Annotated in this window: 56 protein-coding genes and 1 pseudogene (1 of these 57 running past the window's edge); 22 read left to right on the top strand and 35 right to left on the bottom strand. The window is 72.2% G+C overall.

Going from position 1 to position 55,713, the window contains the following annotated elements; translation table 11 throughout:
* Window positions 1-130 precede the first annotated feature (130 nt).
* Window positions 131-1,936, bottom strand: a complete 1,806-nt coding sequence (gene ggt / locus OG488_RS31175) for a gamma-glutamyltransferase (protein WP_329234958.1) — start codon at window positions 1,934-1,936, stop codon at window positions 131-133.
* A 267-nt stretch (window positions 1,937-2,203) separates the two neighbouring features.
* Here ggt and OG488_RS31170 point away from each other — a divergent pair, with 267 nt between their 5' ends.
* Together OG488_RS31170 and OG488_RS31165 are read left to right on the top strand one after the other, a co-directional pair.
* Window positions 2,204-3,439 carry a PP2C family protein-serine/threonine phosphatase gene (locus OG488_RS31170; protein ID WP_329234956.1) on the top strand — a complete coding sequence of 412 codons (1,236 nt, stop codon included), beginning with the start codon at window positions 2,204-2,206 and terminating at the stop codon, window positions 3,437-3,439.
* Window positions 3,440-3,547: 108 nt separating this feature from the next.
* The gene (locus OG488_RS31165; protein ID WP_329234954.1) at window positions 3,548-4,294 is read left to right on the top strand and encodes a hypothetical protein; all 747 of its coding nucleotides are present in this window, start codon (window positions 3,548-3,550) and stop codon (window positions 4,292-4,294) included.
* Between the two features lie 35 nt (window positions 4,295-4,329).
* Here OG488_RS31165 and OG488_RS31160 read toward each other — a convergent pair whose 3' ends face one another.
* Window positions 4,330-5,754: an MFS transporter gene (locus OG488_RS31160; RefSeq protein ID WP_329234951.1), complete on the bottom strand. Its 1,425-nt coding sequence runs from the start codon at window positions 5,752-5,754 to the stop codon at window positions 4,330-4,332.
* A 109-nt stretch (window positions 5,755-5,863) separates the two neighbouring features.
* Between OG488_RS31160 and OG488_RS31155 the strand changes: the two genes are divergently transcribed.
* A complete protein-coding gene (locus tag OG488_RS31155) occupies window positions 5,864-6,460 on the top strand; it encodes a TetR/AcrR family transcriptional regulator (protein WP_329234948.1) in 597 nt (198 codons plus the stop codon).
* Window positions 6,461-6,727: 267 nt separating this feature from the next.
* On the opposite strand, the gene OG488_RS31150 is transcribed toward OG488_RS31155, so the two are convergent.
* The 5 genes from OG488_RS31150 to OG488_RS31130 all read right to left on the bottom strand — a co-directional run bounded on the left by OG488_RS31150 (window position 6,728) and on the right by OG488_RS31130 (window position 10,491).
* Window positions 6,728-7,600, bottom strand: a complete 873-nt coding sequence (locus OG488_RS31150; RefSeq protein ID WP_329234944.1) for an amino acid ABC transporter permease — start codon at window positions 7,598-7,600, stop codon at window positions 6,728-6,730.
* Entirely contained in the window at window positions 7,597-8,241 is a 645-nt protein-coding gene (locus OG488_RS31145; RefSeq protein ID WP_329234941.1) for an amino acid ABC transporter permease, read from the bottom strand. Before OG488_RS31145 ends, OG488_RS31150 begins: the two co-directional genes overlap by 4 nt.
* 16 nt (window positions 8,242-8,257) lie before the next feature.
* The gene (locus OG488_RS31140; protein ID WP_329234938.1) at window positions 8,258-9,172 is read right to left on the bottom strand and encodes a glutamate ABC transporter substrate-binding protein; all 915 of its coding nucleotides are present in this window, start codon (window positions 9,170-9,172) and stop codon (window positions 8,258-8,260) included.
* 11 nt (window positions 9,173-9,183) lie between these two features.
* Entirely contained in the window at window positions 9,184-9,927 is a 744-nt protein-coding gene (locus tag OG488_RS31135) for an amino acid ABC transporter ATP-binding protein (RefSeq protein ID WP_329234935.1), read from the bottom strand.
* Window positions 9,928-10,029: 102 nt separating this feature from the next.
* A complete protein-coding gene (locus OG488_RS31130; protein ID WP_329234932.1) occupies window positions 10,030-10,491 on the bottom strand; it encodes a DUF6278 family protein in 462 nt (153 codons plus the stop codon).
* A 107-nt stretch (window positions 10,492-10,598) separates the two neighbouring features.
* Here OG488_RS31130 and OG488_RS31125 point away from each other — a divergent pair, with 107 nt between their 5' ends.
* On the top strand, window positions 10,599-11,378 hold the full coding sequence (locus tag OG488_RS31125; RefSeq protein WP_329234929.1) for an SDR family NAD(P)-dependent oxidoreductase: 780 nt from the start codon (window positions 10,599-10,601) through the stop codon (window positions 11,376-11,378).
* A 211-nt stretch (window positions 11,379-11,589) separates the two neighbouring features.
* On the opposite strand, the gene OG488_RS31120 is transcribed toward OG488_RS31125, so the two are convergent.
* The 10 genes from OG488_RS31120 to OG488_RS31075 all read right to left on the bottom strand — a co-directional run bounded on the left by OG488_RS31120 (window position 11,590) and on the right by OG488_RS31075 (window position 21,689).
* Entirely contained in the window at window positions 11,590-12,339 is a 750-nt protein-coding gene (locus OG488_RS31120; protein ID WP_329234926.1) for a Clp protease N-terminal domain-containing protein, read from the bottom strand.
* 69 nt (window positions 12,340-12,408) lie between these two features.
* Complete coding sequence (locus OG488_RS31115; protein WP_329234923.1) at window positions 12,409-13,188, bottom strand: exodeoxyribonuclease III; 780 nt, start codon at window positions 13,186-13,188, stop codon at window positions 12,409-12,411.
* A 34-nt stretch (window positions 13,189-13,222) separates the two neighbouring features.
* Window positions 13,223-13,870, bottom strand: a complete 648-nt coding sequence (locus tag OG488_RS31110; protein WP_329234919.1) for an MBL fold metallo-hydrolase — start codon at window positions 13,868-13,870, stop codon at window positions 13,223-13,225.
* A gap of 12 nt (window positions 13,871-13,882) precedes the next feature.
* Window positions 13,883-15,145, bottom strand: a complete 1,263-nt coding sequence (pcaDC, locus tag OG488_RS31105) for a bifunctional 3-oxoadipate enol-lactonase/4-carboxymuconolactone decarboxylase PcaDC (RefSeq protein WP_329239131.1) — start codon at window positions 15,143-15,145, stop codon at window positions 13,883-13,885.
* Between the two features lie 567 nt (window positions 15,146-15,712).
* Window positions 15,713-16,222 (bottom strand): hypothetical protein, encoded by a 510-nt coding sequence (locus OG488_RS31100; protein ID WP_329239129.1) that lies wholly within the window; start codon window positions 16,220-16,222, stop codon window positions 15,713-15,715.
* 274 nt (window positions 16,223-16,496) lie between these two features.
* Window positions 16,497-17,660, bottom strand: a complete 1,164-nt coding sequence (locus OG488_RS31095; protein WP_329234917.1) for an ROK family glucokinase — start codon at window positions 17,658-17,660, stop codon at window positions 16,497-16,499.
* 132 nt (window positions 17,661-17,792) lie between these two features.
* On the bottom strand, window positions 17,793-18,653 hold the full coding sequence (locus OG488_RS31090) for an ATP-binding cassette domain-containing protein (RefSeq protein WP_329234914.1): 861 nt from the start codon (window positions 18,651-18,653) through the stop codon (window positions 17,793-17,795).
* Window positions 18,650-19,699, bottom strand: a complete 1,050-nt coding sequence (locus tag OG488_RS31085) for an ABC transporter permease (protein WP_329234911.1) — start codon at window positions 19,697-19,699, stop codon at window positions 18,650-18,652. The genes OG488_RS31090 and OG488_RS31085 overlap by 4 nt, the downstream gene beginning before the upstream one ends.
* Window positions 19,696-20,709, bottom strand: coding sequence for a sugar ABC transporter substrate-binding protein (locus tag OG488_RS31080; RefSeq protein WP_443074252.1), 1,014 nt, complete (start codon window positions 20,707-20,709; stop codon window positions 19,696-19,698). Before OG488_RS31080 ends, OG488_RS31085 begins: the two co-directional genes overlap by 4 nt.
* A 218-nt stretch (window positions 20,710-20,927) precedes the next feature.
* Window positions 20,928-21,689, bottom strand: coding sequence for a GntR family transcriptional regulator (locus tag OG488_RS31075; protein WP_329234908.1), 762 nt, complete (start codon window positions 21,687-21,689; stop codon window positions 20,928-20,930).
* Window positions 21,690-21,782: 93 nt separating this feature from the next.
* Between OG488_RS31075 and OG488_RS31070 the strand changes: the two genes are divergently transcribed.
* The gene (locus OG488_RS31070; RefSeq protein ID WP_329234904.1) at window positions 21,783-22,787 is read left to right on the top strand and encodes a Gfo/Idh/MocA family protein; all 1,005 of its coding nucleotides are present in this window, start codon (window positions 21,783-21,785) and stop codon (window positions 22,785-22,787) included.
* A 6-nt stretch (window positions 22,788-22,793) separates the two neighbouring features.
* Here the strand turns inward: OG488_RS31070 and OG488_RS31065 are convergent, their stop codons facing one another.
* The 5 genes from OG488_RS31065 to OG488_RS31045 are packed head-to-tail and all read right to left on the bottom strand — an operon-like array spanning window position 22,794 to window position 27,582.
* Window positions 22,794-23,990 (bottom strand): cytochrome P450 family protein, encoded by a 1,197-nt coding sequence (locus OG488_RS31065; RefSeq protein WP_329234901.1) that lies wholly within the window; start codon window positions 23,988-23,990, stop codon window positions 22,794-22,796.
* An 11-nt stretch (window positions 23,991-24,001) separates the two neighbouring features.
* Window positions 24,002-24,421, bottom strand: coding sequence for a PaaI family thioesterase (locus OG488_RS31060; RefSeq protein ID WP_329234899.1), 420 nt, complete (start codon window positions 24,419-24,421; stop codon window positions 24,002-24,004).
* 10 nt (window positions 24,422-24,431) lie between these two features.
* Window positions 24,432-25,604 (bottom strand): cytochrome P450 family protein, encoded by a 1,173-nt coding sequence (locus OG488_RS31055; protein WP_329234896.1) that lies wholly within the window; start codon window positions 25,602-25,604, stop codon window positions 24,432-24,434.
* A 35-nt stretch (window positions 25,605-25,639) separates the two neighbouring features.
* The gene (locus OG488_RS31050; RefSeq protein ID WP_329234894.1) at window positions 25,640-26,368 is read right to left on the bottom strand and encodes a response regulator transcription factor; all 729 of its coding nucleotides are present in this window, start codon (window positions 26,366-26,368) and stop codon (window positions 25,640-25,642) included.
* Entirely contained in the window at window positions 26,365-27,582 is a 1,218-nt protein-coding gene (locus tag OG488_RS31045; protein ID WP_329234891.1) for a sensor histidine kinase, read from the bottom strand. Before OG488_RS31045 ends, OG488_RS31050 begins: the two co-directional genes overlap by 4 nt.
* Before the next feature lie 145 nt (window positions 27,583-27,727).
* Between OG488_RS31045 and OG488_RS31040 the strand changes: the two genes are divergently transcribed.
* Window positions 27,728-27,931: a hypothetical protein gene (locus OG488_RS31040; protein WP_329234887.1), complete on the top strand. Its 204-nt coding sequence runs from the start codon at window positions 27,728-27,730 to the stop codon at window positions 27,929-27,931.
* Here OG488_RS31040 and OG488_RS31035 read toward each other — a convergent pair.
* Window positions 27,921-28,841: a DMT family transporter gene (locus OG488_RS31035; protein ID WP_329234884.1), complete on the bottom strand. Its 921-nt coding sequence runs from the start codon at window positions 28,839-28,841 to the stop codon at window positions 27,921-27,923. The two genes, OG488_RS31040 and OG488_RS31035, sit on opposite strands and share 11 nt — an antisense overlap.
* A gap of 223 nt (window positions 28,842-29,064) precedes the next feature.
* Between OG488_RS31035 and OG488_RS31030 the strand changes: the two genes are divergently transcribed.
* The 3 genes from OG488_RS31030 (at window position 29,065) to OG488_RS31020 (ending at window position 30,883) form a co-directional block, all read left to right on the top strand.
* Complete coding sequence (locus tag OG488_RS31030) at window positions 29,065-29,706, top strand: TetR/AcrR family transcriptional regulator (protein WP_329234881.1); 642 nt, start codon at window positions 29,065-29,067, stop codon at window positions 29,704-29,706.
* A 92-nt stretch (window positions 29,707-29,798) separates the two neighbouring features.
* Window positions 29,799-30,257: a hypothetical protein gene (locus OG488_RS31025; RefSeq protein ID WP_329234879.1), complete on the top strand. Its 459-nt coding sequence runs from the start codon at window positions 29,799-29,801 to the stop codon at window positions 30,255-30,257.
* Window positions 30,248-30,883 (top strand): TIGR03086 family metal-binding protein, encoded by a 636-nt coding sequence (locus OG488_RS31020; RefSeq protein WP_329234876.1) that lies wholly within the window; start codon window positions 30,248-30,250, stop codon window positions 30,881-30,883. The genes OG488_RS31025 and OG488_RS31020 overlap by 10 nt, the downstream gene beginning before the upstream one ends.
* A gap of 31 nt (window positions 30,884-30,914) precedes the next feature.
* Here OG488_RS31020 and OG488_RS31015 read toward each other — a convergent pair whose 3' ends face one another.
* Entirely contained in the window at window positions 30,915-31,535 is a 621-nt protein-coding gene (locus OG488_RS31015) for a dihydrofolate reductase family protein (protein WP_329234874.1), read from the bottom strand.
* A 586-nt stretch (window positions 31,536-32,121) separates the two neighbouring features.
* Here OG488_RS31015 and OG488_RS31010 point away from each other — a divergent pair.
* Entirely contained in the window at window positions 32,122-32,958 is an 837-nt protein-coding gene (locus OG488_RS31010; protein ID WP_329234871.1) for an aldo/keto reductase, read from the top strand.
* Between the two features lie 46 nt (window positions 32,959-33,004).
* Here OG488_RS31010 and OG488_RS31005 read toward each other — a convergent pair whose 3' ends face one another.
* The gene (locus tag OG488_RS31005; protein WP_103514383.1) at window positions 33,005-33,334 is read right to left on the bottom strand and encodes a putative quinol monooxygenase; all 330 of its coding nucleotides are present in this window, start codon (window positions 33,332-33,334) and stop codon (window positions 33,005-33,007) included.
* Between the two features lie 109 nt (window positions 33,335-33,443).
* The gene (locus OG488_RS31000) at window positions 33,444-34,478 is read right to left on the bottom strand and encodes an ArsR/SmtB family transcription factor (RefSeq protein ID WP_329239125.1); all 1,035 of its coding nucleotides are present in this window, start codon (window positions 34,476-34,478) and stop codon (window positions 33,444-33,446) included.
* Window positions 34,479-34,643: 165 nt separating this feature from the next.
* On the opposite strand from OG488_RS31000, the gene OG488_RS30995 reads away from it, so the two are divergent.
* Both OG488_RS30995 and OG488_RS30990 read left to right on the top strand, forming a co-directional pair.
* The gene (locus OG488_RS30995) at window positions 34,644-35,384 is read left to right on the top strand and encodes a D-Ala-D-Ala carboxypeptidase family metallohydrolase (RefSeq protein WP_329234864.1); all 741 of its coding nucleotides are present in this window, start codon (window positions 34,644-34,646) and stop codon (window positions 35,382-35,384) included.
* Window positions 35,385-35,470: 86 nt separating this feature from the next.
* Complete coding sequence (locus OG488_RS30990; protein ID WP_329234862.1) at window positions 35,471-37,039, top strand: peptidoglycan recognition protein family protein; 1,569 nt, start codon at window positions 35,471-35,473, stop codon at window positions 37,037-37,039.
* Between the two features lie 59 nt (window positions 37,040-37,098).
* Here OG488_RS30990 and alc read toward each other — a convergent pair whose 3' ends face one another.
* Both alc and allB read right to left on the bottom strand, forming a co-directional pair.
* Window positions 37,099-38,214, bottom strand: coding sequence for an allantoicase (alc, locus tag OG488_RS30985; RefSeq protein ID WP_329234859.1), 1,116 nt, complete (start codon window positions 38,212-38,214; stop codon window positions 37,099-37,101).
* A 2-nt stretch (window positions 38,215-38,216) separates the two neighbouring features.
* The gene (gene allB / locus OG488_RS30980) at window positions 38,217-39,560 is read right to left on the bottom strand and encodes an allantoinase AllB (protein WP_329234856.1); all 1,344 of its coding nucleotides are present in this window, start codon (window positions 39,558-39,560) and stop codon (window positions 38,217-38,219) included.
* Window positions 39,561-39,892: 332 nt separating this feature from the next.
* Between allB and OG488_RS30975 the strand changes: the two genes are divergently transcribed.
* A complete protein-coding gene (locus OG488_RS30975) occupies window positions 39,893-40,696 on the top strand; it encodes an IclR family transcriptional regulator (RefSeq protein WP_329234853.1) in 804 nt (267 codons plus the stop codon).
* A 72-nt stretch (window positions 40,697-40,768) separates the two neighbouring features.
* On the opposite strand, the gene OG488_RS30970 is transcribed toward OG488_RS30975, so the two are convergent.
* Both OG488_RS30970 and OG488_RS30965 read right to left on the bottom strand, forming a co-directional pair.
* Window positions 40,769-41,449: an ABC transporter ATP-binding protein gene (locus OG488_RS30970; RefSeq protein ID WP_329234850.1), complete on the bottom strand. Its 681-nt coding sequence runs from the start codon at window positions 41,447-41,449 to the stop codon at window positions 40,769-40,771.
* Window positions 41,446-42,525 (bottom strand): ABC transporter permease, encoded by a 1,080-nt coding sequence (locus OG488_RS30965; protein WP_329234847.1) that lies wholly within the window; start codon window positions 42,523-42,525, stop codon window positions 41,446-41,448. The genes OG488_RS30970 and OG488_RS30965 overlap by 4 nt, the downstream gene beginning before the upstream one ends.
* A 110-nt stretch (window positions 42,526-42,635) precedes the next feature.
* Between OG488_RS30965 and OG488_RS30960 the strand changes: the two genes are divergently transcribed.
* Window positions 42,636-43,862, top strand: coding sequence for a sensor histidine kinase (locus tag OG488_RS30960; protein ID WP_329234844.1), 1,227 nt, complete (start codon window positions 42,636-42,638; stop codon window positions 43,860-43,862).
* A complete protein-coding gene (locus tag OG488_RS30955) occupies window positions 43,859-44,491 on the top strand; it encodes a response regulator transcription factor (protein ID WP_329234841.1) in 633 nt (210 codons plus the stop codon). The genes OG488_RS30960 and OG488_RS30955 overlap by 4 nt, the downstream gene beginning before the upstream one ends.
* Window positions 44,492-44,493: 2 nt before the next feature.
* On the opposite strand, the gene OG488_RS30950 is transcribed toward OG488_RS30955, so the two are convergent.
* A complete protein-coding gene (locus OG488_RS30950) occupies window positions 44,494-44,799 on the bottom strand; it encodes a DUF5955 family protein (RefSeq protein ID WP_329234838.1) in 306 nt (101 codons plus the stop codon).
* 203 nt (window positions 44,800-45,002) lie between these two features.
* Between OG488_RS30950 and OG488_RS30945 the strand changes: the two genes are divergently transcribed.
* On the top strand, window positions 45,003-45,608 hold the full coding sequence (locus tag OG488_RS30945; RefSeq protein ID WP_329234835.1) for a nucleotidyltransferase family protein: 606 nt from the start codon (window positions 45,003-45,005) through the stop codon (window positions 45,606-45,608).
* A gap of 285 nt (window positions 45,609-45,893) precedes the next feature.
* Window positions 45,894-47,513 carry a malate synthase A gene (gene aceB, locus OG488_RS30940; RefSeq protein ID WP_329234831.1) on the top strand — a complete coding sequence of 540 codons (1,620 nt, stop codon included), beginning with the start codon at window positions 45,894-45,896 and terminating at the stop codon, window positions 47,511-47,513.
* A gap of 31 nt (window positions 47,514-47,544) precedes the next feature.
* Here the strand turns inward: aceB and OG488_RS30935 are convergent, their stop codons facing one another.
* Window positions 47,545-47,898, bottom strand: coding sequence for a hypothetical protein (locus OG488_RS30935; protein ID WP_329234829.1), 354 nt, complete (start codon window positions 47,896-47,898; stop codon window positions 47,545-47,547).
* Window positions 47,899-48,032: 134 nt separating this feature from the next.
* On the opposite strand from OG488_RS30935, the pseudogene OG488_RS30930 reads away from it, so the two are divergent.
* From OG488_RS30930 to OG488_RS30910, 5 genes and pseudogenes are all read left to right on the top strand, one after another.
* Window positions 48,033-48,108 (top strand): annotated as a pseudogene (locus OG488_RS30930).
* A 94-nt stretch (window positions 48,109-48,202) separates the two neighbouring features.
* Entirely contained in the window at window positions 48,203-49,342 is a 1,140-nt protein-coding gene (locus tag OG488_RS30925; protein ID WP_329234826.1) for a gala protein, read from the top strand.
* A complete protein-coding gene (locus OG488_RS30920; protein ID WP_329234823.1) occupies window positions 49,339-51,111 on the top strand; it encodes an ankyrin repeat domain-containing protein in 1,773 nt (590 codons plus the stop codon). Before OG488_RS30925 ends, OG488_RS30920 begins: the two co-directional genes overlap by 4 nt.
* Complete coding sequence (locus tag OG488_RS30915; protein ID WP_329234820.1) at window positions 51,108-52,316, top strand: AAA family ATPase; 1,209 nt, start codon at window positions 51,108-51,110, stop codon at window positions 52,314-52,316. Before OG488_RS30920 ends, OG488_RS30915 begins: the two co-directional genes overlap by 4 nt.
* Window positions 52,309-53,481: a vWA domain-containing protein gene (locus tag OG488_RS30910; RefSeq protein ID WP_329234818.1), complete on the top strand. Its 1,173-nt coding sequence runs from the start codon at window positions 52,309-52,311 to the stop codon at window positions 53,479-53,481. Before OG488_RS30915 ends, OG488_RS30910 begins: the two co-directional genes overlap by 8 nt.
* A gap of 68 nt (window positions 53,482-53,549) precedes the next feature.
* On the opposite strand, the gene OG488_RS30905 is transcribed toward OG488_RS30910, so the two are convergent.
* The 3 genes from OG488_RS30905 to OG488_RS30895 form a co-directional block, all read right to left on the bottom strand.
* Entirely contained in the window at window positions 53,550-54,899 is a 1,350-nt protein-coding gene (locus OG488_RS30905) for a hypothetical protein (protein WP_329234815.1), read from the bottom strand.
* A 111-nt stretch (window positions 54,900-55,010) separates the two neighbouring features.
* Window positions 55,011-55,583 (bottom strand): QsdR family transcriptional regulator, encoded by a 573-nt coding sequence (locus tag OG488_RS30900; RefSeq protein ID WP_329234812.1) that lies wholly within the window; start codon window positions 55,581-55,583, stop codon window positions 55,011-55,013.
* Window positions 55,584-55,675: 92 nt separating this feature from the next.
* Window positions 55,676-55,713, bottom strand: the 3' end of a protein-coding gene (locus OG488_RS30895; protein WP_329234808.1) for a fibronectin type III domain-containing protein. Its footprint extends 955 nt past the window's final position; the window shows 38 of its 993 coding nt (coding positions 956-993); the start codon falls outside the window, past its right edge — the gene reads right to left on this strand; it ends in the stop codon at window positions 55,676-55,678.

Here is a 55,713-nt window from a genome sequence, read left to right as displayed (position 1 = left end):
CTTTCACTGGACGCGGAGGGCACTGGCGGGCCCTCCCTTGCCGGAGCGGCCCCCCGCTGCACAGCCTCGGGGCCGGCACGACGCGCGGAAGCGTCGTACCGGCCCCGAGGCCCATGCAGACGTCGTACCGTCAGGAACGGCCGCTCGGATGCACCACCATGGCCGAGCCACCACCGCGCCGCACCTTTTCGGCGGCGGCGAGCCAGCGCCCTCCGGGCAGCCGCTGGATGCCGGTGGCGGCCCCGATCTCCGGGTTCGCCTTGAACACGTGTCCGAGGGCCTCCAGCTCCCCGCGCACCGGGCTGTCCCACAGCCCCGGCTCGATCTCCGTCGTGGCGGAGTTCCGCTGGCTGGCGCGCGGCGCGGCGATCGCCTCGACCAGCGGCAGGCCCCGGTCCAGGTGCCCGGTCAGCGACTGCAGGACGGTGGTGATGATGGTGGCGCCGCCCGGCGATCCGAGGGCCAGGACGGGCTTCCCGTGCTCCAGCACGATGGTCGGCGAGATGGACGACCGCGGACGCTTGGCCGGGCCCGGCAGGTTCGGATCGTGCACCGCCGGATTCGCCGGTGCGAAGGAGAAGTCGGTCAGCTCGTTGTTGAGCAGGAATCCCCGCCCCGGCACGGTGATGCCGCTGCCGCCCGTCGACTCGATCGTCAGGGTGTACGCGACGACGTTGCCCCACTTGTCGGCAGTGGTCAGATGCGTCGTGTTCTCACCCTCGTACGTCGTCGGGGCGGCCTCTCCCCCGGTGGCGCAGCGGGCCGGGTCGCGCGGGTCGCCGGGGGCGAGCGGGCTGGTGAGGACCGCGTCGTCCTTGATGAGGCACTCGCGCGAGTCCGCGAAGCGCTGGCTGAGCAGCTCCCGCGTCGGCACGTCCTCGAACGCCGGGTCACCGACCCAGCGTCCCCGGTCGGCGAACGCGATCCTGCTCGCCTCGATGAGGCGGTGCAGGTACTGGGTGGTGCTCGCCTTCGAGAGGTCGGTCGACTCCAGGATGTTGAGGGCCTCACCCACACTCGTGCCCCCGGACGAGGAGGGTGCGATGCCGTAGACGTCGAGGCCCCGGTAGCCGATTCTCGTCGGAGCCTGGCGGAGCGCGCGGTACGCCTTCAGGTCCGCGGCAGTCAGATCCCCGGGGCGCACCACTCGGGTGGCCGCCGGGTCCACGGGCGGTTTCCGCACCGTCGAGACGATGTCCCGGGCCAGGTCGCCCCGGTACAGCTCGTCGACCCCCTCGCGGCCGAGCGTCCTGTACGTACGGGCGAGGTCGGGGTTCTTGAACACCGATCCCGTCACGGGCAACTGTCCGCCCGGCAGGAAGAGTTCGGACGTGGCGGGGAAGTCGGCGAACCTGGCCTGGTTGGCCGCGGTCTGGGACCGGAAGGTCTCGTCCACGACGAATCCGTCACGGGCCAGCCGTTCGGCCGGTTCGAGCAGCCGTCCGAGCGGCTTGCTGCCCCAGGCGTCGAGCGCCTTCTCCCAGGTGGCCGGCGTGCCGGGGGTGCCGACGCCCAGGCCGCTGGTGACGGCGTCGTTGAAGGGGATCGGCTGCCCGTTCTCCAGGAAGAGCGAGGAGTCCGCGCTGCGCGGGGCGGTCTCGCGCCCGTCGACGGTCTGCACGCGGCCCGTCCTGGCGTCGTAGTGGACGAAGTACCCGCCACCCCCGATGCCCGCCGAGTACGGCTCGGTGACCCCCAGCGCGGCGGCGGTGGCGACGGCCGCGTCAACGGCGTTTCCCCCCTTTCGGAGCACTTCGATCCCGGCAGCCGAGGCATCCGCGTCGACGCTCGACACCGCTCCCCCGTATCCCACCGCCACCGGCGACTTGGGAGGCGGTACGGGTGGCGCCGAGGCCGCGGGGGCCGCGGCGCCGAGCGAGCCGATGACAGCGATCACGCTTAGGAACGACACATTCCGGCCGACGGAATGACGCATCCGTACCTCCAGTGAAGGATCGTCCGCGCAGGGTAGCGCCGCACCGCCCGTACCGTCAGGACCGCCTCGGTCAGGTGTCCGGACGGACCGCTGCCGCTCCCGCGCGTGAACGACGGCCGGCGCGCCTCGCGCCCGGGTCGTTCCGGGGCCCTCCTGTGGACGCCCAGGTGATTCTCCCGGCCCCAGGGGGTCGCTCCCGCGCCCGGGGGCCCGGCTCCTCCTAAGGTGGAACCGCACAGTACCGGTCGGCACCGAGGCGGACAGCACATGAGGGAACCGCAGATCGATTACGCGGCGGTCTTCCACGCCCTCCCCGGCATGGTCGCCCTGCTCACCCCCGACCTGGTGTACGCCGACGCGAACGAGGACTTCCTCCGCCTGGCCGGACGCACACGCGAGCAGCTGCTCGGCCAGTACATCTTCGACGTGTTCCCGGAGAACCCCAACGATCCCGCCGCCGCCGGCATGCGGGAGACCCGGGAGTCCATGCTGCGCGTGGTGGCCGGCGGGGAGCGCGACACCATGGCCCTGGTGCGGTACGACATCGAGGAGCGCGAGCGGCCGGGCCACTGGGTGAAGCACTATTGGAGTCCCGTCAACGCGCCCGTGCTCGACCCGGACGGAAACGTGATGCTGGTCGTCCACCGCGTCGAGGAGGTCACCGAGCTCATCCAGGCCCGCGACGGCGGCGGGCCCGACAACGACGACCGCGCCCGTGTGCTGGAGGCCGAGCTCTACACCCGCGCCCGCGAACTCCAGGAGATCAACGAGCGTCTGCGCCGGGCCCACGAGCGCGATCGCGAGGTCGCCCTGGCCCTGCAGGAGGCGATGCTTCCCGCCCCCACTCCGGTCGGGCACCACCGGGCCGCGGTCCGCTACCAGCCCGCGGTCGGGACCCTGAACGTGTGCGGCGACTGGTACGACCTGGTCGACCTGCCCGGTGACCGCATCGCGGTCGCCGTCGGCGACGTCGTCGGTCACGGCCTCAAGGCGGCATGTGTCATGGGGCAGTTGCGCAGCGCCCTGAGCGCGGCGGCCCGTGTCGCCGAAGGCCCGGCACGTGCGCTGGAGGCCCTCGGGCTCTACGCCCGCCATGTCGACGGCGCCGAGTCGACCACCGCGGTGAAGACCTTCATCGACTGGAGCACTCACACCGTCGTGTACAGCAGCGCCGGCCACCCACCCCCCGCGCTGCTCGGTCCTGACGGCACCGTGGTCTTCCTCGACCGGGCGACCGACCCGCCGCTGGGCGCCCGCCCCCATCACGTCCCCCGCCCGGAGGCCACGGTGCCCTTCGTCGAGGGCGCCACCCTGGTGCTGTACACCGACGGGCTGATCGAGCGCCGTGACGAGGACATCGACGCCGGTCTGGCCCGCCTCGCCGGGGCCCTCGTCCTCCATCGGCGGTCGGACCCCGAGACGCTGGCCGACGCCCTCCTGGCAGACCTCCTGCCGCCCACGGGCAACACCGACGACACCGCGCTGGTCATCATCCGTCTGTGACCACCGGTGCCCCGTTCCCCACCGTCGGCGGCGGGGAACGGGGCACCGGCCGTACCTGTCAGGGCTGCTTCGGGCAGGTGTCCGAACGGACCGCTACCATGCCCGCTCATGAATGACGACGTACGCAACATCGTGCTCGGTCTCATAGCCGCCGGAATCAGCGCCGCCCTCGGCTGGGTCGCCCGTACGTACCTCTGGCGGCGCGGGCTCCGCCGCAAGCAGGCCTTCTTCGGGCTCCCGGGGAACTCCGAGTGCCTGCTCGTCGTCAACCGCGACGCCGGCGGTGACGGCGCGGTCCACCGCCACGACGTCTTCGCCCTGCTGGAACTCTCCGCCCTCATCAAGGACTGCGAGGCCCACGCCCAGATCGTGTCCCACGACACCGCCCAGCAGGGCTTCGGAGAACGTACCGAGTTCTGCGTCGGCGGGCCGGGATCCAACCGGCGTATGGCGGCCCACCTCCAGTCGCTCCTTCCGGGCGTTCAGATCAGCACCGGGACCGAACCGGGCCCCGACCGCGCGGCCTTCCAGGTGGGCTCGGAGCGCTACCGGCTGGAGCCGGGCACCTCCGAGCACGTCCTGCTCGCCCGGCTGACGGGCGGCCAGGACGCCCGGCCCGTCTTCCTGCTCTGCGGACAGCGCGCCATCACCAACCAGGCCGCCTCGCGCTACCTGATGCGCAACTACGAGAAGCTGCGGCGCAAGCACCGCAACGGGTCCTTCGTACTGCTCCTGAAGGTGGTCAACTCCCAGGCGTACGGCCCCGATGTGGTGGAGCTGATCGGCGACGTCACCCGCACCGCCCAGGCCCCGCTCCCCACCGCACCCCGCACCTCCCACCGCGCCGCGACCTGAGGTGTGATGCCGTTCCTCCCGCCGGCCCCTCCGCCTCACCCTCCGGCCGCCGGGGAGGCCTTCCTCGCTCCCGGGCCGAACCAGAAGGCGAGTGTCGCCAGAATCGCGAGCACGGTGATCAGCGAGGCCCAGACGAAGACACGGGAGATGGTGTCCGCCGCTCCCGCGCCGTCGGTGAAGGGGATGAGGAGTACGGCGAGTCCGACCGATCCGCCGATGGTGAGTGCGGTCTGCAGCACACCGGCGGCGATCCCGGCGTGCTCGGGCGGCGCGGTGGTGAGGATCACCAGGTTGAACGGGATGATCGCCACACCGACCCCGAGGCCGATCAGCACGATCTGGGGCAGCACTCCCGTCGCGTAGGAGCTGTGCTCGTCCAGCGGGGTCAGCCAGCCGATGCCGGCGAGCACGACGAGAAGGCCGACCACGGCACGGACCCGGAGATCGACGGTGGCGACGAGCTTCGTGAGTGCCTGGGTGGACACCAGCAGGGCGGCGCCGAACGGCAGGATCGCGAATCCGCTCTCCAGGGCGTCGAAGCCGAGGACGTTCTGGAGGTACTGCACCAGATAGATCAGGAAGCTGGTGAGCACGGCCGCGAGGAGGAGCAGGTTCACGAAGGCTCCGGCCCGGGCCCGGTCGGCGAAGATCGCGCCCGGCAGCAGGGGTTCGGCCGCGCGACGGTCCACGACGAGCAGAACGCCCCACAGGACCACCGATGCGGCGAGCGAGCCGAGGGTCGCACCGTCGCCCCAGCCCTTCTCGGCGGCGTGCACGAGTCCGTAGACGCCGGAGGTGACGGCGAGGGTGACCAGCAGCGCGCTGGGCAGGCCGAGCGACCGGGCCCGAGTGGCGTCGTCCCTGAGCCCCGGCGTGCGGAGGCCTATGAGGATGACGGCCAGACCGATGGGCACGTTGACCAGCAGGCTCCAGCGCCAGTCCCCCAGCCAGGTCAGCACACCGCCGAGGACCATGCCCGCGGAGGCGCCGAGTCCGGTCACCGTGGAGTAGAGACCGAAGGCGCGGCGGCGGTGCTCCCCTTCGAAGGCGAGGGTCAGCAGGGCCAGTCCGGTCGGGCCGGCGACGGCCGCGCCCGCCCCCTGGAGCACGCGGCCGACGAGCAGGACCTCGAGGTCGGGGGCGAGGCCTGCGATCAGGGAGGCGATGACCACCAGGCCGATCCCGCCGAGGAAGACCTTGCGGTGGCCGAGCACGTCACCGAGGCGTCCGGCTAACAGCAGCAGCCCGCCGAAGGCCAGCAGGAAGGCGTTCGGGACCCAGGACCCGCCGGTGACGGAGACCCCGAGGTCCTCCTGGAGCGTGGGCAGGGCGACGTTCACGATCGTGCCGTCGAGCTGGAGCATGAACTCCGCTCCGACGATCGCCGTGAGAGCGAGGCCCCAGGCCCTGGACGGTGCCCGGGGTGCGGGAACGCCGTCGGGGACGGTGTCTGCGGTCATGGGTGTGCCTCCACGTCCAGCGGTCGAGGCTATAGTGAGACAGCCTCAGGTTATGTCGGACCGCAGTTAACCTGAGGCTCCCTCAGGTAGTCAAGTGGAGGCGGAATCCGTGCCGGACGCCCAGCCGTACATCGCCCGTCGACCCAAGCGTGCCGACGGCGCCCGTAATTACGACGCGATCCTCTCCGCGGCCGGCAAGGCCTTCGAATCGCAGGGCGCCGACGCCTCGCTGGAGGACATCGCCGGGCAGGCGGGGGTCGCGATCGGCACGCTCTACCGGCACTTCCCCACGAGGGCGTCGCTCGTGGAGGCGGCGACCAGGGAAGGTCTGGCGGAGCTGATCGGCCGGGCCGAGGAACTGTCCGGCGCCCCGGACCCCCTGGCCGCCCTGGCCGAGTGGATGCGGAGGGCCGTACGGCACTTCAGCACGTTCCGGGGACTGGTCGGCATCCTGACCCGGAGCATGTACGACGAGGGGACTCCGTCGTACGCCGCGTGCAACGCCATGCACAGCAGTGGGGCGCGCCTACTGCGGGCGGCGCAGGTCGCCGGTCAGGTGCGGGGGGACCTCACCGCCGACGAGCTCTTCGACCTGATGAGCGGGGCCGCCTGGGTGCGGGAGAACAGCCCGGCCGACCGTGACGGGAGTGCCCGTTTCGTCCTGATGATCCTTGAGGGCATCGCGACCCGCCCCGCGACCGGCTGACCGCCGTCGTGGACCGGCCGGCCTCCGTGCGTGGCACGGGCGGCCGTCCCACGCGCGGAAGGAGGGCGGTCCCACGCCGCCTGCCGGCACGTGGGACCGCCCTCCTTCCGGCGGACTGTTCGGTAGCGCCCCCTCACTCTCCACGGCCTCGCTCCGGCCGGCACGCAGCTGACCTTCTCCCCACCGGGTACGGCCCCGGGGCGCATCCCGGTTCCGCGACGGTGCGGGAAGTGATCACCGGCTGCTGCCGGACGGACTCGCCGGTGTCTATCGAAGGCGGCCCGGCAGGACCGTCCCCGGTTCGGCGGCGGAGACACCCGTCCCCTCCGTCTTCGGATTGCGCCGCTGCCGTCTGGCCACCCAGGTGGCGAACCAGGAGAGCAACATGCACATGCCGATGTAGATGGGTGAGATCACCATGACCACGGGGATGAACGGCAGGCCGTAGTCGAGGTTCGACGCGATCAGCTTGCCCGCGTGGAGAAACTCCTCGTAGGTGATCAGATAGCCGAGGGAGGTGTCCTTGAGCGCCACCACCAGCTGGCTGATGATGGTGGGCAGCATCGCCCGGACGGCCTGCGGGGCCAGGACGTGGGTGGTGACCTGTGTCTTGCGCATCCCCAGCGCGAAGGCGGCCTCCCGCTGCCCCCGCTCCACGGAGTTGATCCCCGTACGGAAGACCTCCGCGAGCACGGAGCCGTTGTAGAGGGTCAGCCCGGCGACCAGCGCCGGCAGCGGCTGGACCTTGAGCGCGACGAAGATGAAGAAGATCATCACCAGTACGGGCATCGCCCGGAAGAACTCGACCAGCAGGGTCGCGATCCAGCGCACCGGCCTGTGGTCGGACAGCCGCCCCACCGCGAGGACCGCCCCGAGCGCCAGGGAGAGGACAGCCGCGTAGGCGAAGGCCTTGAGGGTGTTGCCGAGCCCGCGCAGCAGCAGTTCCTGGATGCCCTTGTAGGTGAAGGGGGTCCATTTCTCGCTGGTGAACTGGTCGGTGTCGAAGAGCAGGTAGAGGATCCAGCCGAGCAGCGCGATGATCACGACGGTCGAGATGACCCCGTAGAGGAAGTGCCGCTTGCGGGTCGCGGGCCCCGGGATGTCGTACAGCGCGGTGGCGGAGGCGGTGGTGTGGGTCATCGGGCGACTCCCCAGCGCTTCTCCATCAGGTTGAAGAGCGCACTGATGGCGAGGGTGATGATCAGATAGCCGACTGCGATCCAGACGAAGGACCAGATGATGCTGTAGCCGAGTTCGTTGAGTGGCTTGTACGTACCGAGCAGCTCGGTGACGCTGAAGGCCCCGGCGATCGCCGAGTTCTTGGCGAGGGCGATGAGGGTCGACCCGACCGGCGGGATCACCGACCGGAAGGCCTGGGGAAGCACCACGTTGCCCAGGGTCTGGCTGAAGGACATGCCGAGGCTGCGGGCGGCTTCACCCTGCCCCGTGGGCACGGTGTTGATACCGGAGCGCAGCACCTCGCAGATGAAGGCCGAGGTGTAGCAGCCGAGGGCGAGGACCGCGAAGACCTGGAAGGGCAGGACCAGACCGAAGCGCGGCAGGCCGAGCAGCACGGCGAAGAACAGCAGGGTCAGCGGGGTGTTGCGGAGCACCGCGACCCAGACCGTGCCGATCACCCGGAGCGAGCCGACGGGTGCGACCCGGAAGGACGCCATGACGAAGCCGAGCACCAGAGCCAGGACCGAGGCGTAGACGGTGAGTTCCAGGGTGCCGAGGAAGCCCTTGCCGTAGAGCGAGAAATTGTCTGTCAGTACGTCCATGGTGGTGGCCGGCCCCTCAGTTCGCCGGGTAGCGGTCGATGGGCGGAGGTTGCGGCGCGGGCACGCCGGACAGTCCGAGGGTCGCCTCGAACGCCTTCTTCCAGTTGCCGTTCTTCTCGTTGACCTCCAGCGCGTCGTCGAGCGCGAAGCGCAGCGCGTTGTCGCTCCGCGGGACACCGATGCCGTACGGCTCCTCGGAGAAGGGTTTGCCGACGACCTTCATCTCGTCCGGCGCCTTGGCCGCGAACCCGAGCAGGATGGCGTCGTCGGTGGTGACGGCGTCGACCTGGAAGGTCAGCAGGTTGTCGACGCAGATCGAGTACGTGTCGTAGGCGACGAGGTCGGCCTCGGGGTGGTCGGCGGCGATGCGCTGGTACGGCGTGGATCCGGCGGCCGAGCAGACGGTCTTGCCCGCCAGGTCCTGCGGGCCGTTGATGTCGTTCTCATCCGTGCGCACCAGCAGGCCCTGCCCGGCCATGTAGTACGGCCCGGCGAAGCCGACCAGCTTCTTGCGCATGTCGTTGATCGTGTAGGTGCCGACGTAGTAGTCGATCTGCCCGTTCTGGAGCGCCGTCTCGCGGTTGGCGGAGGCGATGGTCCGGAACTGGATCGTGTCGGGCTCGAAGCCGAGCGAGGCGGCCATCATGCGGGCGATCTCGATGTCGAAGCCGGAGTAGACACCCGTCGCGGGGTCCTTCTCGCCGAGGTAGGGCTGGTCCTCCTTGGCGCCGACGACGAGGTGGCCCCGCCGCTCGGCCTTCTTCCACGTCTTCGACTCCGGCAGCTGGAAGCCGGTGTCGACCTTGTACTGGGGCAGGGCCTCCGCCTTCGGTCCCTTGACCGGCGGGCTGCCGTCCCTGCCACAGCCTGCGGAGAACACGGCGACCAGGAGACAGGCCAGCGCGGCCGCGAGGTTCTTCGTACGCAACACGGTGCCCCCTGTCAGTGCTTGAGGATCTTGGACAGGAAGTCCTTGGCACGATCGCTCTCCGGGGCGGTGAAGAAGTCCTCCGGGGTGCGGTCCTCCACGATGCGTCCGTCGGACATGAAGACCACGCGGTTGGCCGCGGACCTGGCGAAGCCCATCTCGTGCGTGACGACCACCATGGTCATGCCCTCGCGGGCGAGTTGCTGCATGACCTCGAGGACCTCGTTGATCATCTCGGGGTCGAGCGCGGAGGTGGGTTCGTCGAAGAGGAGTGCCTTGGGGTCCATGGCGAGGGCCCGGGCGATGGCGACGCGCTGCTGCTGTCCGCCGGAGAGCTGGGCGGGGAACTTGTCCGCCTGCGAGGCGAGCCCGACGCGTTCGAGCAGTTCCCGGGAGCGCTGGTCGGCCTCGTCCTTCTTGCGCCTGCGGACCTTGAGCTGGGCGAGCGAGACGTTCGCCAGCACGGTCTTGTGGGCGAAGAGGTTGAACGACTGGAAGACCATGCCCACTTCGGCCCGGAGCTCCGCGAGCCCCTTCCCCTCCTCGGGGAGCGGCTTCCCGTCGATGGCGATGTAGCCGGACTCGATCGTCTCGAGTCTGTTGATGGTCCGGCAGAGCGTTGATTTACCCGATCCGGAGGGGCCGATGACCACCACCACCTCCCCGCGGCCGACGGTGAGATTGATGTCCTGCAGTACGTGCAACGTCCCGAAGTGCTTGTTGACGTCCCGCAGTTCGATCAACGGATCGACGGCCATACGCTGCCCTACCCACTTATCGCTGGTGTCGAGGTCAGCGCAAACTATCCGGGGTGGACACGCACGCCGGGGGCGACACGCACCGGCGGCACATAAGGCTGTTTATCGCGTTTTGGCCTCGGGGCCGCTCTCCGCCGACTCCGCGTACATCTCCGAGAGCTCGGGGCTGCCCGACATCGCCCAGTCCAGGCCGGCGGTGACCACATCGATCTCGCGTCCGGACGCCAGGCGCACCACGGGCTTTCCGCCCGCGAGGATGCCCCAGGCGGCCCCGCTGACGGTGCGCACCAGTACGGTCCCCAGGTAGAGACCGGCGTCGTTGCCCACCCAGGGCAGCTCCTCCGGGTCGTCTCGCCAGATGGGCGGCAGCTGGTCCAGCGCGGACAACGAGGCGGGACTGTCGTCGAGTTCGAGGCCGCACTGCGCGGCCCGGGCGCGTAGCAGCTCGCATTCCGCGAACAGCTCGGCCACACCCTCCGGGTCGGCCTCGACGGCGGCGGCGAGAGCCGCCTCCCGCGTACCGCCCATGCGCTTGCGCCAGTTGTCCAGGAAGGAGATGTTCATACCACCAGGATCCCATCCCGGGGGCGTTCCGCATCGCAGGGCGCGCGACCGTTCCGAATCCGGGACCCGCGCCGTACATGATCCGGCCATCTATCTAAGGTACGGGGATGACGTCGCAGAACTATCTCTCCGAACTCTTCTCGCTGGAAGGCCGGGTCGCCGTGGTGACCGGCGGGAGTTCCGGCATCGGCCGGGGCATCACGGACGCCCTCGCCCGCGCGGGCGCCAAGGTGGTGATCGTGGCCCGCAGGGAGTCGGAGCTCGTGCGGACCGTGGACGAACTCACCGCGGAGGGCCGCCGAGCGGCCTGGGTGAGCGCCGATCTCGGCACCGGCGAGGGGGTGCGCGCGGCCGGCGACGAGGCCGCGGCGGTCTTCGGCGAACCCGACATCCTCGTCAACTGCGCGGGCGTCAACCTGCGGCCGCCGATGAGCGAGCTCGACGAGGACGTGTGGGACACCACGATGGCGGTGAACCTCAAGGCGCCCCATCTGCTGGGCCGCCGCTTCGGCCCGGGAATGGCCGAGCGCGGCTTCGGCCGGATCATCCACATCACCTCCCAGCAGGCCCACCGGGCATTCGTGCAGAGCGGCGCGTACGGGGTCTCGAAGGGTGCCCTGGAGTCCCTGGCCCGCTCGCAGGCCGAGGCGTGGTCGCCGCACGGAGTCACCTGCAACACCCTGGTGCCAGGATTCGTGATGACGCCGCTCAACCAGCGGCTGTCGTCGGACCCGGAGCGGGTGGCCGCTCTCGCTGCGCGCACGATGGTGGGGCGCAACGGACTGGCCGAGGACTTCGCGGGGGCCGCGGTGTTCCTGGCGAGCAGGGCCTCGGCCTACGTCACGGGACAGTCGCTGTTCGTGGACGGCGGGTTCTCGGTGCACTGAGGCGCTCCGGAAACGCGGGATGCCGCCCCCGGTGAGGGGGCGGCATCGGCAGGTTCATGAGCGCCCGAGATCGAAGTCGGCCACGGAGACAAGATGCTGGGCCGCTGCACCACGGTCCGGCCGGAACCGGACCGCCAGGATTCGAACCTGGGTCCTCTTTTTTGCAGAAAGAAGTATCCGTCGCCTGCGCACCGGGCGCTCATCGGCCACCTTAGCCTCCGGCGCCCGGAGTTGACTCCTCGATTTCGCGGGCGACCCCTTCGGCGACCGCCGACGACGCCGCCTCCTTGTCGATGCCCAGCCCCGCGAGCAGGCCCGCGCCGTCTTCGAACTCCAGCAGGGCCAGCAGGATGTGCCCGCTCCCGACGACGTCGTGACCGAGACGCAGCGCCTCCCGGAACGTGAGCTCCAGGGCCTTGCGGGCCCCCGCGTCGTACGGGATGAGCTCGGGGACCTCGTCGGCCGCGGCCGGGAGGGCGAGCGTCGCCGCCTCCCGGACCGCCTCCAGCGCGACTCCCTGCCCGGTGACGACCCGGGCACCGAGGGACGCCGGGTCGAGCAGGAGGCCCAGGACCAGGTGTTCCACTCCCACCTCGTCGTTGCGGGCGGCGTGGGCCTCGTTGCTCGCGCCCATGACGACGTTCCTGGCCTCCGTGTCGAACTGGCCGAAGCCCTGGCTCGGGTCCAGGTCCGACGGCTCACCGGGCTTCTTGGGCACGAACCTCTTCTGGGCGGCCTGCCGGGTGACCCCCATGCTGCGGCCGATGTCCGTCCAGGACGCGCCGGAGCGGCGCGCCTGGTCCACGAAGTGGCCGATGAGGTGGTCGGCGATCTCGCCCAGGTGATCCGCGGCAACCACGGCCCCGGAGAGCTGCTCCAGCGTGTCGGTGTGGGTGCTCTTGATCGCGTCGATGAGGTCGTCGAGGCGGATCGGCGGACGGGGACGCAACGGCTTCGTCATGCGTCAACCCTAGGTTGACACCCTGGGTCCGTCAACCCGGAGTTGACGCCGAAGCTCGTGCGCTCTCCTTCAGAGCTCGAGGTCCACGACCACCGGGGCGTGGTCCGAGGCGCCCTTGCCCTTGCGCTCCTCACGGTCGACGTAGCTGTCCTTGACCGCCGCCTCGAAGGGAGCGTTGCCGTAGACGAGGTCGATGCGCATGCCCTTGTTCTTCGGGAAGCGCAGCTGACGGTAGTCCCAGTAGGTGTACGGGTGGTCGTACTTGAGGGGGCGCGGCACCACGTCGAGGAGCCCCTCCTCGCGCAGCGCGGCGAGCGCGGCCCGCTCGGCGGGGGTGACGTGGGTGGAGTCCACGAAGAGCGCCGGGTCCCAGACGTCCTCGTCCGTCGGCGCGATGTTGAAGTCGCCGAGGACCGCGAAGGGGAGCGCCCCCGCCGCGTCCGCGGCGACGGCCTTCCGCAGGGCCTCCAGCCAGCGCAGCTTGTAGGCGTAGTGGTCGTGGGCGACCTCGCGGCCGTTGGGGACGTAGACGGACCAGACGCGCGCGCCCCCGCAGGTCGCCGACACCGCCCTCGGCTCCTGCACACCCTCGTACTCCGGGCCGTCGGGCAGGCCCGTCACGACGTCCGAGAGGCCGACGCGGGAGAGCAGCGCGACGCCGTTCCACCGGCCCGTGGCGTTGACGGCGGACTCGTAGCCCGCCTCACGCAAAGCGTCGGCGGGGAACTGCTCCAGGGTGCACTTGGTCTCCTGGAGGCAGAGCACGTCGGTGCCGCTGCTCTCCAGCCAGGCCAGCAGCCTCGGAAGCCGGGCGGTGATGGAATTGACGTTCCAGGTGGCGATGCGCATGCCGCCAACCTAACCGCTCCCACTGACAACGGGGTCAGAGACGGGTCGCGTCACCCGGGGTCAGCCGGCCGTGGTCCGTTCCGCCCAGGGCGCCGATCTGCGTGTCGTAGATCGGGCGCGCGAGGTCGGTGAGCAGGGCGTCGTGGATGTCGATCGCCCGGCGCGGCTTCACCTCGCGTACGTAGTCGATGACCTCCGAGATCTTGTTCCAGGGGGCCATGACCGGCAGCATCAGCGTGTCCACGGGGTGGTCGGGCACCGTGAGCGCGTCCCCGGGGTGGAAGACGGAACCGTCCACCAGGAAGCCGATGTTGGTGATCCGCGGGATGTCCGGATGGATCACCGCGTGCAGTTCGCCGTGCACCTGGACGTCGAGCCCGGCGGCGGTGAAGGTGTCGCCGTGACCGACCGTGTGCACACGCCCCGGGAACGCGGCCGACAGCTGCTCGGCCACGCTCCGCAGGGTCCACACCTGTGCGGCCGGGTTGGCCTCCAGGCCCGCGCGCAGCCGTGCCTCGCTGAAGTGGTCGGGGTGTTCGTGCGTCACCAGGATCGCGTCGGCACCGACCGCGGCGTCGTCCTCCGTGAATCCGCCGGGGTCGATGACGAGCGACTGCCCGTTCCGCTCCAGGCGGACGCAGGAGTGGGTCTTCTTCGTGAGGGTGAGAGGCGAAGCGTTCATGCCACCATCCTGCTACGCGGGCGGGGTGGTTTCCTCCTGGATCACGGACTGCGCGATCTCGAACGCCGCGCCTGCCGCCGGGACGCCGCAGTAGACGGCCGTCTGCAGCAGCACCTCCTTGATCTCGACCGGCGTGAGGCCGTTGCGCAGAGCCGCCCTGACGTGCTGGGCGAGGCCGCCCAGGTGTCCCGACGCGACGACCGCGGTGAGGGAGACACAGCTGCGGGACCTGCGGTCGAGTCCCTCCCGGCTCCAGATCTCGCCCCAGGCGTAGCGGGTGAGGAGCTCCTGGAAGTCGTCGGTGAAGCCGTCCGACGCTGCCGACGCGGCGTCCACATGGGCGTCGCCGAGCACCTCGCGCCGGACCTTCATCCCCCGCTCGTACCGGTCGCTGCGTCCGGTCGGGGAGGCGTCGGGCAGGACGACCGCGGCCGTGATCTCCGCGACGGGCACGACCGGGGCGAACGGGGCGGCGAAGCCCGGGGACGACGGCACGGGGATCGACGCCAGGGTGTCCTGCCACGCGGTCGAGAAGTGCATGAGCAGCAGGTCGGTGACGGCGGCCGGCTGCTCGACCGGAGCCAGGTGGGAGGCGCCGGGGACCAGGGCGAGCCGGGCGTCCGGGATGCCCGCGACGAGGTTCCGGGCCTCGGCGGGGCCGGTGACCTTGTCCTCGGCACCGACCAGGACGAGGGTCGGCACACCGATGCGGGGCAGCTCCGCCCGGATGTCGAAGGCGGCCAGGGCCTCGCAGGAGGCGATGTAGCAGCCGGGGTCGGTGGTGCGGACCATCTGGACGGCCCACTCGACGATGGCCGGCTGCGCGGCGGCGAAGCCGGGGGTGAACCAGCGTTCCGGGGAGGTACGCGCGATCGGCTCCAGGCCGTTGGTGCGGACGACCACCCCGCGCCGGCGGAATTCGTCGGCGGTTCCGAAGCGCGGCGACGCGGCGACGAGCGCCAGGGCCGCCACCCGGTGCGGGTGGCGCAGTGCCAGGTCGGCGCCGACGGCGCCGCCGATCGAGCAGCCCGCGTACCCGAAGCGCTGGACACCGACGCTGTCCAGGGTGGCGAGGAGGCGGTCGGCGAGGTCGGTGACCGCGGCGGCGGGGTGGGCGGGGGCCCCGCCGTGCCCCGGCAGGTCGTAGCGGAAGATGCGCCAGTGCTGGGACAGCTCGGGTATCTGGCGGTCCCACATGTGCCAGGTGACTCCCAGGGAGGGCCCCAGGACGAGGACCGGGGCGTCTTCCGGGCCGTCGAAACGGTACTGGAGCAGCCGGCCCGGCGACGGCGCCTGCGGCGCGGGGCCGGACGGGGGCCCCTGCTGCGCCGGGGGGCCGCCCGGCTGCGCGCCGCGGAGGTCCTGGGGCTGCTGGGGAGCCTGCGGCGCGGCCGGGGTGTACGGCTGGGCCGGCGTGGGCTGGGCGTACTGCTGCGTGGGCTGGGCGTATTGCTGCGTGGGCTGGGCGTATTGCGGCCCGGGCTGCGACGGCGGCGGGGTCTCGTGCTGCCCGGAGACCGGCTGGGGCTGCGGCTGGGTGCCGTACTGCCCGGGATTCTGCTGCGGCTGGGCTTCGTACGGTCCCCTCTGCGGCTGCGTGTCGTACCGCCCCGGAACCGGCTGCGGCGGGGGCGGTGTGGCCGTCCGAGGCTGGACGCCCATGGGCCCGGGGGCCTGTGCGTAGGGGCCTGACTCGAGCCCCGGAGCCTCGGGCAGCTGCCGGATCACCTCGCCCCGCAAGGGCTCGGGGTCGGCTGTCAGCGGGGGCCGGGCGGGCTGGGGGGTCGTCTCGCTCACGTCACTCACTCGCTCCAGGGTAATGAGCGGCCCGTCCGTTCCCCGTCAGGGGGTCGCCGCGGAGACCACGTAGACGACCGGGGCAGCCGGATCGGTCATGTTGACGGTGATGTTCTGGGTGGGGCGCGGCTTCTTGTTCTTGTGGACCGTTCCCGCCCAGTCGACACCGGGTCCGAAGTACCACCCGGTGATCTTGACGTCCCGTTCGGCGATGGTCACCTTGCCGGTCTCCAGCGCGGCCCGGCCGGTCCCTACGCCGCTCAGGAAGCGGTCGAGCCCGGCGGACGTCGTACGGAACTTCACGTACATCCGGCTGGCCTTCCAGTTGTTCGTCTCGTAGTACTGGACGCCGATCGCATTGCCCGGGATCGGCAGCTCGAAGATCCTCCGCTGCATCCCGGACGGCCAGTCCTCGCGCAGTCCCTGGGCGGAGGCCTCGGCCTCCTTGTCCTTGCCGGAGCGGCGGCTCTGGCCGGCGGAGATCACCAGGTAGCCCGCCGGGATGCCGATGAGCAGCACGATGATCGTCAGCGTGATCAGCCGACGGCGGATCATCCTGCGCCGGTCCTGGGGAGGAGTCCCGTCGCCGTCCCCGGACGGGGGACCGGCGGGGCCTGCCGGGCCGGAGGGGCCCGCAGGGCCGGCGGCTCCCGTCGAGCCCTGCGGGCCCGGTGCCTCCGAGGAACCGGAGGCACCGGAGGAGCCGGACGAAGGTGGCTGGCGCGGCACGATGTTCTGCTCGGCTGCGGTCATGGTCGGTGATCCCTCGAGGCTGCGGTACGGAGCGGGGTGCGGGTGTGGCCGGGTGCCGCGGCGCGCGGCCCGCGGATCAGTCGGTGCGGGTGCTGCGGGTGTTCCGGATGGTGCTCGCGGCCTGGTCGTAGAACTGCGCGTACCGCTCGTAGCGCTCGACCCGGCGGCGGTTGGTCCGCCGGAACCTGCGGGCGACCAGGCGTGCCAGGTCGGCGGCGCCGACCATACCCGCCTCGGGGCCGAGCTGTGCCTTCGCGATCCGGGCCTCGGGGCGGTAGCCACGGCCGGTGAGGTGGCGCTTGAAGGCGTCCCGGGCCGGGCCGATCAGCAGGTCGTCGGCCGCGCTGACGCCGCCGCCGATGACGAAGCAGGACGGGTCCAGGGCCGCCGCGAGGTTGGCGATGCCGACGCCGAGCCACTGGCCGATGTCCTGGAGGAGCTCGACGCACATGGCGTCGCCCTCGCGGGCCAGCTCGGTGATGAGCGGTCCGGTGATGTCGGGGATGTTGCCCTTGACCCGCTCGATGATGCCGTGTGCCACCGGGGAGTCCGCCGCGGCCAGCTCCCTGGCCTCGCGCACGAGGGCGTTGCCCGAGCTGTACTGCTCCCAGCACCCGCGGTTGCCGCAGGGGCAGCGGTGGCCTCCGGGCACGACCTGCATGTGGCCGAACTCACCCGCGACTCCGTACTTGCCCCGCTTGACGTGCCCGTCCTCGAGGATCGCGCCGCCGATGCCGGTGCCCAGCGTGATCATGACGAGGTGGTCCTCGCCGCGTCCCGCGCCGAAGCGCCACTCCGCCCACGCCGCCGTGTTCGCGTCGTTGTCGACCATGACGGGGACCACCAGCCGGGAGGCGATGGCGTCGCGGAGGGGTTCGTCGCGCCACGCGAGGTGCGGGGCGAACAGCACCTTCGAGCGGTCCGCGTCGACCCAGCCCGCCGCGCCGATGCCCACGGCGTGCACGTCGTGCCGGTCGGAGAGGTCCAGGACCAGTTCGACGATGGTGTCCTCGACGACCTTGGGGCTCTTGGACTTGTCCGGCGTCTCGGTCTTCAGGGTCTCCAGGATGTTGCCGTCCGCGTCGACGACGCCGGCCATCACCTTCGTCCCGCCGATGTCGATGCCGACGGTGGGGACCCGGGGCGCTGTGAGGTGCGAGCGCCGCTCCCTCGTGCCGACGGTCCGCAGGACGGTGGCGCGGGCGGAGCCGCGGTGTGTGAAGTCGCGGTACGTGCTCATCGTCCCTGCGCAGGTCGGGGGGCCGGGCGGTGGTCGGTCCGGCGGCGGACGGCGCCCGCCGCCCACGATTCTGCCATTCCCGCGCCCCCGGAACCGGTCTCCGGGTCGGGGGCACGGGGTGCGGGACGGGGTTTACGGGGTGTCGTCGCCGACCGGACGGCCGCCGAGGCGGTCCGGCGACGGGGCCCTCTCGAGCTCGTGGCTGAGCTCGTCGAGCTCGCTCCCACCTGCCATCTGACGGGTCAGCTCGTCCAGCGTGACGTCGTCCTTGGTGTGGCTTCCGGACATCGCGCCGCGCTTGAGCAGGACGAACCGGTCGCCCACGAGGTAGGCGTGGTGCGGGTTGTGCGTGATGAGGACCACGCCGAGCCCGGCGTCCCTGGCGGCCGCGACGTACTTGAGGACGACCCCGGACTGCTTGACGCCGAGCGCCGCGGTCGGCTCGTCGAGGACGAGGACCTTGGCACCGAAATAGACGGCGCGGGCGATGGCCACGCACTGGCGTTCGCCACCCGACAGGGTGCCGATGGGCTGGTCGACGTCGCGCAGGTCGATGCCCATGCGGAGCAGCTCCGCGCGGGTCGTCTCCCTCATCCGCTTCACGTCGAGGCGCTTGAACGGGCCCGAGCCCTTCGTCGGTTCCGAGCCGAGGAAGAAGTTGCGCCAGACCGGCATGAGCGGAACGACGGCGAGGTCCTGGTGGACGGTGGCGATGCCCCGGTCGAGCGCGTCGCGCGGGTTGACGAGCGTGGTCTCCTCGCCCTCGATCAGGAACGTCCCGGCGTCGTGCCGGTGGAGCCCCGCGATGATCTTGATGAGGGTGGACTTGCCGGCGCCGTTGTCGCCGAGGACGCAGGAGATCTCCCCCGCGTGGACCACCAGCGAGACGTTCTCCAGGGCCTTGATGTTGCCGTAGTACTTGCTGACGCCGTCGAGCTCGACGAGCGCCGGGCCGGCCGTGTCCCGGGGGGCCGGAGCCTGGGTGGCCGTCATTTCGTCGCCTCCGCACGCTTGCGTACCCATGCGTTGAGCAGGGTGGCCAGGAGCAGCATCGCTCCCAGGAAGAACTTGAACCAGTCGGGGTTCCACTCCGCGTACACGATGCCCTTGCTGGTCATGCCGAAGATGATCGCGCCCACGGCGGAGCCGACCGCGGAGCCGTAGCCGCCGGTGATCAGACAGCCGCCGATGACGGCCGCGATGATGTAGATCAGCTCGTTGCCGACGCCCTCGCCGGACTGCACGACGTCGTACGAGAACAGCAGGTGCTGCCCGGAGACCCAGGCCGCGAAGGCGACCCCGAGGTAGAGCCCGATCCGGGTGCGGATCACGGGCACGCCGACCGCGCGCGCGGCGTCCGACTGGCCGCCGACGGCGAAGATCCAGTTGCCGAAGCGGGTGCGGATCAGGATCCAGGTGGCGATCGCGACGAGCCCGGCCCACCACAGGATGGTGACCTTCAGCTCGACGCCGCCGACGGTGAGGTAGGACGCGAAGACCTTGCGGGCGGAGTCGAAGCCCTCCATGTTCCCGATGGCCTTGGTGGACACCGTGCCGCTGATCAGCTTGGTGAAACCGAGGTTCAGGCCGGTCAGCATGAGGAACGTGCCGAGCGTGATGATGAAGCTCGGGAGCTTGGTACGGGTCAGCATGAAGCCGTTGAACGCGCCGAAGCCGAGGGTGATCAGGAGCGACACGAGGACGCCCACCCAGACGTTGGCCGTCATCTGGTAGCTGAACATCGAGGAGATCAGCGCGGAGCTGGTGACCATCACACCGGCGGAGAGGTCGAACTCGCCGCCGATCATCAGGAGCGCCACGGGCGCCGCCATGATCCCGATGGTGGACGCCGCGTACAGCACCGTGCCGAGGCTGGAGGCCTGGAGGAAGCTGTCGGCGACGATCGCGAAGAAGAGGAAGACGGCCGCGGCCCCGACGACCGAGCCGAGCTCGGGCCTGCCGAGCAGCTTGCGCAGCGGGGAGGTGCGCAGGAGGCGTTCGTCGGTGCGGGGCGCCGCCGGTTGCCCGGTCGCCGTCATCGCGTCCCCCGGTTCGTGTATTCGGCGAGCGCGTCGGCGTCGTCGGCCGTGATGACCTGCGGGCCGGTCAGGACGGGCAGGCCGCCTCCGAGCACGTTCTGGTTGTAGCGGTAGAGCCAGAGCAGGTCGACGGCCTCGTACCCCTGGAGGTAGGGCTGCTGGTCGACGGCGAAGCCGAGCGACTTGTCCTTCAGGCCGGCGGCGACGCTGGCGTTGAGGTCGAAGGTGTCGACCTCGGTCTCGCTGCCCGCGGTCCGCTTCGCCTTGACGGCCGCCGCGGCAAACGGGGCGCCGAGGGTGACGACGGCGTCGATGTCCTTGTCGGCGCTCAGCTTGGCCTCGATGGAGGACTGGACGTCGGGCATGTTGGTGCCGTCGACGTAGAGGTTCTGCATCGTCCCGTCGAACGTCTTCTTCGCCCCGGCGCAGCGCTGCTCGTGGCCGACGTTGCCCTGCTCGTGCAGGACGCAGAGGACCTTCTTGCGCTTGCGCCCGTTCAGCTCGTCGCCGACGGCCTCGCCGGCGATGGACTCGTCCTGGCCGATGTGGGTGAGCGCGCCGAAGGCCTTGGACTCGGCGGAGCCGGAGTTCACCGTGATGACGGGGATGCCGGCCTTGACGGCCTTGGCCACGACGGTCTTCATCGAGTCGGGCTTGGCCAGCGAGACGATCAGGCCGTCGACCTTCTTGTCGATCGCGGTCTGGACGAGCTCGGCCTGCTGCTGGCCCTCGTCGTTGTGCGAGTACAGGAAGTTGATGTTGTCCTTCTCGGCCGCCTGCTTGGCGCCCTTCTGGACGATGTCCCAGAAGGTGTCGCCATCACCCGAGTGGGTGACCATCGCGAATGTCCAGCGGGGCGTGTTCACCGCGGACCGGCCCTCGGCGGCCTGCTGGGCCGCACGCTCCTCCGCCCGCTTGCCGCCGGTGCTGCTGCATCCCGCGAGGGAGGCCGCCAGTACCGCTGCCAGCACGGCGCCCATCGCGCGTACCCCTGTCCGAACCCTTGCCACGACGCCGTGCCCTTCTAGTGCTGCTCGTTGTGCTGCCTGGTGAAGCCGGGCTCGGGGATACGTACGCCCGCCGCCCGGCGGGCCAAGTATCCCCGAGCCCGGTCCGTCACGGCCCGGCAGGGGCGCGGGGCGCGCCCTTCCGTCGTTCTAGCGACCTAGCATGACCACGTCAATGCTTTTGTCCGAACATTCTTACAGAAGGGCGGCGGCCCGGGAGCTCAGGACCGGACGAGCAGCTGGAACTCGAAGGCGTACCGCGAGGCGCGGTAGACGTGCGCACCGAATTCGACCGCCCGGCCGCCGTCGTCGAAGGTGGTGCGCTCCATGGTCAGCAGCGGCGCGCCCGCGGGCTCGGCGAGCAGTTCCCCCTCCTCCGCCGTGGCGGCCCTGGCCCCGACGGTCTGCCGGGCGCTGTGCAGGGTGATCCCCGAGCCGCGCATCATCCGGTACAGGCCGGTCGACTCCAGCCGCTCGGTGGAGAGGTCCATCAGCCGCGGCGGCAGGTGGTTGCGCAGGAGCGCCACGGGCTCGTCGTGCGCGTACCGCACCCGCTCGACGAGATGCACCTCGCTGCCCTCCTCCACCCCGAGCGCGGCGGCGACCTCCGGCGTGGCCGGCTCGACCGCGTTGCGCAGGACCCGGGTCGCCGGCTTCCGGCCGGCCGACTCCAGGTCGTCGTAGAGGCTGCTCAGTTCGAGCGGGCGCTTGATACGGCTGTGCACGACCTGCGTACCGACACCGCGCCGACGCACCATCAGCCCCTTGTCGACGAGCGACTGGATGGCCTGGCGGACGGTGGGCCGGGAGAGCCCGAGCCGTGCGGCGAGCTCCAGCTCGTTGCCGAGGAGGCTGCCGGGTGCGAGCCGCCCCTGCTCGACGGCCGCCTCCAGCTGCTGGGCCAGCTGGTGGTAGAGCGGTACGGGACTGGTGCGGTCCACGCCCAGCCCCAGGGCGGCGGAGTCGGCGGCGGGTTTGGGCACGGCACGGAGCGTACCCCGTACGGCCGCGCCGCACCCTTCGATTTGTCAGGACATATAGTTGACAGTGCGCCTGGGGGGCGGCACGTTGGGTCCATGCGCATCGGACTCATCGGCACGGGCCGGATCGGCTCCTTCCACGCGGGCGTCCTGGCACGGCACCCGGCCGTCGCCTCCCTGGTCGTGACGGACATGGACCCCGTCCGCGCCGGAGAGGCCGCGGCGCGGACGGGAGCCACCGCGGTCGCGTCCGCCGAGGAGGTCATCGGCGCGGGGGTGGACGCCGTGGTGATCACGTCGGCCACCTCGGCGCACGCGGAACTCATCGGCCGTGCGGCACGCGCCGGCCTCCCCGCCTTCTGCGAGAAGCCGATCGCGCTGGACCTGGCGGGAACACTCGGCGCCCTGCACGAGGTCGAGCGGGCGGGCAGCGTGCTCCAGCTCGGCTTCATGCGGCGGTTCGACGCGGGGTACGCGGCCGCGCGCACCGCCGTGCGCGGCGGAGCCCTGGGCCGGCTCCACACCGTACGGGCGGCGACGTCCGACCCCGCTCCCCCGCCGGCCGCGTATCTGCCGCTCTCCGGGGGCCTGTTCAGGGACTGCCTGGTGCACGACTTCGACATCCTGCGCTGGGTGACGGGCCGTGAGGTGACGGAGGTGTACGCCACCGGATCGGACGCCGGCCCGGCGATGTTCCGGGAGGCGGGCGACGTCGGCACCGCGGCGGCGCTGCTGACCCTGGACGACGGCACGCTCGCCACGGCCACGGCCACCCGGTGCAACGGGGCCGGTTACGACGTACGCATGGAACTGGCGGGCGAGCGGGACCAGATCGCGGTCGGCCTCGACGACCGTACGCCGCTCACCTCCACCGAGCCGCAGGGCCCGCCCGCACCGGCCGAGCCGTGGCCCGGCTTCCTGGAGCGGTTCGCGCCGGCGTACGAGGCCGAGCTGGACGCGTTCCTCGGCGTCGTGCGCGGCGAGCGTGAGAACCCGTGCGACGGCCGGGAGGCGCTGCACGCGCTGCGCATCGCCGAGGCGTGCGAGCTGTCGCGCGCGGAGCACCGCCCGGTGCGGATGACGGAGATCCCCGAGGCCTGAGGCCCGCTACCAGGCCACCGGCAGGCTCTGCGGGCCCCTGAGCAGCATGCCCGTCCGCCAGGGGAGCCGGGCCGGATCCGTGTCGAGCCGCAGCCCCGGGCAGCGCTCCAGGAGCGTCCGGATGGCGATGCGTGCCTCGATGCGGGCCAGCGGGGCGCCCAGGCAGTAGTGAATGCCATGACCGAAGGCGACGTGCCCGCGGGCGTCCCGCATGAGGTCGAAGCGGTCGGCGTCCGGGAAGCGGGCGGGGTCGCGGTCGCAGTCGGCCATCGCGATCAGGACCAGCTCGCCGCCGCCGGGGATCACCGTGCCCGAGACGTCGAGCGGCTCCGTGGTGAAGCGGTACGTGGGGGTCGCGACGGGGCCCTCGTAGCGCAGCGTCTCCTCGACGGCGTTGCCGATGAGGCCGTAGTCGTCGCGCAGCAGGGCCAGTTGGTCCGGGTGGGTCAGCAGGCTCAGGACGCCGTTGGAGATGAGGTTGACCGTGGTCTCGTGCCCGGCGACGAGCAGCAGCCAGGCCATGCCGATGAGTTCGTCGGCGGAGAGCTGGTCACCGTCGTCGTCCGCGGTGTGGATCAGCGCGCTGATCAGATCGTCCCCGGGCGCCGCGCGCTTCTCCTCCAGCAGCCCGGTCAGATACCCGGTCATCGCGGTGGTGGCCCGGCCGCGCGCTCCGGCGTCGAGGGACGAGAGGGCGGTGCCGGACCAGGTACGGAACGCATCCCGGTCCAGGGTGGGCACCCCCAGCAGCTCGCAGATGACGGCCATCGGCAGGGGGAACGACAGCGCCTTGACCAGGTCGGCGCTCCGGTCCGGCCCGCCGGTCATGGAATCGAGGAATCCGTCCGTCATCTCCTGGACGCGCGGGGCGAGCCGCTCCATCCGGCGCGGGGTGAACTCCCGGGCCACGAGCCTGCGCAGCCGGGTGTGTGCCGGAGCGTCGCTGCTGAGCATGGACGTCCCGACGGAGACCTTGCCGACGCCCAGCGAGGGCGACGCCCTGCGCCACTCCTTGGAGAGCCGCTGGTCGGCGAGGAGGGCCCTGCCCGCCTCGTACCCGACGACGAGCCACGCCTCCGCGCCCTCCGGGATGCGGACCCGGTGCACCGGCCCGCGGGCGCGCAGCCGCGCGTAGACGGGATACGGGTCGCGGGTGAAGTCGTCACCGAGCGCGCCGAGGTCGAGCGGGACATCCGTGGTCAACGTGGTTCCCTTCAGGTCGGTCGGGCGGACAGAACGGTCCCCTGGGCCACCGCGCACAGCGTCGCGTCGCCCTCCTCGTCCACGGTGTGCAGATCGCAGCGCACCACGGCCTGTCTCCGGCCGGTGTGGACCACCTCCGCGCGGGCGGTCAGGGTGCGGCCGCTCGCCGGCCGGAGGTACTGGATGGAGAAGCCGCCGGTCAGCACCGCGGGCCCGAGGGTCGTCCCGGCGGCGAAGGTGAGCGCGTTGTCGGCCGCGTAGGAGAGCACGCCGCCGTGCAGGAAGCCGTTCTGCTGGGTGAGCTCCTCGCGTACGTCGACCTCGAGGACGGCCACGCCGTCCCCGAACTCCGTGATCCGCGCGCCGATGAGACCGCTGAACGGCTGGCTGTCGAGGACCCGCTGTGCTGCGCCGAAGGAGAGTTCGGTCATGGGAGCCATCTCACCAGCGCACCGGCAGACGGCGGACCCCCCGGAGCAGCAGTCCGGGCAGCCAGTCCGGCTCGCCTCCCTCCGGGTCCCGTTCGAGGCCGGGGCACCGCTCCAGCAGCGCCTGAACGGCGATGCGGCCCTCCATGCGGGCCAGCGGGGCGCCCAGACAGAAGTGGATACCGTGCCCGAAGGCCAGATGCCCCTGGGCCTGGCGTGTGATGTCGAAGGTGTCCGGGTCCGGATAGCGACCGGCGTCCCGGTCCCCGGAGCCGAGGGCGACCAGCACCGCCTCGCCCCTGGGGATGACGACGGAGCCGATCGTGACGGGCTCCCGGGTGAAGCGGAAGGTCGCGGTCGCCACGGGCCCGTCGTAGCGGAGCATCTCCTCGACCGCGCCGTCGATCAGCTCCGGCCGGGCCCGGAGCAGGGCGAGCTGTCCCGGGTGGTCGAGGAGCGCGCGCACCCCGTTGGCGATCAGGTTCACGGTCGTCTCGTGGCCGGCCACCAGGAGCAGGAAGGCCATGCCGGTCAGTTCGTCGCGGGAGAGGCCCTCGCCGTCCTCCACGCGTGCCCGGATCAGGGCACTCAGCAGGTCGTCGCCCGGGGAGCAGCGCTTGTCCTCGATCAGCTCGTCGAGGTAGGCGCCCATCGCGTGGACCGCCTCGCCCTCCTTCTCGGCCGAGACGGGCGTGACGATGGCGTTGGACATCCGGCGGAAGGCGTCCCGGTCGATGTCGGGTACGCCGATGAGTTCGCAGATCACGGTCATCGGCAGCGGGAAGGCGAACGCGTCGATCAGGTCGGCGCTCCTTGCGGGCACCATCGCGTCGAGGAGCTCCGCGGTGATCTGCTCGACGCGCGGGCGCAGGGCCTCGATCCGCCGCGCGGTGAATTCACGTGCGACGAGTTTCCGCAGCCTGGTGTGGTGCGGAGGGTCCAGCTCCAGCATGTTGGCGTTGATCGGGTTGCTCGTCGCCGTCAGGGTCTCCGTCGTCCGCCAGTCCTTGCTGAACCGCTGGTCCGCGAGGGCCGCGCGGGCCTCCTCGTATCCGACGATCATCCAGACCCGCTCCAGGTCGTCGGTACGGACCGGGTGCACCGGCCCCTCGGCGCGCAGCTTCGCGTAGTACGGATACGGGTTCGCGGCGAAGTCCTCCGCCCCGCGCAGATCGACCACCGACATGGTCCCGCCCCTCTTCCGGTCCGACCGGTCCGGGTTCAGCGTAGGCGGCCGTCTCCCGCCCCGTCCTCGTCCTCGCGGAGGAGACCGGCGTCGTGCACCAACAGGGCGATCTGGACACGGTTGTTGAGCCCGAGCCGGGCGAGGACGCGGGACACGTGGGCCTTGACGGTGGCCACGCTCAGATGGAGCGCCGCCGCGATCTCCGCGTTGGACCCGCCCCGCCCGACGCCGGCTGCCACCTCCTGCTCGCGCTCCCCCAGCTCGGCGAACCGCTCCCGGGCGCGTGCCTCGCGGGAGCGGCGGTCGTCCGCGGGCTCTCCGGCCGCGCGGGCCATGAGCCTGCGGGTGACGGCGGGCGAGAGGACGGGCTCACCGGCCGCGACGCGCAGGACCGCCTCGACGATCTGCGCGGGCGGGGTGTCCTTCAGGACGAACCCCGCCGCCCCCGCGCGGATGGCCCGCAGGACCTGCTCGTCGGCGTGGAAGGTGGTCAGGACGATGACCTCGGGTGCGCCGGGCCGGCGCCGCAGCTCCTCGGTCGCGGTCAGCCCGTCCATGCCGGGCATCCGGATGTCCATGAGCACGACGTCGGGATGCGCGCGGGCGACGAGGGCGGCGACGTCGGTGCCGTCGGCACCCTCCCCGACGAGGTCGATGCCGTCGGAGCCGCCGAGCATCAGGGCCAGACCGGCCCGCACGAGCGGGTCGTCGTCGACGACGGCCAGCCGGACCGGTCGTGACTCCGGGGAGGGGGGAGTGGTCATGCCGGCCACGGTAGCCGGGCCCGGACCGTGAATCCGCCGTCGGGCCGGGGCCCGTGGTCCAGACTGCCGCCGGCCAGGCTCGCCCGTTCGGTGAGGCCGATGAGTCCCTGGCCGGACCCCGGGACCGGTTCGAAGGGTTCGGCGGGCGCGGGGTTGCCGACCTCGATGGTCAGGCCGGCGCCCGGCCCGCCGGCCACCGTGACGCCGACGGGGGCCCCGGGGGCGTGCTTGCGGGCGTTGGTCAGCGCCTCCTGGGCGATGCGGTAGACCGTCCGCCCGGTGGCGGCGGGCGCGCGGCCCGGTTCGGCGACGGTGTTGTCCAAGGTGACCTCCATGCCGGCCGAGCGGGACTCGTCGATCAGGGCGTCCAGGGTGACGAGCGTGGGCTGCGGCCTGTTGCCCTCGTCGTTCTCGCCCGGGGCACGCAGGACGCCGATGATCTCGCGGAGGTCCTGCAGCGCCTCGTGGGCGCTGTCGCGGATGACCCCGGCGGCCCTGCCGACCTCGGCCGGGGGTGCGTCGGGACGGAATTCGAGCGCGCCCGCGTGGACGCTGAGCAGGGTCAGCCGGTGGGCGAGGACGTCGTGCATCTCGCGGGCGATGGCCTCCCTCGCCAGCCGCTGGGCCTGCTCGGCCCGGAGCGCGGCCTCGGCCTCGGCCCGGCGCGCGCGTTCGCGCAGGGTGACGACCAGTTGCCGCCGCGACCGTACGACCATGCCCCAGCTGAACATCAGCAGGATCAGCAGGACCCCGATGATCACGGAGGCGATGAAGGACGTGCCCGGGTCCGGACGCAGCATCGGCTGGACGGGTGCCACGACGAGGGTGCCCGCGCCGACGACGGCCACCGGCTTGAAGGGACGGTGCACCGCCAGGCTGAACAGGGCGATCAGCATCGCTCCCGCCGCGACCGGCTCCACCACACTCAGCACCGTGAGGACGGAGGCGACCGCCACGGGCCACCTGCGCCGGACCCAGAGTGAGCAGCAGGCCGCCGCCCCGAGCAGGGAGTCGGCCAGGACGACACCGTCGGGAGTGGTGGGGTCGGCCTCGATCGCGGCGAGGGCGGCCATACCGAAGGCGGCGGCGCAGAGGAAGAGGGTGATGTCGACGACCCAGTCGCGTACGGTCCTGCGTGGTCTGCCGGGGTGGCCGGCCGGCTCGTGACCGGCCAGCGCCGAGGGCAGCAGCCAGGGGTATTCCGTACGGGTCATGTCGACAAAGCTACGCAGCCGGCGGACGTCGTCGTGTGCGCGCGCCCCAGGACGCTACCGAAGTCGCGCGATCCGATACTTTCGTCGGGGTCACGCAGACCGGTGGCCGACGCGGGCCCGGGGTGCCCCGCTCCAGGCTCGGACCATGAAGAAATTCGTGGAGACGGCCGGCTTCATCGTGTGCGTGCAGGGCGTCGCCGGGCTCCTGCACGAGTGGACGGGCTGGTTCCGGCTGTGGGCGGTGGTGGCGCGGCTCGATGTCCTGGAAGGCCACGGACTCTTCGTCAGCATCGTGCTGGTGGTGACGGGCGGCGCCATGATGATCGCGGCGGACTCCCTCAGGACGTGACGTCGGCGCGGCGGCGTCCCCACGCGGTGCCCGTCAGCACGAGCACCGCGCCGATCAGACCCGGCACACCGAGGCGTTCGCCCCCGATCGCGATGCCGACGGCGGCGGCCCAGAGCGGCTCCGTACCGAGCAGCAGGCTGACCCGGGACGGCGAGGTGCGGCGCACCGACCACATCTGCACGAAGAACGCGAACAGCGTGCAGAAGACGGACAGGAAGAGCAGCCCCGCCCACTCGGTGGCGCCGAAGTCCGCCGCCACCGTCCAGGGCGCGGGGCCGGTCCCGGGAACGGCTGCCAGCACGGCGAAGACGGCGACGGCGCTGCCGAGCTGCACCGTGGTCAGGGAGAGCGAGTCGGCGTCCTGGACCGCCTTGATGCGGGCCATCGCGAGGACGTGGACCGTACGGGCGAGGGCCGCGAGCAGCATCAGGAGATCGCCCGCCGAGGGGCTGGTGAAACCACCGCCCTGGGTCAGCAGCACCACGCCGGTGACCGAGAGGCCGGCCGCCGCGAGGAAGGACGCCGGAGGCCGGACCCGCGTCACGGCCGCCTCGGCCAGGGGCGTGAAGATCATCGTGAGGCTGATGATGAGCCCCGCGTTCGTCGCCGACGTGTGCACGACGCCGTACGTCTCGAGCAGGAAGATCCCGCTGAGCACCAGCCCCAGCACGCCCGCGCCCCGCCACTGCGCTCCGTTCAGCGCCCGCAGCCCGCGCCATCCGGCGACGGCCAGGGCGGGCAGCACGATCACGAAGCGCAGCACGAGGACGGCGATCACGGTGTGCGTCGTGGTGATGCCCTTGGCCGCGAGGTAGCTGGCCCCCCAGACGGCGGCGACGAGCAGGAGCGGCAGGTCGGTGACCCATGCGCGGCGGGACGGGGCGAGCGCGGGCAGGACGGCAGAGGACACCTGGTTCTCCTGGTTCTCCACAAGAGGAACGGTGTGGAGACCTCGCCGGCTCGCACAGGGAGCGCACACGGTACCGAACGGACGACCCCCTCGGGAACCTCTGTCCGCAGGGTGGTCCGGCCACCTGTTCGCAGGGGTCGTCACCGGCCGAAGCGGTCCCCCGACGGTGCCGCCTCCTCCTAGAATGTCGGTCTTGGGACGCTCGGACACACGGAGTTGGCACATGGGTGGAGCGCGGCTGGACGGACGGGTCGAGCGGGGGAACCAGACCAGGCAGCTGGTGCTGGGGCGCGCGGTCCACGTCGCCTCGACCGAAGGGCTGGAGGGCCTCTCGCTCGGCCGGCTCGCGACGGAGCTGAAGCTGAGCAAGAGCGGCGTCTTCGCCCTCTTCGGGTCCAAGGAGGAACTGCAGCTCGCCACCGTGCGCGCCGCCGTCACCGTCTTCGTGGAGCACGTGCTGACCCCGACCCGGGCGGCCCCGCCGGGCCTGGGCCGTGTCTGGCGGATGTGCGAGAGCTGGCTCTCCTACTCCCAGCGCCGGGTGTTCAGCGGCGGTTGCTTCTTCTACGCGACGATCGCCGAGTTCGACTCCAGGGAGGGCAAGGTGCACGACGCGCTGGCCTCGACCCAAACGGGCTGGGTCACCTTCGTGGAGGAGACCCTGGAGGAGGCCAGGGTCCGGGGCGAACTCGACGCGGACACCGACGTCTCCCAACTGGCCTTCGAGCTCATCGCGTTCATGGAGCTGGCCAACGCGGAGTCGGTGCTGCACAACAACAACCCGGGCTACACGAAGGCCGCGCGGGCCATCCTGGGGCGCCTCCACGCCGCCGCCACGGACCCCTCCCTCCTGCCGGCGGCCTGAGAAAACAAGCTGCACGACCGTTCGTATAGTTATATGGTCGACGGGAGGCCGTGACACCGGTCCGGCCCACCCCTCCGACGAAGGAGCCGGTCATGCCCTCCGGCATCTGGAAGACGTCCTGGAAGAGCGGTCCGGCGGCGCACAGCACCGGCCCCGGCTCGCCCGTCCTCGTCAGCATCACCGAATTCACCACGCACCGCCCGTGGGGCACGCCCGCCGTCGCCTTCGAGGGCATGCGGCTCCGGCGCAGCTGGCCACGGACGCCGGGAGCAGTCGCCGTCCGGCTGTGGATGGAGCCCGGCCCTCGTCTGAACCGGTCGGGGTCGGTCACCGTCTGGGCCGACGAGGCTTCCCTGATGCGGTTCGTCGCCCGACCCGACCACCTGCGCGTCGTACGGGCGTTCCAGGGGCGCGGAGTGATGCGGTCGGACCTCCGCGAGGCGGAGCTGGGCAAGGCCGGCGCCGGCCTCCCGCCGGCCGCCGGCACCGGACTCGCGCCTCTCTGGGCGGACGCGGAACGCCTCCTGACCGGGGGCGGCCCGTGGAGCTGACCGGGACACCCGCGGACATCGTCCTGCTCGACCGCACCGCCGTCCTGGAGTCCGTCCGTGTCGTGGACGCGGCCCGCCCCGGCGACTGGGAGCGTCCGACCCCGTGCGACCGGTGGACCCTGCGGGAGCTGGTGGAGCACATGACCGCGCAGCACCACGGCTTCGCGGCGGCGGCCCGGGGAGGCGGGGCGGACGCCGCTGCCTGGCGGACGCCGGACCTCGGGGACGACCCGGCCGGCGCCCACCGGGCCGCCGCGACGGCCGTCCTCGACGCCTTCGCCTCCCCCGGAATGTCCGAACAGCCTTTCGCGCTGCCGGAGATCAGCGCCCGTCCGGTGCCCGCCCTCCGGGCCGTCGGCTTCCACTTCATCGACTACGTGGCACACGCCTGGGACGTCGCCACCGCGCTCGGGTTCCCCGTCCGCCTGCCGGAACCCGTGCTCCGTGCGGCCCTGCCCATCGCCCGCGCCGTACCGGACGGCGACGTCAGGCGTGCACCGGGCGCCGCGTTCCGCCCCGGCCTCCCCCTGGACGGGGGAACCCGCCCCGACGGACCCGGCACGCTGCCCCTGATCCTGGCGGCCCTGGGCCGCAGCCCCGGCTGGACACCGCCCCGGGGGGCGTGATCCGCGGGGAGCTCCCCGCGGAACGCTCTCCTCACACCTCGCCGACGGTCCCGAACCGTGCGGGCCCGGCGGGCCGGTAGGTGTGGATGGCGATGCCGCTGCCGGTGGTCCGCACATCGGTCAGTTCGAATGCCGTCGGCTCCCCGCCCTCCGGGAAGAGCCGCCTGCCGCTGCCCAGGTAGACCGGGTGGACGAGCAAGTTGACCTCGTCGATCAGGCCGTGCGGCAGGAGGCTCTGCGCGAGCGCGCCACTGCCGTGGATCTGGAGCTCGCCCTCCGCCGTCTCCTCCTTCAGCCGTGCGACCCCGGCGGGGACATCGCCGGAGACCACGGTGGTGTTCTCCCACGCCGGGTCGGTCAGGGTGGTGGAGACGACGTGCTTGGACAGCGTGTTGAGGCGGGAGGCGATCGGATCGAGCGGGTCGGTGACCTGGGGCCAGTAGGCCGAGAAGATGTCATACGTACGCCGTCCGAGGAGGTAGGCGCCCGACCGGTCGAAGACCTCGTTCATGAAGGCCCCCATGTCCTCGTCCGCGAAGGGCGCCAGCCAGCCGCCGTACGCGAATCCACCCGTGGTGTCCTCGTCGGGGCCCCCTGGCGCCTGCATCACTCCGTCCAGGGACACGAACGTGGTGAGGGTCAGCTTCGCCATGGTCCTGCTCCTTCGTCTCGCCGCCGTGGGGTGCGGCAGTCCGTACGCCTCCACCTGTCCTGACCCACTTTCGGCCGGAATCCATCACCACGCCCGGCGAGTCCCGCCGTCACACCACAGGACTGTCACGGATCAGGGGCATCGCCTGTACTCCGCACGGATATTCGATACATGGAGCCCATGCGCACCACACCCACCCTTCCCGCCAGGCTGTCCGTACTGGCCGCCGCGCCCGTCACGCTGACGGCCTGCTCCGCCGATGCCGTCTACGCGCCGCTCTCCGACCGGTGCCGCAAGGAGTGGACCTGGCCCGTGTTCGAGGCGGGCGTCGACCGGGCCACGCAGACGGCCGTACAGCTGGGGAGGAGCTACACCTTGCAGCGCCCCTCCCTGGACGACGTCCACACGGACACCGCGCGGGTGACCTTCGGTGTGGGCGAGCGGCAGTACGACGAGACGTCCTCCTGGGTCCAGGAGGACGGTGAGCGGCACAACGACCTCTGCCGACCTGGGACGGTACGCCGCGCGCCGCGCCCGGCGGCCCGTCCTACGCTGGCGGGACGGTACGCGAACGAAATGGGAGACCATGAGCCAGACACCGCCCCCGGTCCGCAACCTGCACGACGGCAGCACCATCCCCGCGGTGGGCCTCGGCACCTGGCCGCTCGACGACGAGGAGGCCGAGAAGGCCGTCGCCGGTGCGCTGGAGACCGGTTACCGGCTCGTGGACACCGCGCTGAACTACCGGAACGAGACGGGCACCGGCCGCGGGATCGCCCGCTCCGGAGTGCCGCGCGAGGAACTCTTCGTCACGACCAAGGTTCCCGGCCGGCACCACGGCTACGAGGAGACGCTGGCCTCCTTCGAGGAGTCCCGGAGCAACCTGGGGCTGGACTACGTCGACCTGTACCTCATCCACTGGCCGCTGCCCCGGGTGGACAAGTACGTGGACACCTGGAAGGCGCTGATCAAGCTCCGCGAGGACGGCCTCGTACGCTCCATCGGCGTCTCCAACTTCACGGCGGAGCACCTGGACCGGCTGGAGCGGGAGACGGGTGTGCTGCCCGTGGTGAACCAGATCGAGATGCATCCGCTGCTCCCGCAGGAGGAGCTGCGGGCCGTGCACACCGCGAAGGGCATCGTCACGGAGAGCTGGAGCCCGCTGGCCCGGGGACGCCAGGTGCTCGAGGCCCCCGAGGTGATCGCCGCCGCCGCGGCCCACGGAGTGACGCCGGGCCAGGTGGTGCTGCGGTGGCACACCCAGCTGGGCGCGGTGCCGATCCCCAAGTCCGCCGATCCCCGGCGGCAGCGGGAGAACCTCGGCCTGTTCGGCTTCGAGCTGGCCCAGCAGGAGCTGGACCGGATCGGGGCCCGGCCGTCGCACCGCTTCGGCGGGGACCCCACCACGCACGAGGAGTTCTGACGGCGGCGGCCGGACCTCGCCCGGCCGTGGCTGTCAGGGGCGGAGGTCACCGGTTGCGCGGGGTGACCTCCGACATCCGGGACCAGTCGTCCCCGGGCACCTCGACGTTGATGATCTCCGGGATCTCGCTGACGAGCTCGGACATGGTGTCGATCGCCGCCTTGAAGTGGTCGGAGTTCACGTGCGCCACGCCGGCCTCCTGCGAGGCGAACGCCTCGAGCAGGACGAACTGGTCCGGGTTCTCGACGCTGTAGGACCAGTCGAAGAAGAGGTTCCCCGGCTCCTGACGGGTGGCGAGGGTGAAGTCCTCCACAGCCGGGAGCCAGTTGTCCCGCTCGGCGGTACGCACGGTGAACTTGACGGCGATGAAGATCATGGCGACTCCTGGTCGGGACGGCGACGTGCCGACCAGGGTCCCATATCGCCACAGGCCGGGCCCGAACCGGCACACCCGCGCGTGGACCACGCCTCCCGGAGCTCTTCCCTCACCGCGGGCCCTGCCCCTGCGAGGACTCCTGGAGGGGGTTCGCCGGGTTCCGGGTCAGCATCGTCGCCCCCAGCACCGTCAGGGTGTGGATCATGGTGTTGCCGTGACGGTGGCTGGTGATGAGCCCGGCGTCGCGCAGGGCCGTGGTGTGGTGCGTCGCGGTCGCCGGGGAGACTCCGGCCCGCCGCGCGGCCTCGGTGGTGGTCGCCCCGGCGGCCGCGGCCTGCAGGACCGCGGCACGGGCCCGGCCCAGCAGCACCTGGAGCGACGGGGAGCAGACGCTCTCGGCCGCGGTCCTCGCCGGTCCGGTGGGCACCTCGTGGCGCAGGGAGTAGATGAGGACGGGAGGCAGCCCTGGATCCGCGAGGGAGATCGGCCCCTTCCAGCAGAAGTACGACGGGATGAGCAGCAGCCCGCGGCCCTCCAGCCGGATGTCGTGGTCGGTCGGATACGCGCTGACCTCCAGGCGCGGGTGCCTCCACCGCACGGTCGGGCCGAGCCCTTCGAGCAGACCCTCCGTGCCCCCGTCGAGCAGGTGGCGGGCCAGCCGCAGCCGCTCGGTGTGCAGGCTTTCGCGCACCCACTGCTCATGGGGTGCGATGACGGTCCGGTGATAGGCCCGCAGGACGTCCACCAGCTCGCTGCGGCCCTTCCGCTCCGTCAGTCTCCCCAGCCGGGCGGGCACCCGTACGACCCGTGCGAGGGCCGCGAGTTGCGCCGCGACCTGGTCCGGCGGGGTGGCGAGGATGGCGTCGAGCCCCGCTTCCAGCCCTGCCGTGCCCTCCAGCGGGGTGAGGAAGTCGGGGAAGTAGGAAGCGCGCGGGTAGAGGGGTAACAGCACCCGCCGCACCACACCCTCGAGTCCCGCCTCCCGGAGCCGCTCACGCGCGGGGTGGTACCAGTGCGCGTACGCCCCACGGCCCAAGGGGGTCTGGAAGCGATGCAGGCTGGAAGCGATCTCCCACAGCGGATGCGGTGCGGCGGCGACCCGGGTCCTGGCCAGGTCCTCAGCGGAGAAGTGGAAGCGAAGCACTGCCGTCACCCTTTCCACCTGCGTCATTTCATCTCGTTCGAATGAGCATGACAGCCAGGGGCGCAGGCCGGAGCATGAACTCGCCTCGTCGCACCGGTCCCCGCGACACCACGCGCCGCCCCCGCCTCCCTCCGGCCCCACACCCCCACGTCCCGAGGAGTCCCGATGACCTCTTCCCCGAACCGCCGCACCGTCCTGCGCGGAACCCTCGCCGCGACCGCGGGTGCCTTCGTGGGCCCGCTGCTCCTGCCGGGCACCGCGCATGCCTACAGCTGGCCGCGCACCCTGAACCAGGGGGCGAGCGGCGCCGATGTGACGGAGCTCCAGATACGTGTCGCGGGATGGGCGGCGGACTCGGCCTCGCACTCCCGGGTGAGCGTCGACGGTGCCTTCGGCGCGGGCACCGCCGCGGCGGTACGGAGGTTCCAGGCGGCCTACGGCCTCTCCGTGGACGGCAGCGCCGGCCCCGCCACCCAGGCCCAGCTCAACGCCCTGGAGCAGTCGGACGGTTCGACGGCCCACTTCAACTGGAGTGAGTTCACCGACCGTTCGAGCGGCACCTTCAACGGGGGCAAGGTGAGCGCGGCAGCCACCCGGGAGAACGCCCGCCGCGCCATGTACAAGCTGGAGGCCCTGCGCAAGAAGCTCGGCAACACAGCCGTCACCGTCAACTCGGGCTTCCGCAGCATCGCGCACAACGCCGAGATCGGCGGGGCGAGCGACAGCATGCACCTCTACGGCACGGCGGCCGACCTCACCGTGCCCGGCGTCAGCAACCGCACGGTGTACCAGAAGGCGGAGACCTGCGGATTCTCCGGCCTGGAGCGGTACACCGTCGATCATCAGCACGTGGACAGCCGCGCGGACCTCGGCCGGGCCTGGTGGTGGGAGAGCGGCACGATCTGAGGCGCGACGGCACGACGGCACGACCGCTCACAGCCGGGCTCTGCCACCGCGCGCCCGAAGCCACCCTTCCTACCGGAGGCACACCGATGCATCGCAGACCGCCGCGCACACCCCTGCGCCGCGCAGCCCTGTCCGTCCTGGGAACCCTGGCCGTCCTGGTCACCGCGGTGCAGCCCGCCGGCGCCGCGCCGCGCTCCGGGGGCACCACGGCCCCGGACCCCGTCGGCCGGGCCTTCACCGGTGCCGCCGCGGAGTTCGGCGTACCGCGCGACCTCCTGATAGCCCTCGGGTACGGGGAGACCCACCTCGACGACCACGCGGGCCTGCCGAGCCAGGCCGGCGGCTACGGGGTGATGCACCTGGTGAGCAACCCCGACCGGCACACCCTGGAGCTGGCCTCCCGGCTCACCGGCGAGGCCCCCTCCGCGCTGCGTGAGGACACGGCGGCGAACATCCGTGGCGGCGCGGCCGTGCTGCGCGCCTACGCCGACGAGGCCGGCCTCGGCCGGGCCGAACGGCGGGACGCCGACGCCTGGTACCCGCTGGTGGCCCGGTACGGCGGCATGGCGGATCCCTCCGGCGCGCGCCTCTACGCCGACACGGTCTACACCTTCCTGGCCGAGGGCATCGCGGCCCGCACCCCGGACGGCGAGGACCTGACCGTCCGCGCCCGCGCCGTGGCACCCGAGCGCGGCCGGTACGAGAGCGCCTCCGTGGCGGCGGCCCAGAGCCCGGACTACCCGTCGGCCCTGTGGGTCCCGGCCAGCACCGCCAACTACGCCGTCGGCCGCACCGCCTCCATCAGCAAGATCGTGGTGCACGTGACCCAGGGCTCGTACGCCGGGTCGATCAGCTGGTTCCAGAACCCCTCGGCCCAGGTCAGCGCCCACTACGTGGTGCGCTCCTCGGACGGTCAGATCACCCAGACGGTCCGCGACAAGGACACCGCCTGGCACGCCCGTTCGGGCAACGCGTCCGGGATCGGCATCGAACACGAGGGGTACGTCGACAACCCCAGCTGGTTCACCGACTCTATGTACCGCTCCTCCGCCGCACTCACCGCCCACCTGTGCAACCGGTACGGCATCCCCAAGGACCGCGCCCACGTCGTCGGTCACTCCGAGGTGCCGAACAACGACCACACCGATCCGGGGCCGAACTGGAACTGGACGTACTACATGCAGCTGGTGGGCGGCAGCACGGGAGGCGGCGGGGTCCAGCTGACCTTCCCGTCCTACGACACCCTGCGCGCCGGTTCGTCGGGCGCCCAGGTCTCGGCCGCGCAGTCGCTCCTCAACCAGCAGGGGTACGACGCGGGCACGGTGGACGGCACCTTCGGTTCGAAGACCACCGCGGCCGTCACCTCCTTCCAGCGGGCACGCGGGCTCGGCGCGGACGGGGTCGTGGGCGCGCGCACCTGGACCGCTCTCCTCTCGGCGGGCACCACTCCCGTGCTCAGCCAGGGCAGCTCGGGCTCGGCGGTCGAGCGCCTGCAGAGGGCCCTCACCGCCGCCCTGGGGCGGACCGTCTCCGCGGACGGTCAGTTCGGGTCGGGGACGCAGCAGGCGGTGCGGGACTACCAGAGCGGTCGTTCGCTGGGCGTCGACGGCTCAGTGGGCCCCGCGACCTGGGCCGCACTGCAGGCCGGACGCTGAGCTGACAGGAACGGCGGGACGGCCACCGGGCCGTCCCGCCGTTCCGGCGCGGTCGCGCGTTATCCGCCGAGCGCCTCGTGACGGGCGGTCAGCCGCGCCGCCCCCTCCTCGGTGAGCGAGCCGAAGAGGCGCAGCCGGGAGATGCCGCCGTCCGGGAAGATGTCGATCCGGACATGGGTGCCGCGCACCGGCTCCGGCAGGACGAACCGGTGGTTCGTGTCGGGCTGCAGGCGGGTGCGGGGCAGAAGCACGGCCGGCCGGCCGTCCTCACCGTCACTCACCGAGATCTCCGCCCATCCGGCCGCGTTGCCCTTGAGGTAGGCGGTGTCGATCTCGACCGCCCTGATCTCGGACTGCTCGACCAGCCGGTAGCGGATCCAGTCGTTGCCCTTGTCGCGTCGGCGGCGCGTCTCCCAGCCGTCGTCCATCTTGCGGGAGCGGCCCGGCGCGATGGTGTTGGTGGCCGGGGAGTAGAAGCGGTCGGAGGCGTCCTCGACCTCGCCGCCGTTCTCCAGGGCGACCACGTCGAACGTACCGAGGGCGGCCAGCCACGCCGGGTCGGGGGCCACCTCGCCGTGGACGCGCAGCCGGGCTATGCCGCCGTCGGGGTGCTGGTTGACCCGCAGGTGGGTGAAGCGCTGCCCCGCGTCGACCACGAAGCCGTTCGCGGCGTGGCCGCCGACGGCCGTACGGGGCACGAGGGTCGTCCACTTCACGTCGGGTGCGAGGAGGTCCTCGGGTGACGGGGAGCCGGGCAGCGAGGTCGCCTCGACGGAGACCGACTGCGGGTAGTTGCCGCGGAAGTGCGCCGTGTCGACGATGAGACCGCGCACCACGCCGGGGGCACCGAGGCGTACGAGGGCCCAGTCGTGGTCCTCGTCGGTGGGGTGCGGCTCGTCGGCGCCCGCACCGCGCCGGCGGCGGGTCTCCCAGCCGTCCATGATCTTGCCCTTGTGACCGAAGCGTTCGGGGTCGAACTCCGCGGGCTCCGGCTTCAGCAGGTTCTCGCGCTCGGCGAAGAACTCGTCGTTGGCGGCGACGACCCCCGCGCCGAGCCGCCGGTCGGCGAGGTCCACGAGCTGGGTGAAGGGGAAGTCGGCGGTGCGGTGGTCGGCGTACGGGTCGCCGCCTCCGTACGGGCTCGCGTCGCCGGTGAAGTGCGGTGTCGCCGTCATGGTCAGTGGTTCCTTTCGAGGAGGCGGCCGGTGGGTTCGGTGAGGACGCCGTCGGCCGCGATCCGCGTGCCGCGCAGCCAGGTGGACCTGACGACGCCGTGGAGGGTCTTGCCCGCGTAGGCGGTGACCTGGTTGCGGTGGAACAACCCCGCCGGATCGACGGTGAACGTCTCCTCGGGAGCCAGGACCGCGAAGTCGGCGTCCCGCCCCACCTCGATCGCACCCTTACGACTCAGCCCGGCCAGCGCCGCCGGCCCCGCCGACATCCACCGCACCACGTCCTCCAGACCGTGCCCACGCCGACGCGCCTCGGTCCAGACCGCCGGCAGACCCAGCTGCAGCGAGGAGATCCCACCCCACGCCGACGCGAAGTCCGGAGTCTTCAGATCCGTGGTGCACGGCGAGTGGTCCGACACGATGCAGTCGATCGTCCCGTCCGCCAGCCCCGCCCACAACGCGTCCTGGTTCGCCGCCTCCCGGATCGGCGGACAGCACTTGAACTCCGTCGCCCCGTCCGGAACCTCCTCCGCCGTCAGCGTCAGGAAATGCGGACACGACTCCACCGACACCCGCACCCCCTCCGCCTTCGCCGCCGCGATCAACGGCAACGCGTCCGACGACGACAGATGCAGCACATGAACACGCGCGCTCAACCGCCTGGCATGAGCGATCAGATTCCCGATCGCCGTGTTCTCCGCGTCCCGCGGACGCGAGGCCAGGAAATCGGCGTACCTCTCCCCGCTCCGCTGCGGAGCCGCCGCCAGATGATGCGGATCCTCCGCATGCACGATCAGCAGCCCCCCGAAACCCGCGATCTCCGCCATCGACCGCGCCAACTGCTCCTGATCCAGCTCAGGGAACTCCTCCACCCCGGACGGCGACAGGAAACACTTGAAACCGAACACCCCCGCCTCGAACAGAGGCCGCAGATCCTTCACGTTCGACGGCAGCGCACCACCCCAGAAACCCGTGTCGACATGCGCCTTGGGGGCGGCAACCTCCTGCTTCACCCGCAGGTTCCCCACCGTCGTCGTCGGCGGCAACGAGTTCAACGGCATGTCCAGCAGCGTCGTGATACCACCGGCCGCCGCCGCACGGGTCGCCGTCCAGAAACCCTCCCACTCCGCACGCCCCGGATCATTCACATGAACATGCGTATCGACCAGACCCGGCAACAGGACATCATCACCGAAATCCTCCACACAGGCACCGGCCGGCACCTCGGACTCGTACGGCAGGACCGCCTCGATCTCCCCGCCGGCCACGAGGACGGAAGCCGCGCGGGTTCCCTCGGGGGTGACGACGCGCGTCGAGCGGAGTACCAGCTTCACGTCCACACCGGACACCTGTGCTCCTCACGCAGTTTCAACGATTTGTTGAAGGAGTCTTCACTCGGGAAAGCAGCCCGTCAAGACCTCACCTTCCCCGTGCGGCGATCAGTGGACCACGGGCGACAGCGATTGGATATTTCCACGAAGTAAAAGTTCATTTTCACCAGGCGGAACGTAGAATGGACCAGGAGCGGCACCACCGCGCTTCACGCCGAACGCGGCCCTGCCCGTCGACACCCGGACAAAACAGGTCCTGACCGGCAAGGACGCCGCACCGGGAGCAGTGGGCCGATCGGGAACAGCCCGGTAGGCTGCTGCCTTGCCTCCGCTTCGAAAGGACCGTTGACGTGCCGCCGTCCCACGCCAGCACATCCGACTCCAAGCCCGCCGGTCCCAGCGGCGGCGTGCAGTCCCTCGAACGTGCCTTCGATCTGCTGGAGCGCATGGCGGATGCCGGGGGTGAGGTCGGACTGAGCGAGCTCTCCGCGAGCAGCGGGCTGCCCCTGCCGACCATCCACCGGCTGATGCGCACCCTGGTCGTCTGCGGCTACGTACGCCAGCAGCCCAACCGGCGCTACGCGCTGGGCCCGCGCCTGATCCGCCTCGGCGAGTCCGCGTCCCGGCTGCTGGGCACCTGGGCGCGGCCGTATCTCCAGCGCCTGGTCGAGGAGACCGGCGAGACGGCGAACATGGCCCTGCTCGACGGGGACGAGATCGTCTACGTCGCCCAGGTCCCGTCGAAGCATTCGATGCGGATGTTCACGGAGGTGGGCCGCCGGGTCCTCCCGCACTCCACGGGTGTGGGCAAGGCTCTCCTCGCCCACACCCCGGCGGACGAGGTACGGGCCCTGCTGGCCCGTACGGGCATGCCCGCGGCCACCGACAAGACGATCACCACACCGGACGGCTTCCTCGACGCGCTCGAACTGGTGCGGCGGGCGGGCTACGCGGTGGACGACAACGAGCAGGAGATCGGGGTGCGCTGCCTCGCCGTCCAGGTGCCCGACTCCCCGACCTCGGCCGCCATCTCCATCTCCGGGCCCGCGGGCCGGGTGACCGAGGCGGCGACCGAGCGGATCGTGCCGATCCTGCAGCAGATCGCGAAGGAGCTCTCCGAGGCGCTGGCGAGCAGCGGGGGCTCGGCGGGCTGACGCCGCGCGCTCCCTGTCAGGCACCCCGGCCCTCTTCGTCGGCAGGCGCCCGCCTCTCCCCCGGCCGGTCCCTCAGGCCGGGGCGGGCACCGACAGGCGTCCGTCCTCCATGCTCACCGTCCTGTCCACCCGGCCCAGGTGTGCCCGGTCGTGGGTGACCATCACCGTGGCCGTGGAGCGTTGCCGGGTCAGGCCGAGCAGCAGGTCGAGGACGGCCGCGCCCCGTTCGTGGTCGAGGGCGCTGGTCGGCTCGTCGACGAGCAGCACCGCCGGTTCGTTCATCAGGGCCCGGGCGATGTTGATCCGCTGACGTTGACCGCCCGACATCTGGTGCGGCCTGTGGCTCGCCCTGTCGGCCAGGCCCACCGCGTCCAGGAGATCCATGGCCCGGCCCCGGGTCGCGCCCACGGAGCGCTGCGACAGATGCGCCATCACCTGGAGCTGCTCCACGGCGGTGAGGGACGGCAGCAGATGGGGCTGCTGGAAGACGATGCCGACGCGGTCCCGGCGCAGGGCCGCCTTGTCGGCGCGGCTGAGCCCCGCGGTCCGCGTACCCGCGACGGTGATCCGCCCGTGGTCCGGGGTGACGAGCGTGGCCGCCACCGCGAGGAGGCTGGACTTCCCCGACCCGGAGGGTCCGACGACCGCCGTGAGTGTGCCCGCCGGCACGTCCAGGGAGACCCGGTCGAGTGCGGTGAGCCGGGTGTCGCCGTCGGGGTAGGTGAGCGTGACATCGGTGAGGGTGAGGGTCATCGGGCGCTCCCGAGTGCGGTGAGGGGGTCGACGGCGGTGATCCGCCGGACGGACAGGGCGGCCCCGAGCGCGCCGAGGACGATCATCACGCCGGCCGGGGCGAGCACGGTCGACGCGTCGAGGACGAACGGCACGAAGCCGCCGTCCCCGCCGACCAGCGCGCCGATCGCCGCCGCGAGCCCGGTACCGAGGCCGGTGCCGACGGCCAGCATCACCACGGCCTGCCCGAGCGCGTCCTTCAGCAGATACGGGGTGGAGGCGCCCAGCGCCTTGAGCACCGCCACGTCGCCGCTGCGCTGGATCGTCCAGACCGTGAAGAAGGCGCCGATGACGAGCGCGGAGATGGCGAAGAGGAAACCGCGCATCAGCTGGAGCGAGCCGTTCTCGGCCTGGTAGGAGCCGATCGCCGTGACGGAGTCCGCCAGGGTCAGCGTGCTGGTGCCCGCCTGCTCGTCCCCGGCGGCGAGGTCGGCGCCCTCTCCCGTCGTCAGGGCGATCACGGTCGCCTGCCCACCGGTGCCCGTGATGCGCTGCCAGTCGGTGAGCGAGGTCCACACCACCGGGGTGTGGCTGTACGAGGCGTCACCGCCGACCGCCGACACGGTCATCCGGTGACCGCCGAGTCCGAGCGTGTCACCGGTCCGTGCGCCGAGCTCACCGGCGGCCTTCTCCGACAGCACGATCCGGCCCGCCCCCACGCCGGAGGGCGCGAGCCCACCGTCCGGTTCGGCGCCGAACGCCGACACGGCGGCCGTACGCCTCCCCTCGCCCGTGGAGGCGTTCAGCGTCCGGATGCCCAGCGGCCGCGCGGAGGAGATCCCCGGCCGCTCCGCCCAGGTGCGCCAGGCGCTCTCCTCGACGGCCGAGTCGGAGAAGGACACCGACCGGCCGTCCGGCGGTGCGGCGAACGCGAGGCGGTCGGCGTCCAGCCCGGTGACGGCCGAGGTGTTCTCCCTGCCCAGGCCCGCGGTGAGGCCCGACAGCAGTCCGACGAGCAGCGTGATCAGCACGACGACCGTGCCCATGAGGGCGAAGCGGCCGCGGGCGAACCGTAGATCTCTCCATGCGACAAACATGGCTCAAGACTCGGGTTCCGGGCCCGTGGGGACATCGCGCGCCGGACGGGGCCCACATCAACCTTTCGGTTGACCGGCCCGGCGCCTGGCGCGTCTACGCTGGAACGACCATGGATCCGCGTGCCCCCACCCCCGTCACCACCGCACTGCGGCTCTGTCTGCACGCGCTGCTGGTGGGACTGCTGATGCTCGCCGCGCTGCGCGCGACCGGCGACGGCACACCGCACGCCACGGCCGTCGTCGGGGTTGCGGGCGTGATGGCCGCCCTGTACCTGGCGGGCGTGCTCGCCCCCGCCGTTCAACAGCACACCCGCGCCGCATCGCTCTGGCTCATCGCGCTGGGGGCGGTGTGGCTGGCGCTGCTCGCCCTGTCTCCCGAAGCGCTGTGGGTGGCGTTCCCCCTCTACTTCCTGCAACTGCACCTGCTGCCGCTGCGGTGGGGGCTGCCCGCCGTCGCGGTCACCGCCGCGGCCACGATCAGCGGTTTCTTGCTGCACGAGCAGGAGGTCACTCCGGGCGCCTTCATCGGTCCGCTGCTCGGCGCGGCGGTGGCCGTCGCGACCGTACGGGGGTACGAGGTGCTGTTCAGCGAGAGCGAGCGGCGCCGCGAGCTCATCGACGAGCTCGTCTCCACCCGGGCGGAGCTCGCCGACGCGGAGCGCGCCGCGGGCACCCTGGCCGAGCGGGAGCGGCTCGCCCGGGAGATCCACGACACCCTGGCCCAGGGGCTTTCGAGCATCCAGCTCCTGCTGCGGGCCGCCGAGCGTTCGCTCCCCGAGGACGCACCCGCGACCCCGCACGTCCGGCGCGCCCGCGAGGCCGCCCAGGACAACCTGGCCGAGGCCCGCCGCTTCGTCCGGGCCCTGACCCCGCCGGACCTGCAGCAGGGCTCCCTGGCGGCGGCCCTGGCCCGTCTCTCGGCCCGCAGCTCGGCGCCGGACCTCACGGTGCGGTTCGCCGTCAGTGGCAGGCCGGTCGGGCTGCCCACCCCGTACGAGGTGGCGCTGCTGCGCACCGCGCAGTCGTCGCTGGCCAACGCGGTCCAGCACTCCGGGGCACGCCGGACCGAGATCACCCTCAGCTTCATGGAGACGTCGGTCTCCCTGGACGTCGTGGACGACGGCCACGGCTTCGACACGGCCGCCGCACCCGCGAGCACCTCCGGCGGCGGCTTCGGGCTGCTCGCGATGCGTGCGAGGGCCCGGTCGCTGGGCGGGACGCTGAGTGTGGAGTCGGGGCCCGGCCAGGGCACGGCCGTCGCCGTCACCCTGCCCCTCCCGGCCGCCGACGGACACGGCCCGGCGAGCGGCGGCGCCCCAGAGGGCAGGGCAGCGTGACGGACCCGATCCGGCTGCTCCTCGCCGACGACCACCCGGTGGTGCGGGCGGGCCTGCGCGCGGTCCTGGACACCGAGCCGGACTTCCGGGTCGTCGCCGAGGCCCCCACCGCGGAACGGGCCGTCGCCATCGCCGCGACCGGTGTGTGCGACGTGGTCCTGATGGACCTGCAGTTCGGCCCGGGCATGCACGGGGCGGAGGCCACGGCGGCGATCACCGCCGCCGCGGGCGCCCCCCACGTGCTGGTCCTCACCACGTACGACTCGGACGCCGACATCCTGGCCGCCGTCGAGGCGGGCGCCGGCGGCTATCTGCTGAAGGACTCCCCGCCCCAGGAGCTGGCAGCCGCCGTGCGCACGGCGGCCGCCGGCCGCTCGGCGCTGGCTCCGGCGGTGGCGCACCGGCTGATGGACCGCATGCGGACACCGGCCCAGGCCTTGACCAGGCGTGAGCTGGAGGTGCTCCAGCTGGTCGGTGAGGGCCTGTCGAATCAGCAGATCAGCAAGAAGCTCTTCCTGAGCCAGGCGACGGTGAAGTCCCATCTGGTGCACATCTACGCGAAGCTCGGCGTCGCCTCACGCACGTCGGCCGTGGCCGCGGCGACCGCCCGTCGCCTGATCCGGCGCTGACCTCACGAGTGGTGCGGGGGCTCCCCGAAGAGGTCGACGGCCACCCGCACGTCCCGTAGCCCCGACGCCAGCGCGCTGACCGAACCGATCGCCCCCGCGACCAGCAGCAGCGAGCGGCGCAGCCGGGGTATCTCCGGCCGCCCGCTGACCGCCATGGCGTCCAGGGCCGCCAGCTCGTCCTCGGCGATGCCCCGGTCCGGGAACTCGACGCGGAGTCCGGCCAGTTCACGGCGGAGCCGGGAGACGGCCGTACGGAGCTCCGTCACTCTCGGATCCTCGTCGCTGCCGGTCAACCTCTCCTGCCCCACGCTTCGCAACAAAGCACTCCCCCTCGCACGTCATCGTGCCGGTGTGTCGATCTCGCCCCGGGCGGCGGTCAAGTGCCCGGGACCGTCGTCAAGTTAACGCCATCGAAGGTGGCGCGCGCCACTGCGCGGACGGAGTTCGGGGGTACCCCTGAGGGGTGACGCCCCTTCCTCCGGTGCGGACGGCGCAGTGGTATCCAGGGCGCATGGCTCATACACAACGGATCCCCGTGGTCGCCGGAGTACTGCTCGCGGCGGGCGGCGGCCGACGCCTCGGCGGCCGGCCGAAGGCACTGCTGGAGCACCGCGGCCGCCCCCTCGTCGAGCACGCCGCACGGGCGCTGCGCAACGGCGGGTGCGGTCCGGTCCACGTCGTGCTGGGTGCCGCCGCCGACGAGGTGCGGGCCCGGGCGGACCTCTCGGCCTGCGCGGTGACGGTGAACCCCCTGTGGGAGGAGGGCATGGGTTCCTCGCTCAGGGCCGGGCTCGGCGCCCTCATGGGTTCGGAGGCGGACGCGGCCCTCGTCCTCCTGGTCGACCAGCCGGGCATCGGGGCGGAGGCGGTGGCGCGGGTCCGCGCGGCGTACCGCTCCCGGGCGACCCTGGCGGCCGCCGCGTACGACGGGGAGCGCGGCCATCCGGTGCTGTTCGGGGCCGACCGGTGGGCGGACATCGCGGCGGGAGCGTCCGGCGACCAGGGGGCGCGGGCCTATCTGCGGGCGCACCGCGATGCGATCACGCTCGTCGAGTGTTCCGATGTTGCCCGGGACCACGACATCGACACGACGGAGGACCTGAGGCACCTGGAGTGAGCGGGGCGCACGGGGTACACGGACCGTGCGGGCCCTGGCACGCCGCGCCACCGAGGACACACATCTGTCGACCCGGAGAATCTCGATATCAACAAACCATTGAACTTCCACCATGAGGAAACTAATATCCACTGATCAGAAGCACGCAGCACGCACGCCGCGCCGCTTCCGCACCCGGACGGCACCCACGGCCGTATCTCGGAGCCACGGCACTCAGTGCCGTCTCAGGCGACCCGGCAGCCGTGGGACGTCGTCCGCGCCGCCCCGCTGAAGGAGTGACAGCTCATGTCCGCACCAGCGCCGTCCCCGCTGGCCATCGTCGATGCCGAGCCCCTGCCGAGGCAGGACGAGGTCCTGACCGATGCGGCCCTCGCGTTCGTGGCCGAGCTGCACCGGCAGTTCACGCCCCGGCGCGACGAGCTGCTCGCCCGCCGCGGCGAGCGCCGGGCCGAGATCGCCCGCACCTCCACGCTGGACTTCCTCCCCGAGACGGAAGCGATCCGCGTGGACGACACCTGGAAGGTCGCCCCGGCCCCGGCCGCGCTCGACGACCGCCGGGTGGAGATCACCGGTCCGACCGACCGCAAGATGACCATCAACGCCCTGAACTCGGGCGCCAAGGTCTGGCTCGCCGACTTCGAGGACGCGTCCGCCCCCACGTGGGAGAACGTGATCACCGGCCAGCTCAACCTGATCGACGCGTACACCCGGAACATCGACTTCACGGACCCGAAGTCGGGCAAGTCGTACGCCCTCAAGCCCGCCGAGGAGCTCGCGACCGTCGTCACACGCCCGCGCGGCTGGCACCTGAACGAGCGCCACCTCCAGCTCGACGGCACCCCGGTGCCCGGCGCGCTGGTCGACTTCGGCCTCTACTTCTTCCACAACGCCCAGCGTCTGATCGACCTCGGCAAGGGCCCGTACTTCTACCTGCCGAAGACGGAGTCGCACCTGGAGGCCCGCCTCTGGAACGACATCTTCGTCTTCGCCCAGGACTACGTCGGCATCCCGCAGGGCACGGTCCGCGCGACCGTCCTGATCGAGACGATCACCGCCGCGTACGAGATGGAGGAGATCCTCTACGAGCTCCGCGACCACGCCTCCGGGCTGAACGCGGGCCGCTGGGACTACCTCTTCTCCATCGTCAAGAACTTCCGTGACGGCGGCTCGAAGTTCGTCCTGCCCGACCGCAACCTGGTCACCATGACCGCGCCGTTCATGCGGGCGTACACCGAACTGCTGGTCCGCACCTGCCACAAGCGCGGCGCGCACGCCATCGGCGGGATGGCGGCCTTCATCCCCTCGCGGCGTGACGCCGAGGTCAACAAGGTCGCCTTCGAGAAGGTCAAGGCCGACAAGGACCGCGAGGCCGGCGACGGTTTCGACGGCTCCTGGGTGGCCCACCCGGACCTCGTCCCGATCGCCATGGCCTCCTTCGACGCGGTCCTCGGCGCCAAGCCGAACCAGAAGGACCGTCTCCGCGAGGACGTCTCAGTGGCGGCGGGCGACCTGATCGCCATCGACACCCTGGACGCGAAGCCCACGTACGACGGCCTGCAGAACGCGGTCGCGGTCGGCATCCGCTACATCGAGGCGTGGCTGCGCGGCATGGGCGCCGTCGCCATCTTCAACCTGATGGAGGACGCCGCCACCGCCGAGATCTCGCGCTCGCAGATCTGGCAGTGGATCAACGCGGACGTCGTCTTCGAGAACGGCGAGCACGCCACGGCGGAGCTGGCCCGCAAGGTCGCGGCCGACGAACTGGCCGCGATCCGTACGGAGATCGGCGACGAGGCCTTCGAGGCCGGCAGGTGGCAGCAGGCCCACGACCTCCTGCTCCAGGTCTCGCTGGACCAGGACTACGCGGACTTCCTGACGCTGCCGGCGTACGAGCAGCTGGGCTGAGCCCGCAGCACCGAGCGCCGCACCCCGCGCGTCACCGCGCCGGGGTGCGGCGCTTCCTGCATGCGGGGAGGTCCGCGGCGACCGCGCGGACCGCGCACACGATCGCCCGCACGAGCAGGACGTTGACGACTGCCCCCAGCCCGCAGGCGAGAGCGCGGCCGCCGGCGTCCCCCACTCCCCCGCCGACGTCACCGAGGAGCACGGTGAGCGGCATGAGGACGAAGACGTACAGCACGTTCAGCCCGGGCTGGGCCAGCCCGAGGAGCAACGGCTCGGCGTACGAGGGGGCATGGGCCGCTCCGGCGACGAGTCCTCCGGCCGCCATGGCGAGGACGTAGGCGACGGCCGCGATCCGGGCGCCGCGAGGACTACGGGTACGGCTCATCGTGGCGGGCCTCTCGTACGGGGAGTCGCGGGACCGGCTCATTATTGAACAGGTTCGAAATCCTACACACACCCGCCCACACCTGCGTACTGGCGTGCGATTTCGGGCCGGTGGCCGCTATGATCACGCACGGCAAGGCTGTAGCGCAGAGGTCGTCGCGCCCACGCATCGAGCTGGAGGACGCCGGTTCGAATCCGGCCGGTCTTGCCACCTGTTCGTGGAGGATCGCGCCGGCGCTGGGCGGGTGGTGGGCGCGAACGGCCCGCCTCCGGCCCAGGATCCGGCGAGGGACTGGGGAGTTGTGTTGTCGCAGCCGATGCCCGTGCGCTGCCCCGCGATCGAGCACCCTGACGTTCCGCTCGTCGACGTGGCCGCGTTGCACCCGCTGGTGGAGCGGCTCGGGAGCGAGCGGGTGGTAGGGCCCGACGAGGTGTTCCCGGTCGGGACGCTGCGTGCCGACGGCAGGGTCGATCTCTGCAAGCAGGGCCTCGGTGCCGCCGGTGCGGCCGTGCTGATGCCCGCCCTCGCCCGGTCGCCGCACGCCGGCCACGTCCTGCTCGGCACCAACTCCCTCGGCGACGAGGGCGCGTGCTCGGTGGCGGCCGCTCTGCACGGCGTACGCGGACACGCTCTGCGGACGGTCTACCTCGGCTGCAACCGCATCGGGGCCGAAGGCGCCGCCGCGCTCGCGGCCGCGCTGGGCGAGGACTCCACGGTCAGGGCGCTGTGGCTGAAGCGGAACCCGCTGGGTGACACCGGCGTCCGGGCGCTCGTGCCGATGCTGGCCCGCCCCACCTCGCTGCGCACGCTCGACCTCGTCAACACCGGGATCACCGCCGCCGGTCTGGAGGCGCTGCTCGACGCGCTGGCCTCACGGGCACAGCCGCTGGAGAGGCTCTTCCTGGGCGGCAACGGGCTCGGCCCGGACGCCGCTCCGCTCCTCGCCGCGCTGATCCGGGAGGCGGGGGTGCGGGAGCTGTACGTCTCGGCCAACCACCTCGGCGACGCGGGGGCCGCCGTGCTCGCCGCCTCGGCCGATCCGGAGCGCCCGGTGCGGCTCGGGCTCGGCGGGAACGGGATCGGGCCGGCCGGGGCCCGCGCCCTGGCCGACGCGCTCGGCGGGATCGAGGCCCTCGACCTCGGGCGGCCCCTGTCGGAGCGCAGCCTCGGAGCCGCGGGGAACGCGATCGGCGACGCCGGCGCCCACGCGCTGGCCCTGGCGCTGCCCGGAAGCCCCCTGCGGCGCCTCGAACTGGCCCACACCGGGCTGACGGGGCGGGGAGCGAAGGCCCTGCTGGGCGCCGTCGGCGCGGACTGCCGGCTGGAGTACGTAGGACTCGGGCCCGGGCTCCCCCGCAAGGTGAAGCGGTCCTTCGCCACCCGGCTGCGCCCCGACCACGGCGCCCACCCGGACCTGCGCGCCATCCGGAGCGTCTACCGGTGAGGCTGCGCCCGGAGGACCGGTTCCTCACCGGTGAGCAGGCGTCGAGCCTGCGGCAGGTCCGGCGGTACGCCGTGCCCCGCGGGATGATCGAGCGGTCCGCCGAACGGCGGCTGGCCGGTGACTGGCGGGGCGCCCTCTCCGCGGCCGGCGTCGACGTGGACCTCGATCCCGCCGAGGTGGCCGCCGCCTACGGCACGCCCGTGGCGCGGGCCCTCGTGGCGGACCTGCTCCACCTGGTACCCGACCTGGTGCGCTGGCACCTGCCCCGGGTCCTGGGAGGACGCTCGACACTCACCCCCAGCCGGACCGTCGTCCTCGCCGGATACGCCGGATACGCCGACACCGACGACGGGGCCGGGGCCGGTCTGCCCCACGCGCCGTACCTCCATCTGTGTACGCCCCCGATGGTGGAGGGCCCCCAGCGGCTCTCGCTGCGTTTCGGTGCCGTGCCCGGCGAGTCCTCCCCCGGTCTGTTCCTCACCGGTACCGAGGACTGGCGCTCCGTCCGGTACCTGTGGGACTCCCGGCGTACGGACGGTCTGCGGACCGCTGTGGGGGCAGGCGGCCGGATCCCCTTCTTCCACGACGACGGGACCCCGCTCACGCGGCAGGAGCTCGGCGCGCCCGGTGACGGCGATGCCGCCGCCCGGGCGGAGCGGGTGACGCTGCTCCATGAGAACGGCGAGGTGTCGGAGGCGTTCGAGGCCGCGGGGATCGAGTGGGATCCGACGCCTCCCTCCACCGAGCGGCCGAGGTACCGGACGGACCCCGGGGAAGTGCTCCGCGCGACCCCGATGGACATTCCCCGGCTCGAGGCGGCCGTACGCCGGGCGACCGCGACCGTCGGCCGGGAGCGCTTCCTGGCCGCCGGCCACTGGCGGAGGTACATCCAGCTGGAGCTCACGGACCACAGCGCGGGCGGGCGGCTCCGGGCCACGGTCGTGGACGCGAGGTCCACCGCTCCCACCGCCTTCCTGCCGGAGGCGGCCTGGCGGCGTCTCCCCGACCTCGATCTGCTGCGCGCGGGCGTCGTACCGCCGCAGTGGCTCCACCCGTTGGTGGCGCGGGCCCTGTTCCCCTCGCTCGAAGGGCCGTTCGGGCCCCCCGGGCCGTCCCTGCCGCGTACGGTGCGCGTGCGGTGCCGGGGTGAGTGGCACGAGGTCGTCTTCCGTGACGGCGTGCTGCGTTCCCCGCACACGGAGGAGGAGCGGCTGCGCGAGAGCGCCATGCGGGCGTTCGGCGGCGCGGTCGCGGGCTGCTTCGCGGTGGAGCACTCCTGCACGACGGGTGTGGGGCGTCTCCCGAAGGCGCTGCGGGACCAGCGCAAGGAGCTGTTCCTGCACATCCAGCACGGGAACACCGCCGGAGTCCTGGAACTGCTGGACGCCGGGGTCGACCTCCGTGTGCGCAACGCCAGGAGGCGGGGGCTGCTGCACGTGCTGCCGCTGCTCGATCACGAGGCACTCCTGCCAAGGCTGCTGGCGGCGGGGCTCGACCTGGAGGCCAGGGACCATCTCGGCCGGACCCCGCTGAGCGTCGCGGTGAGCGAGCGGGGTCCCACCACGCTGGTACGGGCGCTGCTCGACGCGGGGGCCCGGATCGACGTGACGGACTCGGAGGGGCTCTCCCTCGACCAGCTGGTCCACCGGTACAAGCGCGAGGACCTCGCGTTCCTCCGGGAGCGGCTGTCCACGGAGCACCCGGGCATCGGCGTCGACTGGTACGAGCGGTGGTTCAGGAACAAGGACGGGGAGGACGCGCAGCAGTGAGCACGACCATCGGGGACCGGTCCGTCCCCTCCCGCGGCCTGGAGGCGGCCGACGAACTCAACCGTCGCCTGCGCCTCACCCGCACCGAGCCCGCCGAGAGCCCGCAGCTCGACGCGCTCGCCCTGGCGGTGACGGCCAATCAGCCGGTCCTGCTGTGGGGCGAGCCCGGCATCGGCAAGTCCGCGGGCATGGAGCAGCTCGCCGCCGGTCTGGGGCTAGAGCTGGAGACGGTCATCGCGAGCGTCCACGAGCCGTCGGACTTCGCCGGGCTGCCCGTCGTGGGTGACGATCCGGCGGTGACGGGTGTGCCGATGGCGCCTCCGGACTGGGCGGTCCGGCTCGCCCGCTCCGGCCGGGGCCTGCTGTTCTTCGACGAGCTGTCGTCGGCGCCTCCTGCCGTGCAGGCCGCGCTTCTGCGGGTCGTGCTCGAACGGCGGGTGGGCAGCCTGCGGCTGCCGGAGAGCGTACGCGTCGTCGCGGCGGCCAACCCGCCGTCGAGCGCGGCGGACGGCTGGCACCTCAGCCCGCCGCTCGCCAACCGGTTCGTCCATCTCCGCTGGACGCACGACCCGCGTACCGTCGCCCGCGGCATGGCGGGGACCTGGCCGGCCCTGGGTGTGCCGGTGGTCGACCCGGCCAAGGTCTCCGGCGCGGTGGCACGGGCCCGGGGCGCCGTCTCCGGGTTCCTGACGGCACGTCCGGGTCTGGTCCACCACCTCCCGGCCGACGCGGAGAGCCGGGGCCGCGCGTGGCCGTCCCCGCGGACCTGGGACATGGCCCTGCGGCTGCTGGCCACCGGCTACGCGGCGGGCACCGGGCGGGAGGCGGTCGCGACCGCGCTCACCGGCGCCGTCGGGGACGGTGCGGGCATCGAGCTGCTGTCCTACCTGGACCACCTCGACCTGCCCGACCCCGACCGTGTGCTCGCCGACCCGGACGCGTTCGCGCTCCCCGAGCGGGGCGACCGGCAGCTCGCCTTCCTGATCGCGGTCGTCGCCGCGGTGCAGGGCGAGCCGACCCGCAAGCGCTGGGAGGCGGGGTGGGCGGTGCTCGCCAAGGCCGTGGACGCGGGGGTCCCCGACGTGGCGGCCCGGGCCGCGGTCGACCTGGCGGCCATGCGCAAGCTCGACTGGCCGGTGCCACCGGGCATCGACGGCTTCCTGGACCTGCTGCGCCAGTCCGGCGCCCTGCCGCAGGGTGGCTGAACTGGACACCACGAAGCTGCTCGCGGCGCGGTACCGGGCGGCCACGGACCGCCCGTACCTCGCCTCGGCGCTGTACGCGCTGACGGTGGTGCCCAGCGACGAGGTGCCGACCATGGGTGTGGACCGCCACTGGCGCTGCTACGTCTCGCCCGGCTTCGTCGACCGGACCCCGGTGGCGGAGCTGGCGGCGGTCTGGGTGCACGAGGTCGCGCATCTGCTGCGCGACCACCACGGCCGCGCGGATCTGCTGCCGGCGCGGGACCGGCGTGACAGACACCGGGTGAACGTCGCCCAGGACTGCGAGATCAACGACGACCTGGTCGCCGACGGTCTGCCCCTGCCGGCCGGGCGGCTGGAGCCGCGCCTCTTCGGCCTTCCGGAGGGGCAGCTCTTCGAGGCGTACCTGGCCGCGCTGCCGCCCTCCACCTGGATCCACGACTGCGGGTCGGGCGCCCATGGCGAGCCGTCCCCCTGGGAGTCGGACGCGACCGGGGGGCCGGCGGGGGTCGGCGCGGTCGAGGCGGAGTCGCTGCGCCACCACACCGCGGAGGCCATGCGCGCCCATGTGCGGGCCAGGGGCACCCTGCCGGGCGGCTGGAAGCGATGGGCGGACCAGGTCCTCGAACCCACGGTCGACTGGCGGCAGGCACTCGCGGGCGCGGTGCGGGAGGCCGCCGCCTGGGCCGCCGGGGCGGTGGACTACACCTACCGCCGCCCTTCACGCCGGAGCGCGGCCCTGCGCGGTGTCGTGCTGCCCAGCCTGCGGCGGCCGCTGCCCAGGGTGGCGGTCGTGATCGACACCTCGGGCTCGATGGGTGACGGGGAGATCGCCGCCGCGCTCGCCGAGGTCACGGGTGTGCTGCGCGAGGTGGGGATCCGGGGCAACCGGGTCACGGTCCTGGCCTGCGACGCCGACGTCCAGGCCGTCTCCAGGGTGACGTCCGCCGGACAGATCACGCTCGGCGGCGGCGGTGGCACCGATATGCGGGTCGGGATCGCGGCGGCCCTCGCCGTACCCGAACGCCCGTCGATCATCATCGTACTGACGGACGGTCACACCCCATGGCCGGACGAGACCCCGGCCTGCCGGCTCGTCGCCGCACTCATCGGCCCGTCCGCGCCCGAGGCTCCCCCGTGGATCGAGGCCGTACGCGTCACGGGCTGAGGATGCGTGCGCCGCCCCCGGGTCCCCGCGGTCCGGGAACGGCGCACAGCCGTACGGTCCTCGGCGGATCACCCGCCGGACGGGATGTCCACGTAGTCCTTGAAGAGCAGCGACACGGTGTGGCCGGCGGAGGGCCAGTTCGGCACCGCGAGGGTCTCGTCCACCCCTCCGGTGCCGCGCATCGTCTGCGTGACGGGGATCGTTCCCCTGGCCTGCTCCTCGGCCGGGAGGGACAGGTCGGTCGCCGTCAGGAACGGGACCCGGTCGAAGGGCGGCAGCGCCGCGTCGAGGTGACTGACGCCGTCGCATCCCTTGTCGAAGGCGAACAAGCCCAGGATCTGCCGGAGTTGGGGGGACACGGCAGGGTTCAGGACGTCGGTCCCGCCGATGCGGAGCCGGTCGTCGTCCGCCGTGCCGGCCCGCCATTCACGTGCGCGGACGACGGTGAGCGCCGTGTGCGCGGGGCAGACGTCGATGGAGTCCGTGACCCCGCCCGGAGGGGAGACGAGCAGGCGCACGAAGTGGTCGCTGCGCTCGAACGGTTCGAAGTAGAAGTGGCCGGTGCGCTCGCCGGGGCGGACGAACGCCAGCTCGTAGTGTCCGCGTCCGCCGACTCCGAGCGGGCCGAAGGCGCCGTCCGCGCCGACCCGTACGACGTGCTGCGGCAGCAGACCGGCCCGGGCGCCGGTGGCGGGGTCGAGCCGCCACACCTCCAGCCGGCCGGCGAGCCCCGTGTTCTGCGGGAAGTGCACCGCGCGGCCGGCGATCCGCACGGAGGCGGGCGGCTCGGGCAGCACCCGGGTGGTGAGCGGCGGCCTGCCCCGGAGGAACGCGTAGATGTGGCCGAAGCTCTCGGCCGAGGTGGCGCTCTCCGTGTGCCCCGCCTGCGGTTCGTGCACGTTGACCGCTCCGCCGATCGCCCCGTTCGGCTGGAGGCTGCTCCAGATCGCGAGGGTGGGCACCCCGCCGGGCTGCGAGGCGGCCGTGCGGCCGTCCAGGTTGACGTACTTGGCGACCTCCGCCGCCCGCTCGGGCACGGCGAGGTAGGCCTGGGCGACCCGCGTCCCGCGCGAGTGCGCGAGGAGGTCGACCTGCGCGGCGCCGGTGCGTGCCCGGACGGTGTCCACCAGCGCCTCCAGACCGGCGATCGCGTGGTCGTCGGTCGCGAGGGAGGTGTCGTACTCGTGGACGTACAGCAGGTCGTCGCGGTAGCCGTTGGCGGAGAAGCGCTTGGCCTGGGACTGCCACTGCTGGGCGGAGCCCTCCTGGCCGTGCACGAAGATCACCGGGTTGACCGCGGCGCGCGTCGGGGCCGCGGCGTGTGTCGGGGCGGTCAGGGCGGCGAGTGTCCCGACGAGCGCCAGAAACACCGCGAGCAGCCTGGTGCGGCCCGTCCGGACGGGCTGTGAACCGGTCATCGTGTCCTCCGCTTTGCCGTCGTCGGAGTCGGAAGCTACGGCCGGTGCCGGCCGCCCGCCAGAGGACGGCCCGAGGGTGAGACGGCGGTCTCAGGTCGTGCGGCGCGCCGTTCAGCGGGTTTGCCGGAGCACGGCGCGGGCAGTGCGTTCGGCCAGGGCGAGGTCCGGCCGGCGGCTGCTCAGCAGCTCGGCGTACAAGGTGGATTCGACGACCCTGACGTAGAGATAGGCCAGGTCGTCGACGCCGGGACCGGACCAGAGGCGGTCCCGCTCCCCGGCCTCCAGCAGGATGCTGCGCTGGGCCAGGACCGCCCGCCGGTGCACGCACCCGCCGGTCAGCAGCCGGCGTGCCGTCTCGGGTTCGGCGCGGAGGAAGTCCCCGAAGGGGACCGAGCCGCGCAGGGCGGTGACGAAGTAGCGGGTGATCTCCAGGACACCGTCCACGCCCGCGCGGGTGCGTCGGCGCCGCGCCCGGTCCAGGAGGTGGTCCGCCAGCTCCCACAGCACGTCGGCCAGGAGCCCGTCGCGGCTGCCGACCACACGGTAGAGGGTCGCCCTGCTGACGGCGAGGTCCCGGGCGAGCGCGTCCATGTCCACCGTGCCGTGCCGCAGGAAGTACCGGCACGCGGTGTGCACGACCTGGCCCCGGGCGACCACACGCCGGGAGGGCCCCGTACGTCGCATGCCGGCCGCCTCCTCCGCCCACTCCCCCGGCCGCTGCCGGGGCCCGGTACCTTAGCGCGCGGGCCCCGCCGGGGACGAGCGGCCGTGACGGTTCAGCCGGCGAGGACCACCGTCCGCTGGGCCGAGAAGT

The organism is Streptomyces sp. NBC_01460 (genome assembly GCF_036227405.1).
GTDB lineage: Bacteria > Actinomycetota > Actinomycetes > Streptomycetales > Streptomycetaceae > Streptomyces.
This window is presented reverse-complemented; position numbering and strand designations above follow the sequence as displayed.

Coding starts and splice junctions, on each gene's coding strand:
- OG488_RS30995 (WP_329234864.1), top strand. CDS start 34,644: ATGACCTCTTCCCCGAACCGCCGCACCGTCCTGCGCGGAACCCTCGCC.
- OG488_RS31050 (WP_329234894.1), bottom strand. CDS start 26,368: ATGACCACTCCCCCCTCCCCGGAGTCACGACCGGTCCGGCTGGCCGTC.
- OG488_RS31090 (WP_329234914.1), bottom strand. CDS start 18,653: ATGACGGCCACCCAGGCTCCGGCCCCCCGGGACACGGCCGGCCCGGCG.
- OG488_RS31025 (WP_329234879.1), top strand. CDS start 29,799: ATGCCCTCCGGCATCTGGAAGACGTCCTGGAAGAGCGGTCCGGCGGCG.
- OG488_RS31100 (WP_329239129.1), bottom strand. CDS start 16,222: ATGATCCGCCGTCGGCTGATCACGCTGACGATCATCGTGCTGCTCATC.
- OG488_RS30965 (WP_329234847.1), bottom strand. CDS start 42,525: ATGTTTGTCGCATGGAGAGATCTACGGTTCGCCCGCGGCCGCTTCGCC.
- OG488_RS31125 (WP_329234929.1), top strand. CDS start 10,599: ATGACGTCGCAGAACTATCTCTCCGAACTCTTCTCGCTGGAAGGCCGG.
- OG488_RS30935 (WP_329234829.1), bottom strand. CDS start 47,898: ATGAGCCGTACCCGTAGTCCTCGCGGCGCCCGGATCGCGGCCGTCGCC.
- OG488_RS31045 (WP_329234891.1), bottom strand. CDS start 27,582: ATGACCCGTACGGAATACCCCTGGCTGCTGCCCTCGGCGCTGGCCGGT.
- OG488_RS31165 (WP_329234954.1), top strand. CDS start 3,548: ATGAATGACGACGTACGCAACATCGTGCTCGGTCTCATAGCCGCCGGA.
- OG488_RS31015 (WP_329234874.1), bottom strand. CDS start 31,535: ATGGCGAAGCTGACCCTCACCACGTTCGTGTCCCTGGACGGAGTGATG.
- OG488_RS31085 (WP_329234911.1), bottom strand. CDS start 19,699: ATGACGGCGACCGGGCAACCGGCGGCGCCCCGCACCGACGAACGCCTC.
- OG488_RS30900 (WP_329234812.1), bottom strand. CDS start 55,583: ATGCGACGTACGGGGCCCTCCCGGCGTGTGGTCGCCCGGGGCCAGGTC.
- OG488_RS30990 (WP_329234862.1), top strand. CDS start 35,471: ATGCATCGCAGACCGCCGCGCACACCCCTGCGCCGCGCAGCCCTGTCC.
- OG488_RS31040 (WP_329234887.1), top strand. CDS start 27,728: ATGAAGAAATTCGTGGAGACGGCCGGCTTCATCGTGTGCGTGCAGGGC.
- OG488_RS31110 (WP_329234919.1), bottom strand. CDS start 13,870: ATGAACGCTTCGCCTCTCACCCTCACGAAGAAGACCCACTCCTGCGTC.
- OG488_RS31005 (WP_103514383.1), bottom strand. CDS start 33,334: ATGATCTTCATCGCCGTCAAGTTCACCGTGCGTACCGCCGAGCGGGAC.
- OG488_RS31070 (WP_329234904.1), top strand. CDS start 21,783: ATGCGCATCGGACTCATCGGCACGGGCCGGATCGGCTCCTTCCACGCG.
- OG488_RS31150 (WP_329234944.1), bottom strand. CDS start 7,600: ATGACCCACACCACCGCCTCCGCCACCGCGCTGTACGACATCCCGGGG.
- OG488_RS31145 (WP_329234941.1), bottom strand. CDS start 8,241: ATGGACGTACTGACAGACAATTTCTCGCTCTACGGCAAGGGCTTCCTC.
- OG488_RS30970 (WP_329234850.1), bottom strand. CDS start 41,449: ATGACCCTCACCCTCACCGATGTCACGCTCACCTACCCCGACGGCGAC.
- OG488_RS30945 (WP_329234835.1), top strand. CDS start 45,003: ATGGCTCATACACAACGGATCCCCGTGGTCGCCGGAGTACTGCTCGCG.
- OG488_RS31160 (WP_329234951.1), bottom strand. CDS start 5,754: ATGACCGCAGACACCGTCCCCGACGGCGTTCCCGCACCCCGGGCACCG.
- OG488_RS31010 (WP_329234871.1), top strand. CDS start 32,122: ATGAGCCAGACACCGCCCCCGGTCCGCAACCTGCACGACGGCAGCACC.
- OG488_RS30960 (WP_329234844.1), top strand. CDS start 42,636: ATGGATCCGCGTGCCCCCACCCCCGTCACCACCGCACTGCGGCTCTGT.
- alc (WP_329234859.1), bottom strand. CDS start 38,214: ATGACGGCGACACCGCACTTCACCGGCGACGCGAGCCCGTACGGAGGC.
- aceB (WP_329234831.1), top strand. CDS start 45,894: ATGTCCGCACCAGCGCCGTCCCCGCTGGCCATCGTCGATGCCGAGCCC.
- OG488_RS30905 (WP_329234815.1), bottom strand. CDS start 54,899: ATGACCGGTTCACAGCCCGTCCGGACGGGCCGCACCAGGCTGCTCGCG.
- ggt (WP_329234958.1), bottom strand. CDS start 1,936: ATGCGTCATTCCGTCGGCCGGAATGTGTCGTTCCTAAGCGTGATCGCT.
- OG488_RS31135 (WP_329234935.1), bottom strand. CDS start 9,927: ATGGCCGTCGATCCGTTGATCGAACTGCGGGACGTCAACAAGCACTTC.
- OG488_RS31095 (WP_329234917.1), bottom strand. CDS start 17,660: ATGAGCACGTACCGCGACTTCACACACCGCGGCTCCGCCCGCGCCACC.
- OG488_RS31170 (WP_329234956.1), top strand. CDS start 2,204: ATGAGGGAACCGCAGATCGATTACGCGGCGGTCTTCCACGCCCTCCCC.
- OG488_RS31030 (WP_329234881.1), top strand. CDS start 29,065: ATGGGTGGAGCGCGGCTGGACGGACGGGTCGAGCGGGGGAACCAGACC.
- OG488_RS31115 (WP_329234923.1), bottom strand. CDS start 13,188: ATGCGCATCGCCACCTGGAACGTCAATTCCATCACCGCCCGGCTTCCG.
- OG488_RS31120 (WP_329234926.1), bottom strand. CDS start 12,339: ATGACGAAGCCGTTGCGTCCCCGTCCGCCGATCCGCCTCGACGACCTC.
- OG488_RS31130 (WP_329234932.1), bottom strand. CDS start 10,491: ATGAACATCTCCTTCCTGGACAACTGGCGCAAGCGCATGGGCGGTACG.
- OG488_RS31060 (WP_329234899.1), bottom strand. CDS start 24,421: ATGACCGAACTCTCCTTCGGCGCAGCACAGCGGGTCCTCGACAGCCAG.
- OG488_RS31055 (WP_329234896.1), bottom strand. CDS start 25,604: ATGTCGGTGGTCGATCTGCGCGGGGCGGAGGACTTCGCCGCGAACCCG.